Origin of the sequence: Streptomyces sp. NPDC005805 (genome assembly GCF_040630445.1) — a bacterium.
In the GTDB taxonomy this organism is placed as follows: Bacteria; Actinomycetota; Actinomycetes; order Streptomycetales; family Streptomycetaceae; genus Streptomyces.
The window spans coordinates 1-54,694 of record NZ_JBEXXN010000049.1 but is presented as its reverse complement, the minus strand read 5'-3'; the positions used below and the strand labels follow the sequence as shown (position 1 = coordinate 54,694).

General features: G+C 73.1%; 42 protein-coding genes, 1 tRNA gene, 8 pseudogenes and 1 riboswitch. Of the genes and pseudogenes, 20 read left to right on the top strand and 31 right to left on the bottom strand.

Features of this window, described 5'->3' with window-relative positions:
• Nucleotides 1-91: 91 nt before the first annotated feature.
• Both pntB and ABZ457_RS23550 read right to left on the bottom strand, forming a co-directional pair.
• Nucleotides 92-1,510, bottom strand: a complete 1,419-nt coding sequence (gene pntB, locus ABZ457_RS23555; protein WP_359160424.1) for a Re/Si-specific NAD(P)(+) transhydrogenase subunit beta — start codon at nt 1,508-1,510, stop codon at nt 92-94.
• 1 nt (nt 1,511) lies between these two features.
• Nucleotides 1,512-3,038: a Re/Si-specific NAD(P)(+) transhydrogenase subunit alpha gene (locus ABZ457_RS23550; protein WP_359160420.1), complete on the bottom strand. Its 1,527-nt coding sequence runs from the start codon at nt 3,036-3,038 to the stop codon at nt 1,512-1,514.
• Nucleotides 3,039-3,323: 285 nt separating this feature from the next.
• On the opposite strand from ABZ457_RS23550, the pseudogene ABZ457_RS23545 reads away from it, so the two are divergent.
• Nucleotides 3,324-6,000: pseudogene (locus ABZ457_RS23545) on the top strand (SpoIIE family protein phosphatase).
• Nucleotides 6,001-6,064: 64 nt separating this feature from the next.
• Here the strand turns inward: ABZ457_RS23545 and ABZ457_RS23540 are convergent.
• Nucleotides 6,065-6,138 (bottom strand) — tRNA-Pro (locus ABZ457_RS23540).
• 178 nt (nt 6,139-6,316) lie between these two features.
• On the opposite strand from ABZ457_RS23540, the pseudogene ABZ457_RS23535 reads away from it, so the two are divergent.
• Nucleotides 6,317-6,883, top strand: a pseudogene (locus ABZ457_RS23535) (transketolase); the annotation flags it as partial.
• Nucleotides 6,884-6,932: 49 nt separating this feature from the next.
• Here the strand turns inward: ABZ457_RS23535 and ABZ457_RS23530 are convergent.
• The 4 genes and pseudogenes from ABZ457_RS23530 to ABZ457_RS23515 form a co-directional block, all read right to left on the bottom strand.
• Nucleotides 6,933-7,121 (bottom strand): annotated as a pseudogene (locus tag ABZ457_RS23530) (hypothetical protein); the annotation flags it as partial.
• 130 nt (nt 7,122-7,251) lie between these two features.
• Nucleotides 7,252-7,392 (bottom strand): annotated as a pseudogene (locus ABZ457_RS23525) (zinc ribbon domain-containing protein); the annotation flags it as partial.
• Nucleotides 7,341-7,790 carry an agmatine deiminase family protein gene (locus ABZ457_RS23520; protein ID WP_359160436.1) on the bottom strand — a complete coding sequence of 150 codons (450 nt, stop codon included), beginning with the start codon at nt 7,788-7,790 and terminating at the stop codon, nt 7,341-7,343. The pseudogene ABZ457_RS23525 and the gene ABZ457_RS23520, both read right to left, overlap by 52 nt.
• 107 nt (nt 7,791-7,897) lie before the next feature.
• Nucleotides 7,898-8,071 (bottom strand): annotated as a pseudogene (locus ABZ457_RS23515) (agmatine deiminase family protein); the annotation flags it as partial.
• Between the two features lie 213 nt (nt 8,072-8,284).
• On the opposite strand from ABZ457_RS23515, the pseudogene ABZ457_RS23510 reads away from it, so the two are divergent.
• Nucleotides 8,285-8,497 (top strand): annotated as a pseudogene (locus tag ABZ457_RS23510) (agmatine deiminase family protein); the annotation flags it as partial.
• 22 nt (nt 8,498-8,519) lie between these two features.
• Here ABZ457_RS23510 and ABZ457_RS23505 read toward each other — a convergent pair.
• On the bottom strand, nt 8,520-9,317 hold the full coding sequence (locus tag ABZ457_RS23505; RefSeq protein ID WP_359160417.1) for a class I SAM-dependent methyltransferase: 798 nt from the start codon (nt 9,315-9,317) through the stop codon (nt 8,520-8,522).
• A gap of 195 nt (nt 9,318-9,512) precedes the next feature.
• On the opposite strand from ABZ457_RS23505, the gene ABZ457_RS23500 reads away from it, so the two are divergent.
• A complete protein-coding gene (locus ABZ457_RS23500) occupies nt 9,513-11,096 on the top strand; it encodes a hypothetical protein (RefSeq protein WP_359160414.1) in 1,584 nt (527 codons plus the stop codon).
• Here the strand turns inward: ABZ457_RS23500 and ABZ457_RS23495 are convergent.
• Nucleotides 11,020-11,484 (bottom strand): MarR family winged helix-turn-helix transcriptional regulator, encoded by a 465-nt coding sequence (locus tag ABZ457_RS23495; protein WP_359160411.1) that lies wholly within the window; start codon nt 11,482-11,484, stop codon nt 11,020-11,022. The two genes, ABZ457_RS23500 and ABZ457_RS23495, sit on opposite strands and share 77 nt — an antisense overlap.
• A gap of 182 nt (nt 11,485-11,666) precedes the next feature.
• On the opposite strand from ABZ457_RS23495, the pseudogene ABZ457_RS23490 reads away from it, so the two are divergent.
• Nucleotides 11,667-12,059: pseudogene (locus ABZ457_RS23490) on the top strand (isochorismatase family protein); the annotation flags it as partial.
• 137 nt (nt 12,060-12,196) lie between these two features.
• On the opposite strand, the gene ABZ457_RS23485 reads toward ABZ457_RS23490, so the two are convergent.
• Nucleotides 12,197-12,925: a flavodoxin family protein gene (locus tag ABZ457_RS23485; RefSeq protein ID WP_359160408.1), complete on the bottom strand. Its 729-nt coding sequence runs from the start codon at nt 12,923-12,925 to the stop codon at nt 12,197-12,199.
• 343 nt (nt 12,926-13,268) lie between these two features.
• Between ABZ457_RS23485 and ABZ457_RS23480 the strand changes: the two genes are divergently transcribed.
• Nucleotides 13,269-13,931, top strand: a complete 663-nt coding sequence (locus ABZ457_RS23480; RefSeq protein ID WP_359160405.1) for an NAD(P)H-binding protein — start codon at nt 13,269-13,271, stop codon at nt 13,929-13,931.
• Between the two features lie 28 nt (nt 13,932-13,959).
• On the opposite strand, the gene ABZ457_RS23475 is transcribed toward ABZ457_RS23480, so the two are convergent.
• Nucleotides 13,960-14,946 (bottom strand): pirin family protein, encoded by a 987-nt coding sequence (locus ABZ457_RS23475; RefSeq protein WP_359160402.1) that lies wholly within the window; start codon nt 14,944-14,946, stop codon nt 13,960-13,962.
• A 61-nt stretch (nt 14,947-15,007) separates the two neighbouring features.
• On the opposite strand from ABZ457_RS23475, the gene ABZ457_RS23470 reads away from it, so the two are divergent.
• On the top strand, nt 15,008-15,484 hold the full coding sequence (locus ABZ457_RS23470; protein ID WP_359160399.1) for a carboxymuconolactone decarboxylase family protein: 477 nt from the start codon (nt 15,008-15,010) through the stop codon (nt 15,482-15,484).
• Nucleotides 15,485-15,630: 146 nt separating this feature from the next.
• On the opposite strand, the gene ABZ457_RS23465 is transcribed toward ABZ457_RS23470, so the two are convergent.
• The gene (locus ABZ457_RS23465) at nt 15,631-15,936 is read right to left on the bottom strand and encodes a GNAT family N-acetyltransferase (RefSeq protein ID WP_359160433.1); all 306 of its coding nucleotides are present in this window, start codon (nt 15,934-15,936) and stop codon (nt 15,631-15,633) included.
• A 127-nt stretch (nt 15,937-16,063) separates the two neighbouring features.
• Nucleotides 16,064-16,372: a GNAT family N-acetyltransferase gene (locus ABZ457_RS23460; RefSeq protein WP_359160396.1), complete on the bottom strand. Its 309-nt coding sequence runs from the start codon at nt 16,370-16,372 to the stop codon at nt 16,064-16,066.
• A 231-nt stretch (nt 16,373-16,603) separates the two neighbouring features.
• On the opposite strand from ABZ457_RS23460, the gene ABZ457_RS23455 reads away from it, so the two are divergent.
• Both ABZ457_RS23455 and ABZ457_RS23450 read left to right on the top strand, forming a co-directional pair.
• The gene (locus tag ABZ457_RS23455; protein WP_359160393.1) at nt 16,604-20,359 is read left to right on the top strand and encodes a S8 family serine peptidase; all 3,756 of its coding nucleotides are present in this window, start codon (nt 16,604-16,606) and stop codon (nt 20,357-20,359) included.
• 124 nt (nt 20,360-20,483) lie between these two features.
• Nucleotides 20,484-21,482: a helix-turn-helix domain-containing protein gene (locus tag ABZ457_RS23450; RefSeq protein WP_359160390.1), complete on the top strand. Its 999-nt coding sequence runs from the start codon at nt 20,484-20,486 to the stop codon at nt 21,480-21,482.
• A 69-nt stretch (nt 21,483-21,551) separates the two neighbouring features.
• Here the strand turns inward: ABZ457_RS23450 and ABZ457_RS23445 are convergent, their stop codons facing one another.
• The 7 genes from ABZ457_RS23445 to ABZ457_RS23415 form a co-directional block, all read right to left on the bottom strand.
• On the bottom strand, nt 21,552-22,970 hold the full coding sequence (locus ABZ457_RS23445) for an amidase (RefSeq protein WP_359160387.1): 1,419 nt from the start codon (nt 22,968-22,970) through the stop codon (nt 21,552-21,554).
• A 40-nt stretch (nt 22,971-23,010) separates the two neighbouring features.
• The gene (locus tag ABZ457_RS23440; RefSeq protein ID WP_359160430.1) at nt 23,011-23,841 is read right to left on the bottom strand and encodes an ion transporter; all 831 of its coding nucleotides are present in this window, start codon (nt 23,839-23,841) and stop codon (nt 23,011-23,013) included.
• Between the two features lie 56 nt (nt 23,842-23,897).
• Complete coding sequence (locus ABZ457_RS23435) at nt 23,898-24,551, bottom strand: DUF6304 family protein (RefSeq protein ID WP_359160384.1); 654 nt, start codon at nt 24,549-24,551, stop codon at nt 23,898-23,900.
• Between the two features lie 122 nt (nt 24,552-24,673).
• Nucleotides 24,674-26,824 (bottom strand): hypothetical protein, encoded by a 2,151-nt coding sequence (locus ABZ457_RS23430; RefSeq protein ID WP_359160382.1) that lies wholly within the window; start codon nt 26,822-26,824, stop codon nt 24,674-24,676.
• Nucleotides 26,725-28,092 (bottom strand): BTAD domain-containing putative transcriptional regulator, encoded by a 1,368-nt coding sequence (locus ABZ457_RS23425; protein WP_359160379.1) that lies wholly within the window; start codon nt 28,090-28,092, stop codon nt 26,725-26,727. The genes ABZ457_RS23430 and ABZ457_RS23425 overlap by 100 nt, the downstream gene beginning before the upstream one ends.
• A gap of 112 nt (nt 28,093-28,204) precedes the next feature.
• Nucleotides 28,205-29,479: a ricin-type beta-trefoil lectin domain protein gene (locus ABZ457_RS23420; protein ID WP_359160376.1), complete on the bottom strand. Its 1,275-nt coding sequence runs from the start codon at nt 29,477-29,479 to the stop codon at nt 28,205-28,207.
• A gap of 58 nt (nt 29,480-29,537) precedes the next feature.
• Nucleotides 29,538-32,657, bottom strand: a complete 3,120-nt coding sequence (locus ABZ457_RS23415; protein WP_359160373.1) for a hypothetical protein — start codon at nt 32,655-32,657, stop codon at nt 29,538-29,540.
• Between the two features lie 5 nt (nt 32,658-32,662).
• On the opposite strand from ABZ457_RS23415, the gene ABZ457_RS23410 reads away from it, so the two are divergent.
• From ABZ457_RS23410 to ABZ457_RS23380, 7 genes and pseudogenes are all read left to right on the top strand, one after another.
• A complete protein-coding gene (locus tag ABZ457_RS23410; RefSeq protein WP_359160370.1) occupies nt 32,663-32,899 on the top strand; it encodes a hypothetical protein in 237 nt (78 codons plus the stop codon).
• A gap of 452 nt (nt 32,900-33,351) precedes the next feature.
• Nucleotides 33,352-34,026 (top strand): response regulator transcription factor, encoded by a 675-nt coding sequence (locus ABZ457_RS23405; protein ID WP_359160367.1) that lies wholly within the window; start codon nt 33,352-33,354, stop codon nt 34,024-34,026.
• A 174-nt stretch (nt 34,027-34,200) separates the two neighbouring features.
• The gene (locus ABZ457_RS23400) at nt 34,201-34,422 is read left to right on the top strand and encodes a hypothetical protein (RefSeq protein ID WP_359160427.1); all 222 of its coding nucleotides are present in this window, start codon (nt 34,201-34,203) and stop codon (nt 34,420-34,422) included.
• A 93-nt stretch (nt 34,423-34,515) separates the two neighbouring features.
• On the top strand, nt 34,516-35,361 hold the full coding sequence (locus tag ABZ457_RS23395) for a helix-turn-helix transcriptional regulator (RefSeq protein ID WP_359160364.1): 846 nt from the start codon (nt 34,516-34,518) through the stop codon (nt 35,359-35,361).
• A 48-nt stretch (nt 35,362-35,409) separates the two neighbouring features.
• Nucleotides 35,410-35,943, top strand: a complete 534-nt coding sequence (locus ABZ457_RS23390; RefSeq protein WP_359160358.1) for a hypothetical protein — start codon at nt 35,410-35,412, stop codon at nt 35,941-35,943.
• 174 nt (nt 35,944-36,117) lie between these two features.
• Nucleotides 36,118-36,818, top strand: a pseudogene (locus ABZ457_RS23385) (substrate-binding domain-containing protein); the annotation flags it as partial.
• Nucleotides 36,819-37,289: 471 nt separating this feature from the next.
• Nucleotides 37,290-38,486: an acyl-CoA dehydrogenase family protein gene (locus ABZ457_RS23380; RefSeq protein WP_359160355.1), complete on the top strand. Its 1,197-nt coding sequence runs from the start codon at nt 37,290-37,292 to the stop codon at nt 38,484-38,486.
• Nucleotides 38,487-38,572: 86 nt separating this feature from the next.
• On the opposite strand, the gene ABZ457_RS23375 is transcribed toward ABZ457_RS23380, so the two are convergent.
• The 5 genes from ABZ457_RS23375 to ABZ457_RS23355 are packed head-to-tail and all read right to left on the bottom strand — an operon-like array spanning nt 38,573 to nt 42,622.
• Nucleotides 38,573-39,136 (bottom strand): GAF domain-containing protein, encoded by a 564-nt coding sequence (locus ABZ457_RS23375; protein WP_359160352.1) that lies wholly within the window; start codon nt 39,134-39,136, stop codon nt 38,573-38,575.
• Nucleotides 39,133-39,789 (bottom strand): ATP/GTP-binding protein, encoded by a 657-nt coding sequence (locus ABZ457_RS23370; protein ID WP_359160349.1) that lies wholly within the window; start codon nt 39,787-39,789, stop codon nt 39,133-39,135. The genes ABZ457_RS23375 and ABZ457_RS23370 overlap by 4 nt, the downstream gene beginning before the upstream one ends.
• Nucleotides 39,767-40,138, bottom strand: coding sequence for a DUF742 domain-containing protein (locus tag ABZ457_RS23365; protein WP_026277740.1), 372 nt, complete (start codon nt 40,136-40,138; stop codon nt 39,767-39,769). The genes ABZ457_RS23370 and ABZ457_RS23365 overlap by 23 nt, the downstream gene beginning before the upstream one ends.
• Nucleotides 40,139-40,140: 2 nt before the next feature.
• Entirely contained in the window at nt 40,141-40,575 is a 435-nt protein-coding gene (locus ABZ457_RS23360) for a roadblock/LC7 domain-containing protein (RefSeq protein WP_359160346.1), read from the bottom strand.
• A gap of 7 nt (nt 40,576-40,582) precedes the next feature.
• Nucleotides 40,583-42,622, bottom strand: a complete 2,040-nt coding sequence (locus ABZ457_RS23355) for an ATP-binding protein (protein ID WP_359160343.1) — start codon at nt 42,620-42,622, stop codon at nt 40,583-40,585.
• A gap of 355 nt (nt 42,623-42,977) precedes the next feature.
• Between ABZ457_RS23355 and ABZ457_RS23350 the strand changes: the two genes are divergently transcribed.
• The gene (locus ABZ457_RS23350) at nt 42,978-43,838 is read left to right on the top strand and encodes an NPP1 family protein (protein WP_359160340.1); all 861 of its coding nucleotides are present in this window, start codon (nt 42,978-42,980) and stop codon (nt 43,836-43,838) included.
• Between the two features lie 224 nt (nt 43,839-44,062).
• Nucleotides 44,063-45,379 carry an ionic transporter y4hA gene (locus tag ABZ457_RS23345; RefSeq protein WP_359160337.1) on the top strand — a complete coding sequence of 439 codons (1,317 nt, stop codon included), beginning with the start codon at nt 44,063-44,065 and terminating at the stop codon, nt 45,377-45,379.
• Nucleotides 45,380-45,551: 172 nt separating this feature from the next.
• On the opposite strand, the gene ABZ457_RS23340 is transcribed toward ABZ457_RS23345, so the two are convergent.
• On the bottom strand, nt 45,552-46,754 hold the full coding sequence (locus tag ABZ457_RS23340; protein ID WP_359160334.1) for an MBL fold metallo-hydrolase: 1,203 nt from the start codon (nt 46,752-46,754) through the stop codon (nt 45,552-45,554).
• Between the two features lie 314 nt (nt 46,755-47,068).
• On the opposite strand from ABZ457_RS23340, the gene ABZ457_RS23335 reads away from it, so the two are divergent.
• Nucleotides 47,069-47,689 carry a TetR/AcrR family transcriptional regulator gene (locus ABZ457_RS23335; protein ID WP_359160331.1) on the top strand — a complete coding sequence of 207 codons (621 nt, stop codon included), beginning with the start codon at nt 47,069-47,071 and terminating at the stop codon, nt 47,687-47,689.
• 1,119 nt (nt 47,690-48,808) lie between these two features.
• On the opposite strand, the gene ABZ457_RS23330 is transcribed toward ABZ457_RS23335, so the two are convergent.
• A complete protein-coding gene (locus ABZ457_RS23330; RefSeq protein WP_359160328.1) occupies nt 48,809-49,606 on the bottom strand; it encodes an SGNH/GDSL hydrolase family protein in 798 nt (265 codons plus the stop codon).
• Between the two features lie 202 nt (nt 49,607-49,808).
• Nucleotides 49,809-50,774: a LysM peptidoglycan-binding domain-containing M23 family metallopeptidase gene (locus ABZ457_RS23325; RefSeq protein ID WP_359160324.1), complete on the bottom strand. Its 966-nt coding sequence runs from the start codon at nt 50,772-50,774 to the stop codon at nt 49,809-49,811.
• A gap of 4 nt (nt 50,775-50,778) precedes the next feature.
• Nucleotides 50,779-50,936: riboswitch (cyclic di-AMP (ydaO/yuaA leader) on the bottom strand.
• Between the two features lie 491 nt (nt 50,937-51,427).
• Here ABZ457_RS23325 and ABZ457_RS23320 point away from each other — a divergent pair.
• Nucleotides 51,428-52,252, top strand: coding sequence for a tyrosine-protein phosphatase (locus ABZ457_RS23320; protein WP_359160321.1), 825 nt, complete (start codon nt 51,428-51,430; stop codon nt 52,250-52,252).
• A gap of 25 nt (nt 52,253-52,277) precedes the next feature.
• Here the strand turns inward: ABZ457_RS23320 and ABZ457_RS23315 are convergent, their stop codons facing one another.
• From ABZ457_RS23315 to ABZ457_RS23305, 3 genes are all read right to left on the bottom strand, one after another.
• On the bottom strand, nt 52,278-52,439 hold the full coding sequence (locus ABZ457_RS23315; RefSeq protein ID WP_359160318.1) for a DUF6126 family protein: 162 nt from the start codon (nt 52,437-52,439) through the stop codon (nt 52,278-52,280).
• Nucleotides 52,440-52,446: 7 nt separating this feature from the next.
• The gene (locus ABZ457_RS23310) at nt 52,447-53,055 is read right to left on the bottom strand and encodes a helix-turn-helix domain-containing protein (protein ID WP_359160315.1); all 609 of its coding nucleotides are present in this window, start codon (nt 53,053-53,055) and stop codon (nt 52,447-52,449) included.
• 83 nt (nt 53,056-53,138) lie between these two features.
• The gene (locus ABZ457_RS23305) at nt 53,139-54,533 is read right to left on the bottom strand and encodes an aspartate aminotransferase family protein (protein ID WP_359160312.1); all 1,395 of its coding nucleotides are present in this window, start codon (nt 54,531-54,533) and stop codon (nt 53,139-53,141) included.
• Nucleotides 54,534-54,694 lie beyond the last annotated feature (161 nt).

Here is a 54,694-nt window from a genome sequence, read left to right as displayed (position 1 = left end):
TCGAGCCGCACGGCCCCATCGAGACCGAAGCAGCCCGACGCCTCACCGAAGACCTCAACCACGAGTGATCAACGGCTTACCCAACACTTTCTCAGAGCGCTCCGACGATGTCCTCGACCCGGGCCTTCGCGTCGCCGAAGAGCATCGAGGTGTTCTCCCGGAAGAAGAGCGGGTTCTGCACGCCCGCGTACCCGGAGGCCATCGAGCGCTTGAACACGATCACCTTGCCGGCCTCCCACACGGTGAGCACCGGCATGCCGGCGATCGGGCTGGCCGGGTCCTCGGCGCCGGCCGGGTTCACCGTGTCGTTGGCCCCGATGACGAGGACGACGTCGGTCTCGGCGAAGTCTCCGTTGACCTCGTCCATTTCGAGGACGAGGTCGTAGGGGACCTTGGCCTCGGCGAGGAGCACGTTCATGTGTCCGGGCAGGCGGCCGGCCACGGGGTGGATGCCGAACCGGACGTCGACACCCCGGGCACGCAGCTTCGAGGTCAGCTCGGCGACCGGGTACTGCGCCTGGGCGACGGCCATGCCGTATCCGGGGGTGATGACCACCGACCGTGCCGCGCCCAGCAGTTCGGCGGCGGACGCGGCCGTGATCTCCGTGTGCTCGCCGTACTCGGCTTCCGAGCCCGTGGGCGCCTCGATACCGAAGCCCCCGGCGATGACGGAGACGAAGGAGCGGTTCATCGCCTTGCACATGATGTAGCTCAGGTAGGCGCCCGAGGAGCCGACCAGAGCGCCGGTGACGATCAGCAGGTCGTTGCTGAGCAGGAAGCCCGAGGCGGCCGCGGCCCAGCCCGAGTAGCTGTTGAGCATGGAGACCACGACCGGCATGTCCCCGCCGCCGATCGAGGCCACCAGGTGCCAGCCCAGCGCGAGCGCCAGGACCGTCACGGTGATCATCAGCCCCGGGCCCGGGGTGATCACGAACCACACCGTCAGGGCGACGAAGAGGACCAGGGCGCCGAGGTTGAGGGCGTTCTTGCCCGGCAGCACCAGCGGCTTGGAGTCGATCTTCGCCGCCAGCTTCAGATAGGCCACGACCGAACCGGTGAAGGTCACTCCGCCGATGAACAGGCCGATGAACACCTCCGCGTGGTGGATGCCCAGGGTGCCGAGCGCGTCCAGGGCGGCGGCCTCCGGGCCGTCGGGATCGTGCTCGACGCCGAGGAATCCGTTCCAGCTCACCAGCACGGCCGCCAGGCCCACGAAGGAGTGCAGCAGGGCGATCAGCTCGGGCATGCCGGTCATCTCGACGCCGCGTGCCCGCTGGAGGCCGATGAGCGCGCCGGTCAGCATCGCGGCGGCCATCAGGCCGAGGGCGGCGCCGCCGATGTCGCCGTCCACCGCGAGGACGACCGAGGCGAGAAGGGCGACGCCCATGCCGAGCATGCCGAAGGCGTTGCCCAGCCGGGCCGATTCGTGCCGGGAGAGTCCTGCCAGCGCGAGGATGAACAGCAGCGCGGCGACAAGGTAGGCCGCCTGGGCGGCGATAGTCGTAGACATGTCAGCTCCGGTTGAACATGGCGAGCATGCGACGCGTCACCGCGAAGCCGCCGAAGACATTGATACTGGCCAGGAGGATCGCCACCGTCGACAGCGCCGTGACCGCGGCGCTGGTGTGCCCGGTCTGCAGGATCGCGCCGACGACGACGATCCCCGAGATGGCGTTCGTGACGGACATCAGGGGTGTGTGCAGGGCGTGGTGCACATGCCCGATGACGTAGTAGCCGATCACGATCGCGAGCACGAAGACCGTCACATGGGGCAGGATCGCCGCCGGCGCGAACGCGGCGATCAGGAAGAGCGCCAGGGCGCCGATCGCCACGCCGCCGAACTTCCGCCCGGGTGTCGTCTCCGGCTTCTCCGGCGCGGGCGGCACCGGCTTCGCCGCGGGCCCCGGGGCCGGCGCCGCCGACACCTCGACGGGCGGCGGCGGCCAGGCCGGCTCGCCCCGGCGCACGACGGTGACCGAGCGCTGCACCGGATCGTCCCAGTCGAGGACGAGGCTCCCGTCCTTCCCGGGTGTCATCAGCTTCAGCAGGTTCACCAGGTTGGTGCCGTACAGCTGCGACGCCTGCGCCGGGAGCCGGCCCGCGAGGTCGGTGTACCCGATGATCGTCACGCCGTTGCCGGTGCGGATCTTCTCGCCGCGTACGGTTCCCTCGACGTTGCCTCCGTTGGCGGCGGCCATGTCGACGATCACCGAACCCGGCTTCATGCTCGCCACCATCGCGGCGGTGATCAGCGTCGGCGCGGGGCGTCCGGGGATCAGCGCGGTGGTGATGACGATGTCGGCCTCGCGGCACTGGGCGGCGTAGAGCTCGGCCTCGCGCGCCCGGTAGTCGTCGCCCATCTCCTTCGCGTAGCCGGTCTTCGAGACCTCCGCCTCGGGGGACTCGATGGAGAGGTACTCGCCTCCCAGCGACCGGACCTGGTCGGCCACCTCGGGCCGGGGGTCGGTCGCCCGCACGACCGCCCCGAGCGAGCCCGCCGCGCCGATCGCCGCGAGACCCGCGACGCCGGCGCCCGCCACCAGCACCCTGGCCGGCGGCACCTTGCCCGCCGCGGTCACCTGGCCGGTGAAGAAGCGGCCGAATTCGTGCGCGGCCTCGATGACGGCCCGGTAGCCCGCGATGTTCGCCATCGAGGACAGCACGTCCATCGACTGGGCCCGGCTGATACGGGGTACGGCGTCGACCGACAGGGCCGTGAACGGCCGGCGGGTCAGATCGTCCACCATCGCCTGGTCGAAGACCGGTGCGAACAGGGCGATCACCGTCGCCTCCGGCCGGACCCGGTCCAGCTGCGACGGAGCGGGAGCGTTGACCCCGAGCACCACGTCCGCCGTCACGGCGTCACCCGTACTCGCTCCGGCGGCCTCGTACGCCTCGTCGGTGAATCCGGCCGCGACGCCCGCGCCGGGGTCGACGACCACCTCGTAGCCCAGTCCGCGGATCTGTTGGACGGTGGCCGGTGTGGCCGCGACGCGGCTCTCACCTGGCCGTTCTTCCTTGAGGACTCCGACAATCACGAGTGTTCTCCGTTCGCTGCGTCAACCGTCAACGTCGTGTTCCCGAGCCGGATCGGAAAGGGCGCCCGGTGATCCCGGGCGCGCCGATCAGCTTGGCGGGCCGGGCCACCGCCTGAACAGCTTCCGCAGGTGAGGTGTACGCAACATTTAGCCGGGGCCGGGAACGGGGAGGGGCGACTCGGCGCGGTGCCCGGGGCACACAGCGTGCACGCCCCCGGGCGGCACAGGCGAAGGTGCTACAACTGGGGAGATGAGCTCCTCCCGCCTCTCCCGCCCGGCCCACCGGTGCGGTCGAACCTAGGCAGACGCTTCACGAGCGTCGCCGGGCAGGTCTTCGTCCTTCAGGTGGCGATCGTGGTGCTGCTCGCCTCCGGAGCGCTGCTGGCCCTGGTGCTGCAGTCCCGGTACGACCTCGACCAGGAGGCGCGCAACCGGTCGGTCGCCGTGGCGGAGACCTTCGCGCACGCCCCGGGCCTGCAGGAGACGCTCAGGTCGCCGGACCCCTCCGCGGTCCTCCAGCCCCTCGCCGAGCGGACGCGCAGAGCAGCGGGGGTGGACTTCCTGGTGGTGATGGACACCAGCGGCATCCGCTACAGCCACCCCCAGCCGGACCGCATCGGCAAGCGGTTCGTCGGCACGATCGAGCCCTCGCTCGCCGGCCGTGTGCACACCGAGAGCGTGGACGGGCCGCTCGGCAAGGAGATCCAGGCGATCGTGCCGGTCACCTCACCGACGGGCGAGGTCGTCGGGCTCGTCTCCGCGGGTCTGACGGTGGAGAGCGTGACGGGCGTGGCCGACCGTCAGCTCCCGGTCATCCTCCTGGCGACCGGCACCGGTCTGGCCCTCGCCACCGTCGGCTCCGCGCTCATCAGCAGACGGCTGCGCCGCCAGACCCACGGGCTCGGCACGCAGGAGATGACCCGCATGTACGAGCACCACGACGCGGTCCTCCACGCCGTGCGGGAAGGGGTCCTGATCACCGACGACAGCGGGCGGCTGCTCCTGGCGAACGACGAGGCGAGCCGGCTGCTCGGCCTGCCGGGCGATGCCGAGGGCCGTCCCGTCGACCAGGTGGACATGGACCACCGCATGGCGGAACTGCTCCTCTCCGGCCGGGAGACGACCGACGAGGTGGTGGACGCCGGGGACCGGCTGCTCGTCGTGAACCAGCGGCCCACCCGGCCCCGGGGCCGCCCCCAGGGGGCCGCGGTCACCATCCGCGACTCCACCGAGATGCAACTCCTGAGCAGCCGGGCGGAGACGGCCCGCAGACGGCTCAGGCTGCTCTACGACGCCGGGGGCGAGATCGGCACCAGCCTGGACGTGGTGCGCACCGCGGAGGAACTGGCCGAGGTCGCCGTCCCCCGGTTCGCGGACTTCGTCACCGTCGACCTGGCCGACCCGGTGCTCTACGGGGAGGAGCCGGGGCCCGACGCCGACATGCGGCGCACGGCGGTGAGCGGCATCCGCCCGGACCATCCCCTGTATCCGCTGGGCACCCTGATCGACTTCCTGCCGTCCACTCCGCAGGCCCGCGGCTACGGCACGGGCACGGCCGAACTCGTACCGGATCTCGCCGAGGCGCCCGGCTGGCACGCCCAGGACCCGCCGCGCGCCTCGGCGATCGTCGGCTACGGCATCCACTCCCTCATCGCGGCTCCGCTGAAGGCCCGGGGGGTGGTCCTCGGGGTGGTGAACTTCTGGCGTTCGGAGAAGCCGGAACCTTTCGACGAGGACGACCTGTCCCTGGCCGAGGAACTCGTCGGACGCGCCGCGATCACCATGGACAACGCCCGCCGCTACACCCGTGAGCACCATCTCGCCGTCACCCTGCAGCGCAGCCTGCTGCCGCACGACCTGCCGGAGCAGAGCGCCGTGGACGTCGCGCACTTCTACCAGCCGGCCCAGTCCGGGGTGGGCGGGGACTGGTTCGACGTGATCCCGCTGCCGGGCAGCCGCGTGGGGCTGGTCGTCGGGGACGTCGTGGGACACGGTCTGCACGCCGCCGCCACGATGGGGCGGTTGCGCACGGCGGTGCACAACTTCTCCTCCCTGGACCTGCCGCCCGACGAACTCCTCGCCCGTCTCGACAACCTCGTCCAGCGCATGGACCAGGAGGGCAGCGCCCCCGGGCGGCGGTGTCATGGGCGCGACCTGCCTCTACGCCGTCTACGACCCGGTCTCCCAGCTCTGTGTCATGGCCCGGGCGGGGCACATGCCGCCGCTCGTCGTCGCGCCGGACGGCACCACCACGATCTGCGAGCTGCCGGCCGGTCCCCCGCTGGGACTGGGCGGCATGCCCTTCGAGACCACGGAGCTGCGTCTCGCGGAAGGCAGCCTGCTGGCCCTGTACACCGACGGGCTGGTCGAGGAGCGGAACCAGGACATCGGCGTCGGCCTGGAACGGCTGCGGACGGCGCTCGGCCATCCCGGCCGGGACCCGGAGGCGAGCTGCCGTGCCGTGCTCGACGCGCTGCTCCCCGGCCGGCCGGCCGACGACATCGCCCTGCTCGTCGCCCGTACCCGGGTCCTGGACCCCGACCGCGTCGTCCAGTGGGACGTGCCGTCCGACCCGAGCGAGGTGGGGGTCGTGCGCGGCCTCGCGGCGGAGCAGCTCACCCGCTGGGGCCTGGCGGAGCTCGTCTTCACCACGGAGCTGATCCTCAGCGAGCTGGTCACCAACGCGCTGCGGTACGGCACCGCGCCGGTGCGCGTCCGTCTGCTCCACGACCGCAAGCTGACCTGCGAGGTGTGGGACGCCAGCAGTACCGCCCCGCACCTGCGGTACGCAGCCTCCACGGACGAGGGCGGCCGCGGGCTGTTCCTGGTCGCACAGCTGAGCGAGCACTGGGGTACCCGGTACACCCCGGAGGGCAAGGTCATCTGGGCCGAGCAGTCGCTGTCCGCCGACGGCGCCGACCTGTCCTGGGACACGCTCCCGCCGCCGGGGCCCATCATCTGACGGACATGCGTGAGGGCCGGGTCGGATGATCTCCGACCCGGCCCTCAGCTGCGACTCTCACGAGTCGGGACGACAGGATTTGAACCTGCGACCCCTTGACCCCCAGTCAAGTGCGCTACCAAGCTGCGCCACGTCCCGGTGCCCGTGACCTGGGGTTTCCCCCGGCCGAACGCGCACGAGAACCATACCGCACTCGGGCCGGTGGTCACGAACCCGTTTCACCGGGGCGCGCGGCACTCGACCACACGGGCGAGCGCTTGACCTCAAGCTTGGTCGAGGTTGCCCGGTGGAGCCATGACCACGACAGAACTCACCCCCGGGCGATGTGGCCCTCCTCGACACCCTGGACGGCTGGACGGTCCATGTCCCCGGCCACCCCGACGAGGCGGAGGCCCTGCTGCGGGCGGCCGTGACGGGCGAGGACCGGGTGTACGTACGGCTGTCGATGCAGCCCAACGAGACCCCGCGGCCGGTCGACGGCACCCGCTTCCTGACCGTGCGCGACAGCGGGGGCGGGCCGGTCGTGGTGGCCGTCGGCCCGGTGCTGGACGACGTCCTCACGGCGACGGAGGGCCTGGACGCGACCGTCCTGTACGCGACGCCGTGCGCCCCCTCGACGCCGCCGGGCTCCGCGCGGCGGTCGGCGACCGGGCCGCGGCGGACGTCGTCCTCGTCGAGCCCTACCTCGCGGGCACCTCCACGGCCGCCGCGAACGACGCCCTGGCGGAGGTGGCGCACCGGGTGCTGGGGCTGGGCACGGCCCGCGCGGAGCTGCGCCGCTACGGCACGATCCCGGAGCACCTGGCTGCCCACGGCCTGGACCCGCGCGGCCTTGCGGGAGCGGATCACGGCGTTCGCGGGGCGCGGCGACGGGGGGCGATGAGGCTGGGACACCCGCCCGGCCCGGGCGGGTGTCCCAGCCGGACGAGCCGTCACGCGGGTGCGGCCCGCTCCTCGTCCGGCGTGCCGGACGAGTCCCCCGGTCGGGGCGCCGACACCGAGCCCGTCAGCCGGTACTGGCGCGCCTGCGCCCGGTACATCGTCGCGTACCGGCCGCCCCGCGCCATCAGCTCCTCGTGCGTGCCGGACTCCGCGAGGCGCCCCTTGTGCAGGACGTGACTCCTCCCCCGGATAATCCCGGGGGGCTTCTCCTGTCGGTGGCTGTGCCACGTCGGGAAGGACCAGCCCGGCCCTGAGCGCGACGTTCCAGGCGCCCACACGGTCGGCGTGGTCGATGTGCCGGCATGAGGTGCACTGGAACTTTTCGCCGTCGCGGTTCCCGCCGTCCACGTGCCCGCGTGCGGGGCAGGTGCGGGAGGTGTTGCGAGGGTCGACCGGGATCAATACACGAGCGGCGCTTTCAGCCTTCTGCGCGAGGATGCCCAGGAACACCCCCAACCCGCGTCAAGAATACTGCGGTTGAGCCCGGCCTTGGCGACCTTCTCCACCGCCCGGCGGTGCCTGGCGCTCCGCTCCCCGCAGCGGTCCGGCGCCTGAGCCGGCGAAGGGAGCCCGTGCGCCGGGGCGGACACTCCGGCCACGGCCTCAGGGCGGTCGATGTTCAGCTGTTCGATCGCGCGGTCCGGGTAGAGGCGGGCCAGTGTCGTCTTCACCGCCGCGTCCGCCCGCTGGTCGCCGAAGTGGGCGCAGACGACCGCGCCGTTGCAGAGGTAGTAGTTGGCGTAGGAGGCGAGGAAGTCGGGGTCGCCGGAACGGATCCGGTCGTAGTCGGGGCCCTGGAGGCGCATGGTGTCCATCGGGATGCCGGTGGCGGAGGTCGAGGCGGACAGGATGCTGTACTGCCGCCGCGCGTCGCGGGCGTAGGCGTCGTCGTCGGACGCGAGGGGATCTGCACCAGGGCCTCACCGGGGGCGAGAAAGCGGGACGTGGCGTCGACGTGGTTGTCGGTGATGTCCTGGCCGCGGACGCCGTCGAACCAGATGACCTTGGTGGCGCCGTACGCCGCCAGCATGGCCGACTCCACCTGGCGCTCGGTCATTCCGGGGTTGCGGTTGCGGTTCACCAGACTGCTGCGGGTGGCCATGAGGGTCCCGGCGCCGTCCTGTTCGATGGCGCCGCCCTCGCCGACGAGACCGGCGAAGGTGAAAGCCGTACGCGTCCTCGTCGCGGAGGCGATTCACCGGCTCCCGGATACACCCTGTTCTCAGGACAACGCGCGAACCCGCCCCGGTGACGGGCCCCGATGCGAACCCCGCCTCGCACGATGCCCCCGCCCCGGATCCCGGGCCGCGCAAGCTTACGATCGGAGACCCCGTTGTCCCGGTTCCTCTCCACCTACGCGAACTTCTCCATCGGCAACGACGCGGTGTACATGCCCCGCTTCGGCGACCGGAAGGCCGACGACCGGGCTCGGGGGATCCTGCACGAGCACCTCCCCAAGCGGGACATCGTCCCGGTGGAGATCGACACCGTCGCCACCGGAGGCGGCGGCATCCACTGCGCCACCCACGACCAGCCGGGCGAGCCGGTCGACTGAGCGCCGTCTCGCACCGCGTGGGTCACACCGCGTGGGTCACACGGAGTTTCGACTGGCCGTGCGGCAGCCGCTCCCAGTCGTCCATGAAACGGGCGGTCAGGCCGTGCCGCGCGGCCAGCCGGACGAGGGTGTCCGTGCGGTAGTAGAAGTCCTCGCCGAGGACCTGGTGCTCGCCCGCCTCCGTGCGGTCGTAGGTGAAGTCGAAGAAGCCGCCGGGCGCGAGGATCCGGCCGACGTGGGCGAGGCACTCGTCGATGACCTCCAGCGGCGAGTGCGAGAAGACGCTGTGCGCGTGGACGACCGTGAACGCGGCGTCGGGGAGGAAGTCCAGCGTCAGGTCGTCGACCGGCGTCAGGTAGGGCAGCTTCTCCTGGAGGCCGTACCGGACAAGGGTCCTCTTGGCCTCGATGAGGATGTCCGGCGAGATGTCGATCCCGTGGTAGTGCCCCGGCTCCAGATGGTCGATGAACCGCCAGCCCGCGCGCAGGTTGCCGCAGCCGATGTCCAGCAGCCGGTCGTGCGGCTGGAGCCCGTGCTCGCGCAGGTAGTCGAACTGCATCTGCCCGATGGCGAGCCAGCGTTCGCGCGACGGGCCGCCGCCGACCGCCGCCTCCGGGCTCCGCGCGGTGTCGGACGCCATCACGGCCCGGTAGTACGCGATGTGGCCGCCGCCCCGGTGCCGCAGCCGCAGCCACGCGTCCCGGCCCGCGCGGCGCAGATGGGGCACCACACGGCGGGGATGCCGCAGGGCGTACCGCACCTTGTGGCCGAGCCGTGAGCGGTTCACCGACAGTCGACGCGATGCGGGTGCTTGCTGCATGACGGCCTCCGTAGCCATCGGTGGGCTGCCCCCTTCCGGATGCTAGCCAGGTCGGACGGCGCCCGCAGGGGGCTCACCCGTTCGGCCCCGCCCGGATCCGCCCGGGCTCGGTCCCAGACGCCCGTTCTCGTTCGGAACCGCCCGGAACGCGTGTTGCGCCGGGTGGGACCGCCGCCCACCTGCAGGCTGGCCGCCATGCGGGACAGAGGCGTGATCCACGAGGTTCGACCCGGTACGCACGGCACGACGGGCGGGGCGGGCCGCGCCCCCTCCGCCGGGGCCGCCCCGGGGAATCCGCTGCCGCTGCTCGCGGCCGTCTCCGCCGCCTTCACGCTCGTCCATCTCACGCTGATCGCTCCGGGGCTCGGCTGGGACGAGACGGTGTACGTCAGCCAGGTGAGCCCCCAGGCACCGGCGGCCTACTTCAGCGCGCCGCGCGCCCGGGGCATCACCTGGCTCGTCGCTCCGCTCACGGCCGTGACCACCTCGGTCACGGCGCTGCGCCTCTGTCTGGCCGTGCTCGCGGGCTGCGGACTGTTCCTCGCGCTGTGGGCGTGGCGCCGGCTGCTGCCCGCGCCCGTTCTCGCTGTCGCGGGCGGGCTGTTCGCCGGTCTGTGGATCACCATGTTCTACGCCTCGCAGGCGATGCCCAACCTGTGGGTCGCCTACGGCGCGCTGGCCGCCGTCGGCTGCTTCCTCCGGGTCGTGCGGGACCCGGGAGACCGGTGGGCGGCCGCCGGTCTGGCCGCCGGAGTGGCGTTCGCCGCGCTGATGCGGCCGACGGACGCGGTGTGGCTCGCCCTGCCGCTCGCAGCCGCAGCGCTGGTGCCCCGGATCCGGCGGCGGGGGCTGCCACTGGCCGCGCTCGGCGCGGGCCTGGCGGCCGGGTGCGCCCCATGGGCCGTCGAGGCGTACCTCTCGTACGGCGGTCTCGCCGCCCGGCTGGACCGCGCCAGTGAGATCCAGGGCCGGCTGGGCTGGTACTTCGCCGTCGACGACCATGTCCGCGCCCTCGGCGGGCGGACGCTGTGCCGCCCCTGCGATGTGCCCTGGCGGTATCCGGCGGCCGCGCTGTGGTTCTTCGCGCTGCCCCTGCTCGTGGCGGCGGGTGTGCGGGCCGCTGCCCGCGACGGCGGCCGCCGCCGCACGGCGCTGGTGCTCGCGACGGTGGTGGGCGCGGCACTGGCGGCGCCCTACCTGTTCACCGTCGGCTACGCGGCGCCGCGTTTCCTGCTGCCCGCGTACGCGCTCCTCGCCCTGCCCGTCGCGTACGGCCTGGTCCGGGCGTGCCGGCCCCGGCCGCGCGGGCGGCGGCTGGTGGTCGGGCTCGTCGCCGTGGCCCTGATCGCGCACCTGGCGATCCAGTACCGGCTGGCCGACAGCACCGCCGACCGGGTACGCCGAGAAGCGGCCGACCTCGGGCGGGTCGCGGCCGAACTGCGCGCCCTGGGGCTCCGCCCGCCGTGCGTGGTCAGCGGTACGGAGTCGATCCGCGTCGCCTTCCGCACCGGCTGCGCCTCCCGCCAGCCCGCCGGCCCCAACCGGAGCATCACCCCGGACGAACTCGTCGAGACCGCGCTCCGCCGGCCGGTCGCGATCCTGGTGCCGGACGGCGTCCCGCCCCCGTCGTACGCCCGCGACTGGCCGGCCCACCCGCTGCCGGACCTGGGGCGGTGGACGGGGCTGCGCGCGTATGTCTCCGTCAGTCGGGCTGCTTCTCCAGATGCGCGAGGACGCGGTTCGAGATCAGGGCGATCGCGGCGAGTTCGTCCTTGGTGAGGGCGTCGACGAACAGCCGGCGAACATGCTCGACATGCAGGGGCGCGGCCTCTTCGATCGCCGTGCAGCCGGCCGGGGTGGCGACGATGAACGCTCCGCGCCCGTCGTCGGGACACTCTTCCTTCTCCACCAGTCCGCGCTTCGCCATCCGCCCGACCTGGTGGGACATGCGGCTCTTCTCCCACTCCACCAGCTTGGTCAGGTCCATGAAGCGCATCCGTCCGCCGGCTTCGGTGAGCTTGGCCAGGACGATGTAGTCCGACGCGGACATCCGCGAGTCGCTCTGCATCTTCCGGGAGAGACGCCCGATCAGCTGCTCCTGCATGCGGATGAAACCGCTCCAGGCGGCCTGCTGCTCCGGGGTCAGCCAGCGAGGTGATGCGTTCATGGACAGAGCGTAGCGAGATCGCCGACGGCTCCTCCAGCCAGCCCGAACCAGGGCTAGTTGACCCTTCAACGACTGACCCTCTCATGATGATGACGCGTCAACCAAATAGTCGGAGGCCGCCGGCCGGTCGACCCGCCGACGCGGACTTCCAGGAGGGGAAACTCGTGAGCACCGAGAACAAGGAGCAGAAGCCGATCAACAGGACCCTGATCAACACCTGGCAGGACGAGCGGGTGGTCGATGCCGTCAAGGCGACCGGCCGCAGGAAGCTGATCATCGCCGGCCTCTGGACGGAGATCTGCGTGGCGATGCCGGCGATACAGGCGGCGGGCGAGGGCTTCGAGGTCTTCGCCGTCACCGACGCCTCGGGCGGAGTCTCGAAGGAGGCGCACGAGATGGCGGTGTTGCGCATGGTCCGGGCGGGCGTGGTCCCGATCACATGGATGGCCGTGCTCGGCGAGTGGCAGCGCCACCGGGCCCGCGAGAAGACCGTACAGAGCGCCGCCGAGATCCAGCTGGAGCACGGCGGTGCCAGTGGTGTGGCCTTCGCCTGGGAGTTGCAGCTCCTGGCCACGCCCGCCGACGGCGCGGTCCGAGCTCGCCGCCCCGGCGCCGGCAGGCGGCATCCGGTCCGGGTCGGCGCGCTCCGGGGCGGCGCCGGGGCGGACCGCGGCGCGCCCACATCGGTCCCGGGCCCCGGGGACGTGACGGGTCAGCGGTAATCGGGATTGGCGTAGTCGGGGCGGCAGCCGGCGTCCCAGGCCGAGCGCTGGTTGCCGTAGGTCGGGAACCCGCCGGCACCGCGGATCATCGACGCGAGGTGGAGCAGGTTGTACGTCATGAAGGAGATGTTGCGGTTGGTGAAGTCGTTCTCGGGGCCGCCGGAGCCCTCGTCCAGGTAGGAGGGACCCGGGCCGACCTCGCCGAGCCAGCCCGCGTCGGCCTGGGGCGGGATGGTGTAGCCGATGTGCTGGAGGCTGTAGAGGATGCTCATCGCGCAGTGCTTGAGGCCGTCCTCGTTGCCCGTGACGAGGCAGCCGCCGACGCGTCCGTAGTAGGCGTACTGGCCCTGCTCGTTGAGCACGCCGGAGTAGCCGTAGAGCCGTTCGATCACCCGGCGGGTCACCGAGCTGTTGTCACCGAGCCAGATCGGTGCGCCGATGACCAGGATGTCGGCGGCGAGGACACGGCGGAGCAGTGCGGGCCACTCGTCGGTGCCCCATCCGTGCTCGGTCATGTCCGGCCGGACGCCGGTGGCGATGTCGTGGTCGACGGCGCGGATCTGGTCCACGCTCACGCCGTGCGCCTCCATGACGGCCACGCTGCGGTCGATCACGCCCTGGGTGTGGCTGCGGTCGGGCGACCGCTTGAGGGTGCAGTTGATGTACACCGCGCTCAGCCCGGTGAAGTCGGGCTTCTCGCCCGCGGGCGCGTTCGTCATGGTGATCCTTCCGGCTGTTCCTTCGTCCTGTCGGCCCGGCGGGTCGGGGCTCCTGGATTCGAGCTCCCACTCGACGACGGCGGCCTTCGCACAAGGAAAAATAGGCTCCCCGGAAGCCGATTCGGGTGGCGACACCACTGCCGTGACGGCAAACGGCGCCGGGGCCCGTCCGACCGTGGTGGTTGATGCATCATCTACACTTCATGACACTTGACACGTCAACCACACAATCGCCCGTGCGAGGGTGGTGGTCCCGAGGCCGGCCCGATCGGGCCGGCCGGCATCAAGCGGTCGCGCGGACCTCGGAGCCGGCGACCCCTTATCGAGTGGCGGAGCATCTGCGGTGGACATTTTCATCATGGGCATCACCGGTGGCGTCGGCGGTCTGCTCGCGCGGAAACTGCGCTCGCGAGGAGACGCAGTCCGCGGGCTCGTCCGCCGGGACGACCAGCGGGCCGAGCTCGCGACGCAGGGCATCGACACACGAGTCGGCGATCTCTCCTCCATGACCGTGGAGGAACTGGCCGCGGCGTTCACGGGCGCCGACACGATCGTCTTCAGTGCCGGATCGAACGGCGGTAGCAAGGAGGTCACCAAGGCCATCGACGGCTCCGGGGTCACGAAGGCGATCGCGGCGGCCGGCCTGGCCGGCGTCGAACGCTTCGCCCTGGTCTCGGTCCTCCCGGAATCATGGCGGGAACGCGACCTCGGCGAGGAGGTCGAGTACTACTTCGCCGTGAAGAAGGACGCGGACATCGCACTCAGCCGCAGTGAGCTCGACTGGCTGATCCTCCGACCCTCCCTGCTGACCGACGGCCCGGGAGTCGGCACCGTGTCCCTGGGGCCCGCGGAGTTCCACGGACAGATCACCCGCGACGACGTGGCCGGCACCCTCGCCGCACTGCTCCACGAGCCCGGCATCGGTCGGCAGATTCTCGAACTCAACACGGGTTCGACCCCGATCGACGAGGCGGTTCGGGCGAATATCCGCCGGACGCGGACGTGAAAGGATCTCCCAGGAGGGGTCCGGCGAATCAGGAGCGGGGCGGGTTTCGGCGGGGCGAGAGCGTCGCGTTGGGCAGTTCCGGGGCGGGCAGCCGCTTTCCGGCGTAGCCCTCCACCTCACCGAAGCGGTCGGACGCCGACGCCCAGTCCTCGCGGGCCCGCACGATGTCGTCGTGGCTGCGGCCGATGAAGTTCCACCACATGACGGTCTCCTCCTCGAACGGCGGTCCGCCCAGAAGAACGACGCGGGCCCCGGTCGGGGCGGTGTTGCGGAGGGTCAGCGAGCCGATGCCCGGACGCAGGTACCCGAGCTCGGCCGGGCTCAGTACGGTCCCGTTGAGTTCGACGTCCCCCTTGTCCACCAGGAGCCCGTGCTCGAACCCCGCGTCGACGGGCAGGGTGAGTGAGGAGCCGGCCGCGAGAGTCAGCTCCGCGCCGAGCAGCGGCGTGAAGGTGCGCACCGGCGAGACGGCGTTCAGCAGGGAACCGAGGAAGACCTTGATCTCGGCGCCGTCCTTCCGGATCGGCGGCGGTACGTACCGCTGGAAGTCCCTGGCCGCCTCCCGGTGCGCGTCCGGCAGCGCCACCCACAACTGCACGCCGTGCAGGACGGTCGTGCGCGCGGTGGACACCTCGGAGTGGCTGATCCCCCGGCCCCCCGTCATCAGGTTGAGCTCGCCGGGGTGCACGAGGGCATGGCTGCCGAGACTGTCCCGGTGCTCCACCTCCCCGCTGAACAGCCAGGTGACCGTCTGCAGTCCGGTGTGGGGGTGCGGTGGGAGGTCCATGCCCCCGCGCAGTGCGACGTCGTCGGGTCCGTAGTGGTCCACGAAGCACCAGGCGCCCACGAAACTCCGGGCCCGCTGGGGAAGGGTGCGGCGCACCCGCATGGCCCGGGGACCGCCGAGCGGAACCTCACGCGGCGTCAGGATCTCGACCTGGTGGAGGGCGGGGTCGGCCGCCTCCGGCCCGTTGGCGCAGCGCGTGGTGACGGGATCGGGCTCGACGTTGCTCATGCTTGTCTCTCCGGATCTATGGTTTATCGTTCAACAACATTCTCGCCCCAAGGAGCGCACAGTGACCATCACCTCGACATCGAGCCGCGACCGGAACGTGTTCATCGACAAGTTCGACCCCGACGTGTTCCGTGCTCTGGCACGGACCGCCCAGGCCGCCGGTGCGGCGGCGGCTCGCGCCGGCCTGCCGGTGACCCTGGTGGAGCTGGTCAACCTCCGCGTCTCCCAGATCAACGGGTGCGCCTACTGCCTGCGCGCCCATACGCGGGCGGCACTCGCGGCCGGGGAGACGGCCGGGCGCCTCGGGCTGCTGGCGGCCTGGAGGGAGACGGACGTCTTCACCGCCGCGGAGCGCACGGCGCTGGCCCTGGCGGAGGCGGCGACGAACCTGGACGGATCCGCGCGGGGCGCCGCGGCCGCCGCCGCGCGCACCGAGCTGACCGACGACCAGATCTCGGCCGTGCTCTGGGTCGCGATCACCATCAACGCCTTCAACCGCGTGTCGATCATGAGCGGGCATCCGGTCAAGGAGGTCTGACCCCACCGCGGCCCCGGCACCCTCGGCCGTTCCGCGGTGCCGGAGTGCGGGGGTGCGGGGGTGCGGGACGCGCACGCCGAGGTCATGGACCTCGCCGAAGAGCGCGAGCGCCAACTCCGTTGGTTCCCACGGGTCCTGACGCGGCCTCAGAGCCCGAACCGGGCCCTCTGCTCCTGCGGCACCAGGTCGGTGTACTCCGCGTGCCGGCCGAGCCAGCCGCGGATGAAGGGACAGAAGGGAAGCACCTTCAGCCCCTTCTCCCTGGCCTCGTCGAGGACCGCGCGGGCGAGCACACCGCCGAGGCCCCGCCCCCCGAACCGCGGGTCGATCTCCGTGTGGAGGAAGGCGATCTCGTCCCGGAACCGGTGGTACTCGACGAATCCGGCGCGCTCGTCGCCGTCGAAGATCTCGAACCGCGATTCGCCCGGGTTGTCCACCACGCGAGATTCCATCATTCCTCCTCGGAAGGGCTGCCGCGCCGCCGCTCCTCCTACGGGGAGGTGACGTCCGGGGGCAATCCAATCAACGACTTAGTTGACTAGTCAACATACATGCCCGGCGCTCGCGCGGGCGGCCCCCTCAGTCACTGACCTTGCTGCGCGCCTGGTACAGCAGGTCCCGGTACTCGGGATGCCGGTCGATCCAGCCCGCGAAGAAGGGGCAGGTGGCCAGCACCCGCAGCTTCGCCTCCCGCGACTCGTCGAGAGCGGTGCGGGCCAGCGCCGACCCGACTCCCCTGCCCTCGTGGGCCGGATCGACCTCGGTGTGCACGAACGCGATGAGCTCCGCCGTGCGGATGTACTGCGCGAAGCCCGCCGGCTCGGCCCCTCCGTCGACGCGGGCCTCGTAGCGCTTCGCCTCGGGTGCGTCGTTCACTTCGACCGCCATGTGTCCTCCTCGTGGACCTGTCCGGGGCCGGCCTGGCGGACATCCGCCGGCCGGGATCTCACCCTAGCCATGCAAGGTTGACGCATCAACCTTATGATGCATGCGCCTCACCCTGTCGTGCTTGCGACATGTCCCACCTGCGTCACGGGATTCGCATGACACTCACCCGGCCGTCGGCACATTCTGACCCCCGCATGCCACGACTTCGATGCCCAGAAAGGCAACGCACCGATGAGACGTTTTCGCCTGTTGGCGGCCGTATCGGCGGGACTCGCGCTGGCCGCCGGCGCCGTGTCGCCCCTGCCCGCGGCCGCGAGCCCGCCCGGTGGGAGTGTCACCGCGAGCCCGCCGGCAGACGGCCCGGCGACGGTCCGGCTGATCACCGGTGACCGGGTGACGCTCGTCCCGGGCCCGGACGGCCGCCAGGTGGCGTCCGTCACTCCGGGTCCCGGCAGGGAGGGGGTGCTCTTCCGGACACTGGAAGAGGACGGCCGTGTGACGGTCCTGCCGTCCGACGCCGACCCGCTGGTGGCAACCGGGCGCCTGGACCGCGGCCTCTTCGACGTCACCTCGCTCCTCGCGCAGCGGTACGACACCGCGCACACGGACGCCCTGCCGCTGATCGTCGAGGAGCCCGACGGGGTGGTGGCCTCCTCCCTCGGCGAACTGACGGGTCTGGCACAGGACTCGTCCGTGCGCAGGCTCGACAGCATCGACGCACGCGCCCTGCGCATCGGCAACGCCGACCTGGGACGGTTCTGGAAGGCGTTGCTCCCCTCCGGCGGGGAACGCACGAAGGCCGCCGGCACGCCGCGCGTGTGGCTGGACGGCCGGGTGAGCGCCTCCCTCGACCGCAGCACGGCCCACATCGGCAGCCCGGAGGTGTGGTCGTCCGGCTACCGCGGTGACGGGGTCAAGGTCGCCGTCCTGGACACCGGCGCCGACGAGAGCCACCCCGATCTGGCCGGCCGGGTCACGGCTGCCAGGGACTTCTCCGGCAGTGGTACCGGTACCGGCGACCTGTTCGGGCACGGCACGCATGTGGCGGCCATCGTCGGGGGCAGCGGCAGCGGCTCCGGCGGCTCCCGCCAGGGCGTGGCGCCCGGCGCGCGGCTGCTGGTCGGCAAGGTGCTCGGCGACGACGGCTTCGGGAGCCAGTCGCAGGTCATCGCGGGCATGGAATGGGCGGTGGAGCAGGGGGCGGATGTCGTCAACATGAGCCTCGGCTCCTCGGCGGCCACCGACGGCACCGACCCGATGAGCACGGCCCTGAACGACCTCAGCCGGCACAGCGGCGCCCTGTTCGTCGTGGCCGCCGGCAACTCGGGCGACCAGGGCCCCCGGACCATCGGCTCCCCCGGCGCGGCGGACGCCGCGCTGACGGTCGGCGCGGTGGACCGGGACGACTCGCTCGCCCCCTTCTCCAGCCGCGGCCCGCGCCTGGGCGACGAAGCCGTCAAGCCGGACGTGACGGCCCCCGGTGTGGGCATCGTGGCCGCCCGCGCGGCCGGCACCTCCATGGGTTCCCCGGTGGACGAGCGGCACGTCGCCGCCTCCGGCACCTCCATGGCGGCTCCCCATGCGGCGGGGGCGGCCGCGCTGCTGGCCCAGCGGCATCCCCACTGGACCGGTGCCCAGTTGAAGGACGCTCTGATCAGCACCGCGGTGACCGTGGCCGGCCAGAAGGCGACGGAGCAGGGAGGCGGACGGATCGACGCGCGCGCCGCCGTACTCGGTGCCGTGAGCGCCACCGGGACCCTGACCCTGGGCCCGTACACGTCGGAGGCGACCGAGCCCGACGTGGCCCGGCTGCGGTACACCAACTCCTCCGACAAGGAGGTCGCGCTGAGTCTGGATGTCGAACTGGCCACGGAAGGCGGCCGGAAGCCCGCCGACGGATCGGCGCGCCTCGGCGCGACCGGTGTGCGGGTGCCGGCGCGGTCCTCCGTCGAGGTCCCGTTGACCGTCGACCCCGCCCGCGCGGGGCAGGGCAGGTTCTACGGATACGTCACCGCCACCTCCGCCGGCGGTGCGGTGCTCGCCCACACCACGGTGAGCCTCGTCGTCCACGGGCCGACGCACCGGATCACCGTGCGGAGCATCGACAAGGACGGCAGGCAGGTCAACGACCTGCCCACCCTCTGGGGCGCGGACGGCTTCGTCGGCTACACCGACCCCGCCGCGGCCGTCGCCGAGGTCGAGGAGGGCGTGTACCAGATCAGCACCAGCCGGCTGGACTCCTCGGGCGACGGCCAGGAACTGCGCCACGTGGTGCTCCCGGAAGTGCGCGTCACCAGGGACATGACCGTCACGCTGGACGCCCGTACCGCAGTGCCGGTGGAGATCCGCACGCCCCGGCCGGCGGAGCAGCGCGGGATTCTGAGCTACCAGACCCACCGGGAGATCGGGGGCCGCGGTCTGACGCAGGGCACCATGTTCTTCGACAGCGCCAAGCGGCTGTACATCAGTCCGACCGCCCGTGTCACCGAGGGCACCTTCGAATTCGCCTCCCGCTGGCAGCTCGTCGCCCCGCTGCTGGAGGCGAAGGTGAAGGGGACGCGGGCCGGACTGGGCGCCTTCTACATGCCGATGTCGCCGCTGCTTCCCGCCTCCGGCGCGACCCTGTCCGCGGTCGACGCGGGTGAGGTGGAGGACGCCGTCCTCACCAGGGCCCGCGGCAGGCTCGCGGTGGTCAACAATCCCTCGGGTGCCGACGAGAAGGCCCTTGTCGAGCGTGCCGCCGGGGCCGGGGTCCGAGCGGTGCTGATCATCAACTACGACGACAACGGCTGGACCCGCTGGCAGCCGATGGGCGAGCGCTGGGCCCTGCCCACGGTACGGATCGGCAGGTCGGAGGGGATGGCACTGCTGACCCGTATCGCCCGCGGCTCGACCTCGGTGGGATTCTCCGGCACCGCGAACAGCCCCTACCTCTACGACGTGATGCAGGTGGCCCAGCAGCAGGTGCCGCGGCGGGTGGTGCACACGGTGTCCGCGTCGAACAGCGCGGTCGTCCCCACCACCTATGCCGACAACGGTGTCAGCGGCTGGGCGAGCGAGCAGCGCTTCGGCTGGCGGCCCTACCAGAGGACGGCCTGGAACCAGTACACCCGGTTCACCCCCCTGGGAGTCACCCGCACCGAGTACGTGAGCGCCAACGGCACCGCGTGGCAGCACCGGGTGCACCACACGACGACCCTCTCCCTGGACGAGCCCCTCGTCGTCGGAATGCGCGACCACCCGCGCACCCACCGGGCCGGTCCGCAGCCGCGGGAGACCTGGCAGGGCGCGGTCGTGCGGCCCTCCATTCCCGTGGGCACCTCCACTCCGACCGTGCGGGAGGGCGACCTGATGCGCCTGAGAATCCCGGAGTTCACGGACTCGCATGCCGGGCACTGGTCGCGCGGCGAAGCCCAGGGAGGTTCCGGTGCCTCCGGTGACGTTCCCGAGGGGGACGTCACCCGCGCGGTCCTGTACCGCGACGGTGAGAGGGTCGACGGGGTGACCACTGCCTGGCAGGACGTGAGCGTTCCGTCCGGACCCGCCCGCTACCGGCTCGATCTGTCGACGTCGCGCGGCTCGAAGGACTGGAAGGCCGGGGTGTCGACCCATACGTCCTGGTCGTTCCGCTCCGGCCGGAGCGAGCGCAGCGCACCGCTGCCACTGCTTCAACTCGACTACGGCGTACCGGTCGACGCGCGGAACGTGGTGGACGGCGGACGGTCGCATCGCATCGCTGTGACGGTCCGCGCGCAGGAGGGCCTGGCCGCCCCGCGTGGCGTGAGTCTCCGTGTCGAGGCGTCCTACGACGACGGACGGACCTGGACCACCGCGCGCACAACGGCCGACGGCCGCAACGCCTTCCGGGCCTCCCTCACGGCACCGACGCGTCGCGAAGCGTGGGTCACCCTCCGCGTCACGGCGAGCGACGGCGCCGGCAACAGCGTGCGGCAGACGGTGCAACGCGCCTACGCCGTACACCGGTAGCCCAGCGTCGGACACCCCCTCAGGGGGGTGTCCGACCTCGCCGAAGACCCCCGCACCGCCCTGCCGAGCGGTGCAGTACGGTACTCACCGATGCGACCCCGGGTCGGCAGGGAGGACGTTCGCCATGCTGGAGATCGCCGGGCTGTCCCCCGACGAGGAGGCCGTCTACGGGCTCCTCGTGGCATCCGGCCGGGCGGGCGCCGGCGACCTGGCGGAGCGCGCGGGCCTGACGGTGTCCCGGGCGGTGGACGTCCTCCGGGCGCTCACGGTGAAGGGACTCGCCAGCCCGACCGACGGCACACCGCACCTCTACCAGGCGGCCCCACCGGACGCGGCTCTGCTGCCGCAGCTCAAGCGCAGTGCCGACGCCCTCGACATCGCCCGGCGCGAGGCGGCGCGGCTCATGGACTCCTACCGGGAGACGATGCGCCGGCACGACGCGGGCCAGCTGCTGGAGGTCATCACCGGCGCCGAGGCGCTGCGCCAGTGCCTGCGCCGGCTTCAGAAGAGCGCGCAGGACGAGATGCTGTGGTTCTGCAAGGCGCAGTACGTGGCCATGCCCTCGGGCAGCAACGCGGACGAGTTCGACGCGCTGGCGCGCGGGGTCCGCTACCGGGTGCTGTACGAGAAGGCGTTCTTCGACGACGAGGGCGCGGTGGACAACGTGGTGGCGGGCGTCCGCGCCGGTGAGGTCGCCCGGGCCGTGCCGTTCCTGCCGCTGCGCCTGGCGATAGCGGATCGCGCCGTGGCCGTGTTCCCCCTCGTCACCGGCGGACCGCACGGCAGCCCCGGGGAACCCACGACGGCCCTGGTCAGGGACAGCAACCTCCTCGCGGCCCTGACCGCGCTCTTCGAGCGCTACTGGGAGGACGCGGTCCCCCTCGACATCGACGACACGGGCGGACCGCCGGACGACGGGCCCCCCGCGCCCGGCGCGCTGGCCCCCACCGACCGCCGCCTGCTGTCCCTGCTGGTGGCGGGGGTCAGTGACAAGACGATCGCCTCCCAGATGCGGCTGAGCCGTCGCACCGTCCAGCGCCGGATCCAGAGCATGATGGAACGCGCCGAGGCCGCGACCCGTATGCAGCTCGCCTGGCACGCGGCGCGGCACGGGTGGCTGTGAACAGCACCGCCCGCCTCTTCGGTGACGCCCGTCCCCGCGCCGCCGGAGCGCACCCGGCCCCCGTTCGCCTCACAGGTCCTGGATCCGCCGGAACGGTCGGTCGGCCTCCAGCTCGAACGCCGCCTCCAGCAGCATCCGTTCACCGCCGGGCCGGCCGGACAGCATGACCCCGACGGGCAGCCCGCCCTCGGCGGTCACGCCGGCCGCGGGGAAGGAGATCGACGGTGTGCCGACGACGTTGTTGACGGGCGTGAACGCCACATAGGCGAGAATCCGCTCGATCAGCGTCGGGTAGGGCACGGTCGGGTTGAGATGGCCGAGCGGCGGGGTGGTGTGCGCGAGGACGGGCGAGAGGATCGCGTCCAGCCCGCGGAACGCCGCCGCGTACGGCTCCCGGGTGCGCTTGAGCCGCCGCACCACCCCGGGAGTGCCCCGCCAGTGCTCCAGGTACGTCTCCCGCAGCCCCCGGCTGAGGGGGTCCATCCGGTGCCGGTCGAAGCCGGCTCCGAGGGTCCGGCCGGTGGCGCCGATCAGGAAGGACAGCAGCCCCCAGTAGCTGAGGAAGTCGTCCGTGAAGCGGGGGTCGACCGCCAGTTCCACGGGCTCGACCGTGTGGCCGAGCCGTTCCAGCGCCTCCGCCGTCTCCGTGACGGCCGCGCGGGTGGCCGCGTCGGTGGGGACACCGCTCGGCGAGTCGGGCAGGAAGCCGATGCGCAGCCGTCGCTTCGCCGGGCCCTCGACGAGGCCGACCGGCGGCAGCTTCGGATTGCGCCAGTGCGTCTCTGCGGCGGCGAGGAACACGGCGGTGTCCCGTACCGACCGGCTGACGATGCCGTCGGTGACCAGGTCGATGGGGAGCCGGCGGCTCTGCGCGTTCGGCAGGACGCGTCCGCGGGTCGGCTTGAGGCCGACGAGCCCGCAGCAGGCGGCGGGGATGCGGATCGAGCCGCCGCCGTCGTTGGCGTGGGCGATCGGCACGGCGCCGGCGGCGACGAGTGCCGCGCTGCCGCCGGAGGAACCGCCCGCGGAGCGGCCGGTGTTCCACGGGTTGCGGACGGGCTCGGCGCCCTCGTACTCGGTCGTCGGACTGAACCCGAACTCGGGCAGCCGGGTCTTGCCGAGCACGGAGACACCGGTGCTCACCAGCTGCCGCGCGAACGGCGCGTGGCGTCGCGCGGTCCGGGGAGTGAACGCCTCGCTGCCGTGCCCGGTGGGAAGGCCCAGGTAGTCGGTGTTGTCCTTGACGAACGTCGGCACCCCGGCGAACGGGCCGTCCGCGCCGGGGACGGGCGCCGGCGCCCCGGCATGGACCTGGACGGCGTTGAGCCGCCCCTCCACGTCCCTGACGCGCGCCACCGCGTCCCGGGCGGCCTCCTGGGCACCGACCTCGCCGCGCCGGATCGCCTCGGCGAGGCCGACGGCGTCGTGTTCTCCGAGGGCGTCGTCCCGGAAGACGTGCACCGTGGTCTCTTCCTCGAAAGCCGTCACCGCTGACTCCACCCCTGAACGCGTCTGTGGTCGGGCGCCATCATTCCCTACCAGCAAGTAACACGCGAGGGTCCGGCGCGGCTGCCGGCGCGCCCGGGCCGGTGGAGGCGGCTGCGGGCAGGGCGGCTTCCAGGGCGTCGAGGGCCTGGCGCGCGGCGGCGATACGGGTCCGGAGCTCGTCCTCGTCCTCGTCCTCGTCCGGGTCGCGCGGGGGCGCTCCCGTCTGCCGGTCCAGTTCGCGCGCCTCCTCCATCGAGCTGATGACGACGCCGACGAGGACGTTGACGAGGACGAAGGAGGCGATCAGGACGTAGGAGGCGTAGTAGAGGACGCTCCAGGGGGAGATCTCCAGGCCGCCGCGCACCACCTCACCGAGGCCGTCGAGGGTCATGAGGAGGAAGAGGGTGAGCAGGGCGCGGCCGATCGAGCCGTACTGGTCGGGGTCCTCCTCGCCGAAGGCGACCCAGCCGACCATGCCGTAGACGTAGAGGAGCAGCCCGCCCATCAGCAGGAAGCCGGCCGTGCCGGGGAGGCTGCGGCCCACCGCGACCATCAGGAGGCGCAGTTGGGGCAGGAAGCGGGCGGTGCGCAGGACGCGGGCGAGGCGCAGCAGGCGCAGGACGGTGGTGTTCTGCTGGACCGCCGGCAGGAACGCGCAGGCGACGACGGCCAGGTCGAACAGGTTCCACGGGTCGCGCAGGAAGGCGCGCGGGTCGTCCGCGTGGGCGCAGAGCCGCAGCAGGATCTCGGCGGTGAACGCGGCCAGGCAGAGGTGTTCGGCGAGGTGGATCCACTGTGCCCAGGTGCGGACGAGACCGGGGTAGGTCTCCAGACCGAGCAGCGCGGCGTTGGCCAGAATGACCCCGATCATGGTGAGGGCGAACCAGCGGGCCTCGGTCACGGTGCGCGCCCGCCGGGCGAGGGCGTTCACCGTGTGTAGTCCGCGCAGGAGTACGTCTCCTGGACGTCTCCCGCCCGGTCGTTCCAGAGCGCGAAGAGGCCGTCCTTCCACTCGATGGCCGCGAACTCCTCCTTCCTGCTGCGGAAACAGCCGAGTGATCCCATGAACCCGTATCCGCCCGGGTGGTAGTCGGAGAAGGCACAGCTCGCGCAGGTCTCGATGTGCACTCCGTCGGGGGCGTCGCGCTGCAATGCGGGCAGTGCCTGCTCCATGTCGGATTGATGACCCGAGGCGGCGAGGACGTCGTCGCCGCGGCGGAGGGTCAGCGAGACGCCGTGGACGAGTGCCGGGGGTCCGGGGCGGGAGCGGCTGGGGACGCTCACCTCCAGTGTCAGGGGCAGTTGTTCGGTTCCCGACGCGAGACGGACCCGGACCGGGAGGGACCAGGTCATCGTGAACCCGCACAGGTCGCCGTTGTCCAGCTCGGGCGGCTGGGGGGTGCGTCCGGGGTCCGTCGTCGGTTCGAGGCCGTCGGGGCTGTATCCCTCGAAGCGGTTTCCCCCGAATTCGAGCACGAGAGAACTTCCGTGGTTCGTCAGAACACCGTCGGCCGACCCCCATCGGTCATGGATGGAGACATGCGTGATCAGCGGGGGGTCGTACCCCGGGTCTTCGGGCATGAATCCACTATCCCAAGGCCCGGTCACCGGAACGCCCCGCTACGGCGCCGGTCCAAGGGGGCGCCAAGTGGGCGCCAAGAGGCCCCGGTTCGGCCGGGACCGGAGGGCCGGCGCCGGTTCGGTCAGGGCCCGGCGGTGAGGGCCTCGGCGGAGGCGCGGGCCGCGGCGGCGAGGTGGTGGGCGTCCCAGAGCAGGGCGACGTGTTCCGCCTTGGCGAAGGCGGCGGCCGCGGCGGGCCGGTCGCCGAGCAGGGCGTGCAGTTCGCCGAGGGCCTGGGCGAAGGGGCGGGTGCAGAAGGCCGTGGTCGCGGCGGAGCCGAGCTGGTCCTGAACGGCTTCGAGCAGGGGGACCAGCCGCACGGCGGCGTCCGTGTCGCCGAAGACGCAGGCCAGACGGGCGCGGGCGCCGAGCCGGACGCCGTAGAAGTGGTCCTGCGGAGGATCTCGGTGGAAGCGGACGGCGCGGGCCTCGTCGGTCTTGCCCTGGAGGGCCAGCACCAGCGCGAGGGCTTCGCCGCCGTGGGCTCCCCAGGTCTCGTAGACACGGCGGGTGTGGGGCTCGATCTCGTCCACGCGGCCCTGGTTGAGGCGGATGGTGATGAGGCCGCGGGTGTAGATGTCGGCCCCGTGCCAGGGGTTGTGGCCGCTGAGGCGTTCCCGGACACGGAGGTAGGTCGCCTCCGCCTCGTCGAACGCGCCGTGCGCGTGGGCGAGCATCGCGAGGGTGGCCAGGCTCGCGGCCTCGGCGCCCGCGATATGGAAGCGGCGGGCGATGTCCAGTCCCCGTTCCGCGTGCCGGCGGACGGCGTCGGTGTCGTTGCGGATCGCCGCGGTCATCGAGTCGACATGCTCGCAGACCCATTGGTAGGCGGGCAGTTCATGGGTGCGGAGCAGTTCGCGCAGTTCGCCGACCACGACCGAGCAGCGGGCGGCCTGGTGCTCGTGCGGCAGCAGTTTGGTCATGGTGGTGAACGCCGCGGCGAGCAGCGCCGGATCGTTGGTCTCCCGGGCGACGGCGAGCTGCTGCTCGGCGGCCTCCAGGACGCGTCCGGAGCCGGAGCCGGCCAGTTCCTCGACGAGGCGCTGGAGCAGGCGCGCGGTGATCGTCGGTGGCAGCGTCTCCTTCGCGAGAAGCCGTTCCAGGGTGTCGACGACGTGGTCGTCCACCGTCCAGTGCCGCCGGGTCAGCCAGGGGGTGGGCTCGGTCCAGGAGGCGAAGGCGGCGGCCACCAGGTCGTTGCGGTCCGCGCAGCGCGCCTCCTGCACCGCGCGCTCCCCCGTGTCCTGGGCGGCGGAGACGGCGCCCGGCCGGACCTGGGCGCGGGTCAGGCGCCCGTAGAGGTCGACGAGCCGCTCGGCGCGCGGCTCGGGGGCGCTGGGGATGCGTTCGGCGGCGGTGATCGCCTGGGAGAGGAGGTCGACGGCCACGTCGTGGGCGTAGCGGCGCTCGGCGCGTTCGGCCGCGCGGACGGCGTACGTCACGGCCGCGGCGGCCTTGTCCACGTCGCCGGACCGGGCGAAGTGCAGGGCGAGCGCGTCGAGGTCGCCCGGGCGCAGGCGCTCCAGGGAGTCGGCGAGCCGGCTGTGCAGGGCGCCCCGGCGCAGGCCGGTGAGGTCGCCGTAGGCCACGTCGCGCATGAGGACGTGGGCGAACCGCACCCGGCCGGGCACCGGTTCGGTGAGGAGTCCGGCCCGGACGCACTGTTCCAGGGCGTCGATCACCTGGTCGGCGGGGAGGTCGCAGGCGTCGGTGAGCACGTCGACGTCCGCGTCCCGGCCGCAGACGGCGGCCAGGGCCAGGACCGCCCGCTCGGTCCGCGACCGTCCGGCGAGCCGCAGCCGCAGGACGTCCCGGATGGCCTCGGGCACTTCGGTGACCGCCGTCAGACTGCCCTCGGCGGCCAGCAGACGGGCGCTCTCGGTGACGAAGAAGGGGTTGCCGCCGGTGCGCGCGGTCAGGGCGGTGACCGTCTCCGGCGCGACGGGCCGGCCGCAGACGGCCCGCACCAGGTCGGCCACGTCGGCGGCGGGCAGGCCGCGCAGGGTGATCCGGTGGGCGGCCAGGCGGGCGAGTTCGGCACGCAGCGGGCCGAGGCGTTCACCCGCCTCGTCGGGGCGGAAGGCGGTGACCACGAGCACGGGCGCACGCAGGGCGGCGGCGGAGTTGAGGAGCATCAGCGTCTCGGCGTCCGCCCGGTGCAGATCGTCCATGAAGAGGGCGATCGGCGCCTCGGTGGCCGCTGCGGCCAGCCATGCCCTGAGCGCCGTGTGCACCTTGAAGCGGCCCGCGGCGGAGTCCGCGGTGGGGGGGGCTCGCCGTGGTCGCCGGGGTGCAGCAGCGGGGCCAGCGGGCCGACGGCGGCGGGCGGCGCGAGCCGGGCGAGTTCGCCCAGCGCCTCCACCCAGGCCCAGGCCGCGGGGGCGCCCTCGTGCTCGGGGCAGCGTCCGGTGACGACCGTCCAGCCGTCGGCGCGCAGGGCGTGCCCGAAGTGGTCGAGGAGTGTCGACTTCCCGGAGCCGGCCTCACCGGCCACCATCACGACGGCGCCGCGCCGGGCGGCGCCCTGGGCGGCCTCCCTCAGCAGGCGCAGCTCCGCCGTACGCCCGTACAGGGTCTCGTCGCCCGCGGGCCGGGACGGGGTCGGGCGCGGGCGGGCGGGGGTGCGGGGAGGCCGGGGAACGTCCGGGACGTCCCGGGAGGGTGTCGCGGGCGCCGGGGCGTCCGGGGGTCCTCCATGGAGCGCGACGGCCGGCCCGGGTCCGCCCCGGGGCAGGGCGAGGGCCTGTCGGAGGGCCTCCCGTTCGCCGCGCAGGATGGACTGCTCCAGCTCCACCAGGGGCAGGCCCGGGGCGAGCCCGACGGACTTGACCAGGACCGCCCGGGCGCGGCGCACGGCCGCCAGGGCCTCGGACTGGCGGCCGCCCGCCCACAGCGCGAGGGCCAGCAGTCGCCACGCCTCCTCCCGCAACGGCGCCTCGCGCACCAGCAGTTCGGCGCTGGGGACGACCTCCATCGCCCGGCCCGACTCCAGCCCCGCCCGGAGCAGGAGTTCACGGGCCATCAGCCGCAACTCGTCGAGGCGGGCCGCCTCGTCGGCGGCCCAGTCGTGGTCGGGCCACTCCGAGTAGGCCGGGCCGTGCCACCACTCCAGGGCCTCGGTGAGGAGCCGCCAGGCGTCCTCGGGCGCGGCGCCCGGCGCCCGGCGGACGGCCGTCTCGAATCGCCAGGCGTCCACGGAGTCCCCCGGCAGCCGCAGCAGATATCCGGGCGGGGCGCTCAGGATCAGCTGCGACGGCGAACGCGGCGGCCGTCCCGGTTCGAGGACGCGGCGGAGCTTGGACACCAGCGGGTGCAGCGAGGCCATGTGCCGGTCGCGGTCGCCGTCACGCCAGAGCCGGTCCGTGATGCGCTCGGCCGGGACGACGCTGCCCCGGGCGACGACGAGCATGGCGAGCACCGCGCGTTGCTGGGGACCCCCCAGCGCCACCCGGTTCCCTTGCGAATGAGCCTCGAACGGACCGAGGACGTGCAGGCGCAGCATGGCAGAGCAATCTACCGAACTGGCGTGCGTGCGGGGCACCACACGGGGTTCACATCGGGCTGACGGACCTCAGCACGCTCTCCGCCCCCCTTGCCTCACTCAGCTGTCTCACTCAGCGCAGCCGCCATTTCTGGTTGCCGGTGCCCGCGCACTGCCACTGCTGGAGCGGTGTCCCGCCGGCCACGACGTTGTCCTTGATGTCGACGCACTTGTACGACCAAAGGCTCACCAGGTCAAAGGCGCCGTTGAGGTCGAACCGCTGGGCGTTGCCGCCGTTGCAGACGGCGACCTGGAGTGCGGCGCCGTCGGCGAAGGAGGCGTCGGCGACGTCCATGCACAGGCCCAGGGAGCGGACACTGCCGTCCGAACGGAAGTCCCACTTCTGCCACTTCGCTCCCGTGCAGGGGGCGAGGCGCAGGGGCGAGCCGTCCTTGGCCCGGTGGGCGGCGATCTCGATGCACAGGGCGGCGGCGTTGCTGCGGATCATCCGGCCGGGGGCGGGGACGGCGGGTTCGGCGGTGGTCGGTTTCGCCTTGACCGGCTTGTCGCCGGACGTGCCGGTGGCCGGTGCGCCGCCGCCCGCGGTGCCGTTGGTGTCCGCGGCGTGCGGCGGGGCGGCCGTGCCGGGCTTGCCTCCGCCCTCGGCCGGGGCCGGTCCGCCGGAGCCGGCCGAGGGGCCGGGGGCGGAGCCGTCGGCGGCCGGGAGCATCTCCGTACCGGCCGTTCCCTCGCCGTCCTCGCCGTCCTGGTCGCCCTTGCCGTCCCGGTCGTTCCCGGTGTCCTCGGCGGCCTTTCCGGTGCTGCCACCGCCCGTGGGGCCCTCGGTGGCGGGGTCGACGGGTACGGCGACCGCGTCGGCCGAGGTTCCGGCACGGGCCGGGGGCGTGGACCCTTCGTCACCGTCCGAACCGACCGCGAAGGGCACCACGGCCAGTACGCAGACCAGCGCGACGGACCCGGCGACCAACGGGATCGGGACACGTGTGCCGGGCCCCGCGCTCTCGTCCCGCGTGGGGGCGGAGGACAGGGCGGTGCCGGGGCCGGCCGCGCCGTCGGGGGTCGCGGAGCCGCGCTCGGACGGGCGCAGGAGGACGAGCCGGGCCGGCAGGACACGGCGGCGCCGCACGGGCCGGGGGTCGTCGGGGCCGGGCGCTGCTGCGGGCGCCGGGACGGGGGCGGCGGGCGCGGGCTCGGCATCGTCGCCCGCCCAGGGCAGGGGCTGTGCCCAGACGGCGTCGTCGGACTCGTCGGACCGGGGCTCGGGAGGCTCCTGGGGCTCGTGGGACCGGGACTCGTCGGTCTCGTCGGACCGGGGCTCGGAAGGCTCCTGGGGCTCGTGGGATCGGGGCTCGTGGGGCTCTTCGGGCCGGGGGGACGTGGCTGGCATGGACGACTCTCCGTGCTTCTCCGGGGCCGACGCGCGCGGTGCCGGCCGATGAGGTGGTTCAGGTGGTCACGCCGATGACGACGGCACGCGGCCACTCGTCCCGCCGTGCGGGCAACTGGTGCCGGGGCAGGCCGCGTTCGGCGAGGTCGGGCGGGAAGTTCCGGCCACCGCTCGCGGTCGTGACGGTGAGGTCCCCGGCCGAGAGCCGGGTGGCCCGCGGCCGGTGGGCCTGGAGCGGGGCGAGGGCCTCGTCCAGTGCCGCGCGGAACGCGAGGGCGGTGTTGCGGGCCCGGTCGGTACCGGTCCGTTCGGCCTGGAGGGGCATCCGGGCCGTCCCGTAGCCGGTGACGGTCACCGTGGGCAGCGGCAGGCCGTTGCGCTGGTTCCACAGCATGTTGCGGGCCACGGACCGGGCCAGCTGGTCCAGTTTGAAGCGCTCGTCGGCGAGGAACGTGTGCCGGCCCCGGGCGAAGGAGATCCTCGTGAAGGGCTCCGGCGTGCGTCCGCCGGAGACGACCGCGGTGAAGGGCCTCTGCATCACGGCGGCGTCCCGGCCCGGTACGGGTTCGGCGATCGAGCCGTGCAGACTCCTGCCCTCGCCGTAGAGCTGGAAGTACCACAGGTCGTGGTGGCGCGGCAGCGTGCCCCGGGCCGCGGCGGCGACGGAGGTCTCGTCCGTACCGGAGGTCCGCCCGGCGGCCGTGTTGGCCCGGGCCGCCTCCACCGCCGCCCGCCGCTCCTCCCCCACGCGGTTGCGGTTCTCCAGGGTGACGTGGGCGCTGCCGTCCTCGCTGGTGAGGACCGTGGTGGCGAAGTGGTAGCCGTAGGGGCGGACCGGCGGCCGGCCACCCGGCGCCGGGGCCCCGGGACCGGGCTCGGACCCGAACTCGGGCCCGGGATCAGGCCCGGGATCAGGCCCGGGATCAGGCCCGGGATCGGGCTCGCGCAGCGTGAGCACTCCGTCGGCGTCGATCCGTCCGATCGACTGGACGAGGTAGGCCTCTCCGACGCCGGCGACCGCGCCGGCGTTGACACCCATGAGACCGGCGATCACGTCCGCGGCCGGGTCCGAGGCCGCCTCTTCGTAGGCCCCGCCGACGTCCAGGGCCACGGCCGTGTCGCGCTCCGCGCGTCGCAGATCGAGCAGGGCCCGGCGGACCTCCGTCGCCGGGCGCGGGAGTTGCCCGTCGGCGTGGCGGCCGGTCAGTTCCGTGAGGGTGTGGGCCAGTTCATGGACGTTGCCCAGGGTCAGCGAGGTGAGCTTGGCGGTCCTGATGCCCAGCACCCCTCCTTCGCCGTCGCGGAGGACCAGCCGGTTGGGGGCTCCGCCGATCAGGCGGTTGGCGAAGGCGTCGCACTCGGAGGGCATGGGGTCGTCCAGGAATTCCGGCGTGACGCGGTTCAGCCGGGGTGAACGGCCCGGTTCCAGCTGGACCGTGACCCGGTGGTCGAGCCGGAGCCGGAGCTTGCTGTCGATCTCCGTCAGGATGCTGTTGGCCCGGTCCACGGACCGTTGCGTGGCGTACACCTCGCGTGCCCCCGGACCGGCGTGGTTGACGGCGAGGGTCAGGTCGCCCGAAGCCAGCAGCGGCGGCAGGGTGTCGGTGTGCTCGGGCCGGTGGGGCAGGGCGGGCGCGGCCGGGTCCGCCGACGGGTCCGGTACGGCGACCTCGATGGGTCCGTATCGGTGGAAGGGCACGAGGTCCGGGCCCCTGGTCCGTATCCGGTAGTCCGTGACGGTCCGGAGCGGGGCGGGGCTGGTCTCCCACCGGTCGTCGGCATCCGCGGGAGGCAGCGCGTCCGGTTCCGGGTCGGCGGGTGGACCGGTGGGACCGGTGTCGCCGGCCTCGGGGGAGGCGGCGCTGCCCCGGCCGGGGTCGAGGCGGTCGCCGACCGCGTGGCGCACGGGTTCGGAAGGCTCGGCGGGCTCGGGCGGAAGGGGGTGGTCGCGCAGGACGAGGTGGGCGTCGGCCAGGGACTCGACGGCGGTCAGGTAGTCGCGCGGCAGGGTTCCGGGCTCCGGGAGCCGGGCCGTGGCCATGACGCCGTCGTCCTGGACCGCGCCCTGGGCACGGGAGCGCCGGAACAGCGTGCCGGGGTCGCGGTACTCGTCGGGCAGGCCGAGGTAGTGCAGCAGTTCGTGCAGCAGCACCCCGTCGTCGTGCCGCAGGTCGAGTGCGCGCTGCCGGGCGCGGGGCGGCGGACCGTCGGGGGTGTCGGTCAGGCTGATGTGCTCACCGTGCCGGGGCGCGTCCACCAGGCGTACGCCGACATGGATCTGGTCGCCGGACGCGGGCAGCGCGTAGCCGGTGTTGAGGTGGGTGTCGAGGATCGTCTGGAGGCGCCGCTGGAACAGGGCCGTCTGTTCGGGCGCCAGGGATCCCGCCCGCCGGACGGGCAGGTTGAGCGTGAAGTCCCGTACCCAGGCGCCGTTGTCGGCCTGGACACGGCGCGCCGTGTAGCGGATCAGCGTCCGGGCGCCCGCGAGGGTGCCGGAACGACGGCTCGGGGCGGCCGGGTCGCGGGCCGGATCGAAGCGTTCCACGGCCATGCGCGCGACGGGGGCGCCGGCCCGGCGGTGCACCCAGTCGGCGCGGGTGACGGGACGGGCGACCCGGTCGGCCGGTCGTCGCGGGTCCGCACCGGGGGCGGCTTCCTCAGCGGGCGGGGTGAGCGGGGCGGGCGAGGTGCCGTCGCCCGGAGCCGGCTCGTCCGGGTGGCCGGGCTCGGCGGCCGTGGCATCCGGGCCGAGGGGCTCGGTGGCCATCCAGTGGTCGGCGCCGTCCATGCGCACCAGGACCACGGGGGCACCGCCGTCGTCACCGAGGTTCATCGGCTGGACGCCGGTGCCCAGCAGGAGGGTCACCGGGAAGCCGTACACCCGGGCGGCCAGGGGGAGCGCCAGGTCGTTGGCCGCGTTGTCGTACTCCCCCGAGACGGCGAGTCGCAGGGCGAGTCCGCGCCGGTCGGCGTCGTCGAGCGGGAACAGGGCGAGATGGTGGAGCTGCTCTGCCAGATGGGACTCCAGGAGCGCGGCACGGACGGCCGGGGCGAGGTGAGCGGACGCCTCCCCCAGCTCCTCGTCGAGCCGGGCGCGGGCCCGGTCCTCGGCGACGCCCGCCTCGGCCTGCGGGCCGAGTGCCGCCCAGTCCGTCCTCGCCGAGCAGCAGCAATCCACGTGCCGTGACGGCCATATCGGTCACCCGGCCCGCGCCGGCGGGCAGCGGCCTGGTGTCCACGGTGGCGTCCAGCGGCACGGGCCGCTCGGTGATGCCGGGCGCCCCGGACACGCCCTGGACCTCGTCGAGGGCCGCGTCGACGCAGTCCTCGCACATCGGGCGCGCCCCCGTACCGCTCGCGCCGCCCGCCTCCTTGCAGAGCGCGCAGACGTACTCGTTGCGCAGACCGTCGCCGGTGTAGTGGACGAAGTACTCGGAGTCGGTGGCGCCGCGCAGGTGTTCACACAGGGGCGGGCCGTAGGGGGGTGCGTCGTGGCCACAGACAAGGGTCATGCGGGAAACTCCTCAACCGGGGTGTGGGGTGGGCCGCGTCGCGTCGTGGGCGGCACCTGCGACCATCGAACACCGCGGTCGGACGGGGGTTCGCCGAGGGCCGCGCGAACGTCCCGATCGGACAGGACTTCACGCCCCGGCGGGCAGTTCCGCGCGCCGGGCCCCGTGGGGTGGCGACCCCACGCCCCACGCCCCACGCCCCACGCCCCACGCCCCACGGCACCGCGAAGGCGTCCAAACGGGGGCCAAGTCGCCGCCAAGAGCCTCCTGTCACGATGCCACGCGAGCCTTCTCCGCATCCGCATCCGCATCCGCATCCGACGAAGAGATGTCGAGCCGACCAGATCCATGAACCCGACGATGTCCCCTCCCCACGGCAGACGTGCCGCACGCCCGTCGTCCCCGGGCACGATCCCGGTCGCCGTGATCGCCGACCAGGCGCTCACCGGCGAGGGCACGCTCGCCCGCCTGCGGGACTTTCCGGACCTCCGCGTCCTGTCACCGGCGCAGCGGCCGAAGGCCGATGTCCTGCTCGTCCTCGCGGACGAGTTCCGCGAGTCGACGATGCGGCTCCTGGAGTCGCTGACCGCGAACTGCCGCAACCCGGGAGTGGCGATCGTCCTCGTCTCGGACCATGTGCCCGAGCACTACGTCCTGCGGGCCGTCCAGGCCGGTCTGCGCAGCGTGATCCCGCGGTCGGCGGCCGGATTCGACGTGGTGGTGGACACCATCCGGAACGTGGTGAACGGGGCCGCCTGCATGCCGCCGGACTTCCAGGGCTGGCTCGTCGACAAGGTCCGCTCCCTCCAGGGGGACGTCCTCGCGCCGATCGGCATGACCCTGTCCGGGCTGAGCCCCCGCGAGATCGAGGTGCTGCGGCTGCTGTCCGAGGGCCTCGACACCACCGAGATCGCCGGCCGCCTCAACTACTCGGAGCGCACCATCAAGCACGTGATCAGCGGCGTCACCAGCCGCTTCGGCCTGCGCAACCGCACCCAGGCGGTCGCGTTCGCGCTGCGCCAGGGCGTGTTGTAAGGGAGACCGGAACTCACGTGATCGACATCACGTCACCGCAAAAAGCCGCACACTTCAGCGCCGGGAAAGTCTTCGTCGTCAACATTCCGCACACCAGTAGCGATGGCTCTGCGCGACGGATCACGCTCAAAGGGTCAACAGTCGCCGCCCACTGGAGGACCAGCGACGCTTCACCTGCTGTGCAAGGACCCCGAGAGCCCGAACAACGGCTCGCCGACCCTGTACTACGACGACGTGTCGGACAGCTATCTGCTCCAGTCGTGGAAGGTGGCCGATCCCACCCGTCTGGCGTCGATCGCCGTCCCCGACCACGAGACCGTCGTGGAGTTCCCCAAGCGGCTTCTGCGGCTGTTTCCGCGCGGGGAAGCAGAGCCGCACACCCACGCAACACCATGAACTGACATACCGTCACAAATACGGTTTTGAAGAGACCTTGGTGCGGGTGGGTCTGTTCTCCGCGTCACCGTGGCGGGCGGCACACTGGTCGGCATGCCTACCTCCTCCAGCATCGCGGAAGCGCGCCGTGCCCTCGGGCAGCGCTTGCGCAAAGTGCGTGAAGACCACGGACTGACTGCGACAGAGCTGGCCCGCCGGTGCACCTGGGACCGGGCCAAGATCAGCCGCATCGAGAACGGTCACGCGCCGGCCTCCCCGGAGATCATCCGGACGTGGACGCGGGAGTGCGGGGCGCCGGAGGAGGCGGACGACCTCATCGAGGCCGCCCGCAACATCGAGTCGATGTACACCGAGTGGCGGTTAATGGAAGGACGCGGTCTGCGTCCGGCACAGGACAGTGTCCGGCCGCTGTGGGCCCGGACCACGGACTTCAGGTCCTACTCCCAGAACCTGATCCCCGGACCGCTCCAGACCGAGGAGTACACCCGAACCGTCCTGCGCGGCATCCGGGACCGGCGCGGCCTCACCGATGACGTCGAGGTCGCGGTGGCCTCCCGCATGGAGCGGCAGGACTTCCTCAACGACCGTTCCAAGGGCTTCGAGTTCGTCCTGGAGGAGACCCTTCTCTACCGCCAGGTCGGCCCGGCCTGCGTGATGACCGAGCAGCTCGGACATCTGCTCCAGGCGGCGGTGCGGCAGAACGTGCTCGTCGGCATCATCCCCCGCCGGGCGGAACGCAGCCTGATGCCGCCCGTGGAGGACTTCTGGATCTTCGACAAGCGGCAGGTCAACGTCGAGCTCGTCTCCGCGTACCTGACGGTGAAGCAGAACCACGAAGTCACGCTCTACCTGGACGATTTCGACCGACTGAAGGACCTGGCCGTGCACGGCGGCCCCGTGTTCAAGATCATCGCCGACGCTCTCCACTCCTACGCGTGAGCCGGTCGCCTGCCCGTGCCAGGCGACCGGCCGAGCAGGAGCAGCTGCGTGAGCAAGCGTCAGCGCCGTCCGGCCTTACCCGAAGCCGGGCGCGACACCTTCTACACCCAGCCCCGGCGGCGCACGGCGAACGTCGCGGCGGTGACCGTCGCCGGGCTCGCCGCCATCGTCCTTGTCACGACGGGGTCGATCACCACTCCGCGTGACGAGGCCACCGACCAGGAAGACGTCACGGCGCGCTGGTACCGCGCCTTCCTCCGCGACCTCCCCGGGCACCGGCCCACCGGCGAACGCGTCATCACCTCCGGCAAGTCGGACCCGGGACTCCCCGTCGTCGTCCGGCTCCCCGCGACCCCCGACGGGCAGGCACGGCGCGTCGTCTACCGCTGCCACGCGACCAGCGCCACGGTCACCGCCACCGCCACCGCCCACACCGAGGCAGGCACCCGGCACCGCTTCCCGGCCGCCCCCTGCGGCCCGACGATCGCGTCCGTGTCCGTCGAGCCCTACCAGTCGGTCACACTCAGCAGCGACGACGACAACGCGGTACTCCTGTGGGCGGTCGTGACGACGCGCCGGTAGCGCGGCAAGCACCCGTCTGTCCCACCCGCCCCGGTTCCACGGCCCACCGCGCCTGCTCCGGGGCCAGGGCCGATCACGCCTGAGTTCATCCACCGAGGAGGTGTCCGCCGCAGGCCCGGCGGTCCTGGTCAAGCGCCCGTCACGAGCCGGAAGCGCAGGCACACCAGCGGCGTCGTGTCCGCGCTGCGCGCCCAGCGCGCCAAGGCCGTCCTGCTGATCGGCTCCGGCTTCCAGGACCGCGCCTGGGAGCGGGACCTGACCGCCGAACTCGACCCCGATGTCCGGGCCGGGGGCCGGGTCGCGGTGCTGAGCCGGCACCGGAGCCTGCGGGCCGACACCGTGCTCCCGGAGAACCGGGGCGGGGCCGCCGCGCCGGCCCGGGCCCTGCTGGAGCTGGGGCACCGGGAGTTCGCCGTGCTCAGCGGGCCGCCCGAACTCACCACCGTCTCCGACCGGTTGGCCGGATTCCGCGGGGAACTGGCATGCGCCGGAGTGCGCCCGGCGCCCGAGCGGATCGTGCACGGCGCGTTCACCCGGGACGGCGGCTACGCGGCGGCCCGGGCCCTGCTCGCCCGCGGGGAGCGCCCGACCTGTGTGTTCGCGGTCACGGATGTGATGGCGGTGGGGGCGCTGGCGGCCTTCCGGGAGGCGGGGGTGCGGGTGCCGCGGGACGTGTCCCTGGCGGGGTTCGACGACATCCCGCTCGTCCGGGAGCTGTCGCCGCCGCTGACGACGGTGGCGCTGCCGCTCGCGGAGCTGGGGCGGCAGGTCCTGGCGCTCGCCCTCCGGGAGCCGCGCGGGGCCCGCTCCCGGGTGGTGCGGGTGGCGGGCGAGGGGTGCTGCGCGCGAGCACGGGGGCGCCACCGGGGCGGTAGGACCGGGGCGCTTGGGCGGGCGGCGCGGGGCGCGTGCACAGGGCTCGCGCGCCCCGCGCCACCCCCGTACGCCGGTGCGCGCCGCCATCCCGGCCCGCGACCGGCGTTTTTCGGTCGCTTCCTGCGCAGTATCGATCCTTCAGCAGGCCACTGGAGACACTTCCATGCCCTTTCGTGACGTCCCCGACGACGGTCGCACGCCGTTCCGGGGAACGCAGTGCCGTTGGCATGTGGCTACGACACCTCCGGTGGGAAGGGTTCCGGCGGGGTTCGGGGGGTCGCCTACCACGCGGTCCATGGACTCAATCAAACGTCAATACTTCACGTTTCAGCCAATGTTGGCTGTGACCTTGTCCCGCTGCGCGAGGCTCAACAGGCTGAAGTGTCGGCCTGTTCGGGACGGGGCCACTGCCGATGCACCACCTGCTCGCACAAGTGCGCGAACAGGCGTTTCGCGGAGGGGAGCTCGCGATGGACGGTTACTTCACCGGCCGGCCGCACCACCGGCTGCGCGCCCGGGTAAGGGAGTTCGCCGAGAGGGAGGTCCGGCCGCGGATTCCGGCCATGGAGGCCGCCCGGGCCGTCGACCACGACCTCTCGGCGCTGATCGCCCGGCAGGGCTGGCTCGGGGCGACCATCGGCGAGGACTACGGCGGAATGGGCCTCGGGCACCTCGCGAAGACCCTTGTCATCGAGGAGCTGTCCCGGGTCAGCGGGGCGATGGGAGCCATGGTCCAGGCGTCCCAGCTCGGTGTCGCCAAGATTGTCCATTTCGGTAGCGACGAGCAGAAGAAGACCTGGCTCCCGGCGATAGCCGCCGGCGACTGCCTCCCGACCATCGCCGTCACCGAACCCGAGTCCGGCGGCCATGTCCTCGGCATGAGCGCCCGCGCGGTCCGGGACGGGGACGACTATGTCCTCCATGGCCGGAAAGTGTTCGTCGGCAACAGCCATGTCGGCGATCTGCACGGCGTCGTGGTCCGCACCGGCCCGGGTTCGCGCGGGCTGACGGCCTTCCTGGTGGAGTCCGACCGGCCGGGCTTCCGCGTCGGCGAGCAGAAGCCGACCATGGGGCTGCACGGCTTCAGCTTCGGCGAGCTGATCTTCGACAACTGCCGGGTCCCGGCGTCGAGCCGGCTCGGGGACGAGGGCGACGGGCTGGCCGTGGCCTACTCGTCCAGCGTGCTCTACGGGCGGGCCAACCTCACCGCGGTGTCCCTCGGCATCCACCAGGCGATCCTGGAGGAGACCACCCGCTTCTGCGAGGAGCGCCACCGCTATGGGAAACCGCTGCACGAACTGCCCTCGGTGAAGCTGAAGCTCGGCACCATGCAGTCGCGGCTGATGACCTCCCGGCTCGCCGCGTACCACGCCGTGCACCTGCTGGACCAGGGTCTGCCGTGCGACGCGGAGCTGATGAACGCCAAGCTGGTGAACGTGGAGTCGGCGATCGACTCGGCCCGCAACGCCATGGAGATCCACGCGGCGGCCGGCCTCTTCACGGACCGGCCCATCGAGCGCTATATGCGGGACGCGCTGCACATGTTCGCCCCGGCCGGCACCTCGGACATCCAGTTACTGCGGCTCGCGGAGGTCGCGCTGGGCACGGCGAAGGGCCAGTGGTCGGAGCGCCTCTCGGACGAGGTGCGCCTGGCCCCGGCCGGGTGAGGCGGGCCCCCGGCCGATGACGGGAGCGGCGCCCCGGGGCGGGGCCGGTGTGCCACCCGTGCGCGCCGCCCGCCCCGCTCCCCCCTTCAGAACCGGGTGTCCTCCCGGTGGTGGATCTGCTCGATCAGCTCCGCCGCGAGGGACTTGATGGTCTCCAGCCCGGCCCTCCCCCAAGGCCGCGGCTCCGTGTCCACCACGCAGATGGTGCCCAGCGCGATCCCGGTGCGGTCGATCAGCGGTGCGCCGAGATAGGAGCGGATGCCGATCTCGTCGACGACCGGATTGCCCGCGAAACGCGGGTAGTCGCAGACGTCCTCCAGCACCAGCGCTTTGCGCCGGACCACCACATGCGGGCAGTAGCCGTGGTCGCGGGCCATGAAGCGGCTCACCCCGCCGGCCGCCGCGCCCGCGTCGGTGCCGCTGTGCGTGCCGCCCGGGGTGTGCAGTCCCGCGAAGAACTGCCGGTTCTCGTCGATGAAGTTGACCATGGAGTAGGGGGCGCCGGTCACCTCGGCGAGCCGGTGCGCGAACTCGTCGAACGCGGGGTCCGGCCGGTCCCCGAAACCCAACTGCCGCAGCCGCTCGACCCGGGCGGGCGCCTCGCGGTCGACCGGGGTGAGCAGCAGGTGGCCGGTGGGGTCGTAGGTCATGTCGGTGCTCCATAGCTCGGTGCCGGGCCCGGCACGACGGGGGAGGTGGTGGACAGCAGGTGCTGGACGAGGGTGACCAGGGTGCCGATGCCGGAGCTGGCGATCCGCGCGTCGCAGAGCACCACCGGCACCTCCGGTTTGAGGTCGATCGCCGCGCGGACCTCCTCGGGGTCGTAGCGGAAGGCCCCGTCGAACTCGTTGACGGCGACGACGAATCCGATGCCGCGCCGCTCGAAGAAGTCCACCGCGGAGAAGGACTCCTCCAGGCGGCGGGTGTCCGCGAGGACGACCGCGCCGAGGGCGCCCTCGGAGAGTTCGTCCCACATGAACCAGAAGCGCTCCTGGCCCGGGGTGCCGAAGAGGTAGAGGACATGGCGGGCGTCGAGGGTGATCCGCCCGAAGTCCATGGCGACCGTGGTGGTGGTCTTGGACTCGATGCCGTCCAGATGGTCGGTGCCCACGCTGACCTGGGTGAGCAGTTCCTCGGTGCTGAGCGGGTCGATCTCGCTCACGGCGCCGACGAAGGTCGTCTTGCCGACGCCGAAGCCGCCGGCGACCAGGATCTTGAGCGCGGTCGGGAAGAGGTCGCCGGTCCCGGTGGCGGACCCGTGGGCGGTCCCGGTGCCGGTCTCAGAGCCGTCGTCGTAGGCCATCGAGCACCGCCTCCAGCAGTGAACGGTCCGTGTGGGTGTCATGGGTGCGCGGGGCGCGCGCGGTGACCGCGCCGCAGTCCACGAGGTCGGACACGAGCACCTTGGTCACCACTGCGGGCAGCCGCAGATGCGCGGAGATCTCGGCGACCGAGGTGGGTCCGTGGCACAGGCCCAGCGCGAGGGAGTGCTCGGGCCCGAGGTGCGCCTGGGGCGTGTTCCCGGTCGCCATCACCAGGGACAGCAGGTCGAGTGCCGCCGTCGGACGCGTCCGGCCGCCGCTCACCGTGTACGGCCTGATGAGCCGTCCGGCCGCGTCGTCGAGCAACGGCCCGTCCTTGGGCGAGGGCACGGTCACTGCCCCGCTGCGCTCGACGCCCCGGCGGCCGTTCTCGCGGGTGTGGTCAGGTAGGGGCGGACGCTCTTGACGAGCATGGCCATCTCGTAGCCGAGGACGGCGGCGTCGGCCTCCCGGCCGGCCAGCACGGCGAGACAGGTCCCGGAGCCGGCGGTGGAGACGAACAGCAGGGTGGAGTCCAGCTCCACGACCACCTGCCGCACCTCGCCGCCGTCCCCGAACCGCGCGCCGGCGCTGCGGCCGAGCGAGTAGAGGCCGGAGGCGAGAGCGGCCATGTGGTCGGCGCTGTCGTTGTCCAGACCGTGCACCGACTTCACGAGCCCGTCGGAGGAGAGCAGTACCGCATTGCGGGTGTACGGCACCCGCTGGACCAGACCGCTGAGCAGCCAGTCGAGGTCCGACACATGACCGGTCGGCACGTCGCTCGCCATGGTGCATCTACTCCTTGATGGTGGTGTCGTGACGGGGGTCGGGCTGTGCGTGCGCGGGCGTGGTCTCGTGCGCGGGCACGGATGTGATCTCGTGTGCGGGCGTGATCTGGTGTGCCGACTCGGCGAGTCCGATGCCCCGCTGGAAGGCGGCCATCAGGCCCGGGTCGTGCAGCGTCTGCTCCTCGTCCCGGCGCGGGGCGGGGGCGTCGCGGAGCTGGGGGACGAGGTGCTCCTGGCTGCGGCGCCTGGGCAGTCGGGGCCGGTCCATGGTGCCGTGCACGGGGCCGGCGGCGGTCGGGGGCGGCAGGTGCGGGGGCTCCTGCGCGGCGACCCCCGGGGTGCTGTGGCCCGGGCGGGCGGAGGCGGGGTTGGGGCGGTCGGTGTGCTCGCCGCGTACGGGCAGGGGGTCGAGACCGGCCTGCGCCCGGACGGGTTCGCGCTGGGCGGGCAGGGGCTGGGCGGCGGGGCCGGGGTCCCGGTGGGGTTCCGGCACGGGGTGGCCGCCGGCGGGGCCGCCGCTGTGCGGGGGTTCGGCGTACCGGGGTTCGGTGGGGCGGGGTTCGGCGTGACGGGCTTCCGTGTGCGGGGGCGCGTCGGCCCGGTGCGCCGTGTGCGGGTGCTCGGTGTGCACGGGCTCGGCGGGCCGGGCGGCCGGGGGCTCGGGGCGCAGTTCCGGCAGGGGCTGGGCCTGAGCCGCGGGCGCGGTGTGCGAGGGCGGCAGCGGGGGCGGTGCCGTGGCGGCGACCCGGGGGGCACCGGCCCCGGCCCGTTCCGCCGCGCCCTGGTTCGTGCCCTCCTGGGCGGGGGCGCCGGGGGCGGCGCCGAGCAGGCCCTGCGGCAGGACCAGGACGGCCTGGATACCGCCGTAGATGTTGGACTGGAGCCGGACCGCGATGCCGTGCCGGCGGGCCAGCGCGGAGACCACGAAGAGGCCGATCCGCCCGTCCTGGAGGAGATGGGCGACGTTGACCTGGTCGGGGTCGGTGAGCAGGGCGTTCATCTTCTCCTGCTCGGCGACCGGCATACCGAGGCCCCGGTCCTCCACCTCGACCGCGAGGCCCGCCGTGACGTGCTGGGCGCGCAGCAGGACCTGGGTGTGGGGCGCGGAGAACAGGGTGGCGTTCTCGACGAGTTCGGCGAGCAGGTGGATGACGTCGGCGACGGCGTGGCCGCGCAGGGTGCCGTCGATCGGCGGGACCAGCTTGACCCGGGGGTACTGCTCGACCTCGGCGATGGCGGAGCGCAGCACCTCGGTCATGGTGACCGGGTTGGACCACTGGCGGCGGGAGATCGCGCCGCCGAGGACGGCGAGGTTCTCGGCGTGGCGGCGGATGCGCGTGGCGAGGTGGTCGACGTGGAAGAGGCCCTTGAGCAGCTCGGGGTCCTCGACCTCGTTCTCCAGCTCGTCCAGGAGCTGGATCTCCCGGTGGACGAGGGACTGGAGCCTGCGGGCGAGGTTGACGAAGACCTCGACCTTCTGTTCGTTGCCGACGCTGCTGGAGAGCCGGGACGCCTGCACGACGGCCGCCACGGCGGCCTCGTGGGAGCGGCTCAGCTCCTGGGTCAGGAGGTCGAACTCGTCGCCGCCGCGCGGGGCCTCGGCGGGTCGGCGCCGGGGCGGCGGGCCCTCACCGCGCCGCAGGCCCTCCACCACGGTGCGCAGTTCGGCCTGGCCGCGGGCGGTGCTGCGGCGCAGCGCGTTGGTGCGGGCGTGGACGGAGCGTGCGAGCCGTTCGGCGCCCAGGAAGGCCGCGGCGAGGGCGGCGGCGGCGAGGGCCGCGGTGGCCAGGAGCACCGCCCACAGCCCGAAGGTGGGTTCGGGGGCGGCGGCCCGCAGCAGGTAGATCACGGCGGCCAGCCCGGCGAGGACCGCGGCGACGGCGGGGAGGACGGCGGTGCGCAGGAGCTGGGGGCGTATCCGCGACTCCGGTGGCGCCGCGGCGGGCTGGGACCGTCCCGGGGAGGCGAGGGAACGGGTGCCGGGACGGCCGTGCCGCCCGCCCTCCCGGCGGTCGGACCGCGCGGCTGGTGCGCGTAGTTGAGACATCAGCGTCCTTGGTACGTGGGGTCCGAGGGATCGGCGTACTTCTGGGAGACCTTCTGGGGGACGGTGCACGCGGGTGGACCGAGGGCACGCGGAAGTGAGCCCACCGTTGATCACCGGCAACACACGGTAGTCGCCGAAAGGTCTTCTGCGAGAGGCAGTTGGAAAAGTTCCCCACGGAGCGTCCCGCTCTGGTATGAGGACTCGCACGGGAGTCCTGATCCCCCAGCCGGGTCCCACCTCCCGTGCACCGAACCGCTCACGCCCGTGCCACCCCCTGTGGCACGGGCGGCCCCCACACGCTCGCCCCCGTCCGGCGTCCGACGCCGTGCGCCGGGGCCCGAGAAGAGAGCGACCCATGCGCATACCCCCCTCCACCGCACCGGCCGACGGCCCGTCCCCCACCGCCCCGAGCGCCCCTCCGGCGCGCCGCCGCCTCCCCGGGACCTCCCGCATCGCACTGCGCGCCGGCGCGGCGCTCGGGGCGGCGGCCCTGGCCGTCCTGCTCCCCGCCGCGCCCGCGTACGCCGACCCGCCGCGCAACCTGCCCCAGAACGCGGGCGGTTACGAACAGACCTTCTCCCCCGCGTACGACTACGACGGTGACGGCTGCTACGCCACCCCCGCCATCGGCCCGGACGGCACCCTCGCCCCCGGCCTCAGGACGACCGGTGCGATCAACGGCAACTGCCGTGACCGGTCCGACCTGGACAACACGCAGACCTATGCCCGCTCGGCCTGCAACAACGGCTGGTGCGCGGTGGTGTACGCGAGCTACTTCGAGAAGGACCAGGCCGTCCACGGCAGCGGGCTCGGCGGGCACCGCCACGACTGGGAGCACGTCGTGGTCTGGATCGACCAGGCGGCCAACCGCGCGGAGTTCGTCTCGACGACCCAGCACAGCACGGTGCGGACCTACCCCCGCGCACAGGTCCGCTTCGACGGCCCGCACCCCAAGGTCGTCTACCACAAGGACGGTCCGGGCACGCACTTCTTCCGCCTCGCGAACGGAGGCGACGAGCCCCCCGAGAACCACTACGGCGACTGGCGGTACCCGCCCCTGGTCGACTGGAACGGCTGGCCGGACACGGCCCTGCGCGACCGCCTGATGTCGGCGGACTTCGGCGCCGCCACCATCAAGATCACCGACCGCGACGACCGGTTCCGCCGCCTCCTCGCCGACTCCCGCCCCTCGATCCCCTTCGACCCCTGGTCCTGACCCGCCGCTCCGCCCGGCCCCGGTCCCGTTCGCTTACGCGCCGGGTCCGGGCGGGGCCACGGGTGCCGACCGCCCCCTGCCCAGCGCCGTCGCGAGGGTCACCCCGGGCCGGGCGTGGTCGCGGGTCCGGGCCGGCGGAGCGGCCGGGAGCCGGCGGCAGGCGCGGGCGCGGTGCCGGGACCCCTGTCGTCGGTGCGGCGGTGGGCTCTGGCACCCTGATCACCATGAGCACGGACACCAGCACCTCGACGCTGAGACAGTGGACCACCTGGGTACCGGTGGTGGCACTGGTCGCCCTGGCCTTCGGTTGGGGGCGCGATCTGCCCGCGCTCGGCGTGACCGCCGTGGCGCTCTGCCTGTTCGGCGCCGTGCTGGCGGCCGTCCACCACGCGGAGGTGGTCGCCCACCGGGTGGGCGAGCCACTCGGTTCGCTGGTGCTCGCGGTCGCGGTGACGATCATCGAGGTCGGACTGATCGTCATGCTGATGTCCGGCGGCGGCGACAAGGCGTCGACCTACGCGCGGGACACCGTCTTCGCCGCGGTCATGATCACCTGCAACGGCATCGTCGGCATCTGCCTGCTCGTCGGCGCAGTCCGCAACCGCACCGTGGTCTTCAACGCGGAGGGGTCGGGCGGCGCGCTGGCGACGGTCATCACCCTCGCCTCGATGACGCTGGTCCTGCCGACCTTCACCACGGGCGCGGAGGACCGCGAGTTCACCACCGGCCAGCTGGCCTTCGCCGCGGTGGCGTCCCTGGGGCTGTATCTGCTGTTCGTGACCGTCCAGACCGTGCGGCACCGCGACTACTTCCTGCCGGTCTCCCGCGAGGACGAGCCCCCGGTGCCCACCCCCGCGGACCCGTCCCTCGCCATGGGAGCCTCCTCCGAGGACGCCTCCGGGGGTGATTCCGGGGACGCCTCCGGCACCGGCGAGGCCGCGCGCCAGGCGGAAGCCACGGGTGCCGTCAGCCTGCGGAAGAAGCCGTGCCGGATCGCCTCGCCCGACGGCTCCGAGGTCGAGGCCGATCCCGACTCCGACGTGGCGGTGGACGAGAACGGCGAGGAGCACGCCCCGCGCCCCTCCAGCCGCGCGGCCGGCATCAGCCTGCTGCTGCTGGTCGTCTCGCTGATCGCCGTGGTCGGCAACGCCAAGGTCATCTCGCCGACCATCGAGCAGGGCGTGGAGAGCGCCGGGCTGCCCTACACCGTCGTCGGTGTGGTCATCGCCCTGATGGTCCTCCTCCCGGAGACCCTCTCGGCGGTCCGCTCGGCACGCCGGGACCGGATGCAGACCAGTCTGAACCTGGCCTACGGCTCGGCGATCGCGAGCATCGGCCTCACCGTCCCGACGATCGCCCTCGCCTCGGTCTGGCTCTCGGGCAACCTGGAACTGGGCCTCACCCCGATCCACCTGGTGCTCCTCGCCCTCACCGCCGTCGTCAGCGCCCTGACCGTCGTCCCGGGCCGCGCCACCCTCCTCCAGGGCGGCGTCCACCTCGCGCTCTTCTCCGCGTTCCTCTTCCTGTCGGTCAGCCCCTGACCGGGAGACGGCCCGCCCAACGGGTGAGCCGCTTGCCCGAGCGGGCACTCACCGATCCCGCTCTACCGGCGCTGGGCCGAGCCCGGCGACGAGAAGCGTTCCGAACGGGCCGGGCCCGGGGCACGAGTGCCCCGGGCCCGGCCCGCACTGCTTGTCGGTCGGCTCGCGCGCGTCAGCGGTCGCCCGCGAGGTTGAGGTCCTGCCTGGCGGCCTCGGTGGGGGTCTCGACCGGCCGGACCCGGCGCCACGGGGTGGGGATCGGGCCCGAGAGGGCGCGCCACCAGGGGTCGGTGGGGAGGGTGCCGCCCGGTTCGAAGGGCTGGCCCGGGTGGGGGAAGGCCGCCTGCTGGCCCGCGTCGGACGCCGCGTCCCTTGTCCACTCGCCCGGCTCCGCCCACGGGTGGGGGGCGAGGTTGAAGGTGCCCCAGTGGATCGGGAGGAGCACCCCGGCGGGGGCGCCGCCCTGGAGGTCGAGGTGGGCCCGGAGGCCCTCGGCGGGGGTCATGTGGATGTCGGGCCAGTACTCGGAGTAGGCGCCGATCTGGATCATGGTGGCGTCGAAGGGGCCGTGCTCGGCGCCGATGTCCCGGAAGCCGGGGAAGTAGCCGGTGTCACCGCTGTGGTAGATCCGGTGGTCCGGGCCCTCGACGGTCCAGGACGCCCAGAGTGTGTGCTGCTGGTTCCGCAGGCCGCGCCCGCAGAAGTGGCGGGCCGGGGTCGCCGTCAGCTTCAGCCCGGCCACCTCGGTCGACTCGTTCCAGTCGAGCTCGCGAAGGCGGGAGGGGGCGACGCCCCAGCGTTCCAGGTGGGCGCCGACGCCCAGGGGGACGGCGAAGACGGTGTCCGTGCCGGCGAGGGCCTTGATGGTGGGGAGGTCGAGGTGGTCGTAGTGGTCGTGGGAGATCACGACGACGTCCGCGGTGCCGAGGGCGGCGAGCGGGGCGGGCACGGGGTGCAGGCGGCGCGGGCCGACGAAGTCGAACGGAGAGCACCGCTCTCCCCAGACGGGGTCGAAGAGGACCCGGCCGCCGTCGATCTCGGCGAGGACGCTGGAGTGGCCCATCCAGGTCAGGCGCAGCCCCGTGGCCGGCGGCCGGGAGAGGTCGGCGACCGTCGTCGGGTGGACGGGCACCGGGCCGTCCGGGGTGCGGCGGGCGCGCGCCTCCTTCTCGAAGTAGATCTTCGCGAACTCCGTCATCGAGGCGCCGGAGGGCCTGGTCCGCGCGCCGACCGGGTTCTGGAAGGTGCCGTCGGCGAAGTTCGGCGAACGGAGGATGCGCTCCCGGCGCTCACCCGCCGGGTCGGCGCCGAAGGCCGCGGTCCGCAGCGAACGCAGCCGGGTACGCAGCGAGGGGGGAGAGCCAGCGCCGGTCACGGCACCTCCTGGAGATCGGTCGACACATCCATGGTCCGAGGGTATGCCGCGGTCCGCCGGTGCGGCAGCGGGCGCGGACAGCCCACGACGGTGCAACGCGCACCCGTCCGCCGGTGTTCCACGGTTCACGGGAACGTGGCGTTCCGCCACCGCGGGAGGCCCTGCCGGGGCCCCGTCCGCCCGGCCGCGCGGCGCCGTCCGGCGGCCGGGCGGCTCCCCTGTCGGGAGTGCTCCGGGGGAGTTTCCCGGCGCCCCGGAATTTCCCGCTCCGAGGTCTGGACCGGGGCCAAGATCGGCTGTGTAGGGTGACCGCCGTGGGGAGAGTCCGACTGAGCGTCCCTGAGCGGCGCGAGGAGCTGCTGAACGCCGCCGTCGAGCAGATCGAGCAGCGCGGCGCCTCCGCCGTGCGGATCGCCGACGTGGCCGCCGCGCTCGGGGTGAGCAGCGCGCTCGTCCTCTACCACTTCTCGTCGAAGGAGCAGCTGGTCGCGGCCGCGTTCACACACGCGGCGGACGCCGATCTGGCGCATCTGCGCCGGATCCTCGGCCGGCGCACCTCCGCGCTGCGGCGGCTGCGCACGGCGGTGCGCTGGTACGCGCCCACCGGCCAGGCCAAGGGCTGGCGGCTGTGGATCGAGGCGTGGTCGGTCTCGCTGCGCGATCCGGCGCTGCGGGATCTGTCGCGGGGGCTCGACCAGCAGTGGAAGTCGGCGCTGACCGAGGTGATCGCGGAGGGCGCGGCGGCCGGCGAGTTCCGCTGCGACGACCCGGCGGCGGCCGCGTGGCGCCTGACGGCCTTCCTGGACGGGCTCGCCGTCCAGATGACCTCCTACGCGGGCACGCTCTCCCGCGCCGCGATGCTCCAGTGGACGGACGACGCGCTGGCCCGTGAGCTGGGCCTCGACCGCGAGGCCCTCACGGCGACGGCCCGCTGACCCGGTCCGGGCCGGGGCCCGGGCAGGCGGGGGCGGGCAGCGCCACCGGGCGCACCGCACCCGGTCGGGCCCGGCGGGCGCCGCGGGCTCGCCCCGCGCCTTGCCGCCGAGCGGGCCGACCCGGGCTCCCCGCAGGGGTCACGCCCCCTGGGCCCGGTCCGGGGCAGCGGGAGCCACCCGCCACCGAACGGGTCGCACCGCACCCGGTCGGTCCGGGCCGGGGCCGGGCAGGGGGTAGCGGCCCCGGAGCGGGCCGCGCCACGGCCCCGAACCAGGCCGGGTCGGTAGGCAGAGCGGCCAGCCCGCAGGGGGCATGGCCCCTGTTCCCCCGGGGCCGGGCAGCGGGAGCCACCCGCCACCGAACGGGGCGCACCGCACCCGTTCAGTCCGGGCCGGCCGGGGCCGGGCAGGGGGTAGCGGCCCCGGAGCAGGCCGCGCCACGGCCCCGAACCGGGCCGGGTCGGTAGGCAGAGCGGCCAGCCCGCAGGGGGCATGGCCCCTGTTCCCCCGGCTTGGCAGGCAGGAGCCGGTTGATCACCGGAATGGGTCGCATCGCTCCCGTCCAGGGCCGGGACCGGTAGGGGGCGAGCAGGCCCCCGGACCGGTCGGCGTCGCCGAGTGGACCGACCTGGGCTCCCCCAGGAGCCATGGCCCTGTGATCCCCGGAGCCGGCAGGCGGGAGTCGCCGCCGAGCGGGCGTGCGGACCCGGGCTCCGGCAGGCCGCCCTGGCCGTCGTGGGCCCCAGGCTGGGCGGACGCCACCGACGAGCCGGGGCCGGGCCGCACCGCCGAGCGCGCGGCCCCGGGCCTCGCGGGCCGGGCGGACACCACCACCGCGCCGCAGCGGCGAGCCGGCCCGGACCACGCCCGGCCCGCGCCCCCGCGAGCGCGCCGCTTCCCGTAAGCGCCGCACGCCCCGCGGGGCCGAGCCGGGCGGGGCAGGCAGGGCGGAGGCGGGCGCACCCCGCGCCCGACCCCACCCGGCGCACCCCGGAAACCAGGCCCGCACCACGCCCGACGCCCCCACCGCGAGCGCGGCTGGGCCGGCAGGGGCGTGACCGTCCAGGCCAGTCGGCCCTGGCCCGGCGCGACCGCGAGCGCACGCCCCCACCGGCCCCCTCAGAGCGGCATGAGGTCCGGCCGCTTCGCCTCCACGTGGTCGCCGGAGCTCTCGCCGCGCAGGCGGCGGCCGATCCACGGCACCAGGTAGTCGCGCGCCCAGTGGATGTCGTCCCGGCGCACCTCCAGCGGCCCGCGCGGCGGCTGCGGCGGCCAGGGCTGGTCGGGGTCCGCGTCGCCGGGGACGTCGATGCCGAGGACCTGGGCGGCGCGCAGGGCGACCCGGGTGTGGCCCTCGGGCGACAGGTGGAGCCGGTCCAGGTCCCACGCGCGCCGGTCCTGGACGGACTTGAGGGACCACAGGTCGAGCACCGGGCAGTCGTAGCGGTCCGCGATGGCCCGCACATGCGCCGTGTACGTGGCGATCTTGCCGCGCAGATGGCGCAGGACCGGCACGTCACGGGTGTCGAAGCCGGTGGTCACCATGACCGTGCCGACGGAGGAGGTCAGGTCGGCCACTGCGCGTTCGAAGCGCTCGGCCACGTCGTCCGGGTCGCTGCCCGGCCGGATGATGTCGTTGCCGCCGGCGCAGAAGGAGACCAGGTCCGGGGCGAGTTCCTTGGCCCGGGGCACCTGGTCCGCCACGATCTGGTCGAGCAGCTTGCCGCGCACGGCGAGGTTGGCGTAGCGGAAGGTGTGCTCCGGGGTGAGGTCGTCGAGGATGACCGCGAACCGGTCCGCCCAGCCGACGAAGGTCCCGTCGGGTCCGGGGTCGCCCACGCCCTCGGTGAAGCTGTCACCGATCGCTGCGTACGACCCGAATGCGCCACTGGTCTCTGTTCTCGAATCGTCTGCCACGGGAGCACATCCTTCCTGCCCGGATGTGACCTACGCGACCGTAAGGAGGGGTTGACGGGAGGTGATCTTTACCACCGGTCAAGTTTCCGCCAAGCCGGAATACGCGGAATCCCCCGCTCCGCCGCCGGACGGAACGGGGGACCACCACCGGGGCCGGAGTGCGCGGTCGACACCGCGCCGGGCCGGGAGGAGGGGTACCGCGTCAGAGGTTGACGCCGTTCTGGCGCAGGTACGCCAGCGGGTCGATGTCCGAGCCGTAGGACGGCCCGGTGCGGATCTCGAAGTGCAGGTGCGGGCCGGTGGAGTTGCCCGTGGAGCCGGAGAGGCCGATCTGCTGTCCGCCGGAGACCGACTGGCCGCCGGAGACGGAGAGCGAGGACAGGTGGGCGTACTGCGAGTAGGTGCCGTCCGCGTGGCGGATGACGACCTCGTTGCCGTAACTGCCGCTCCAGCCCGCCGACTCGACGGTGCCGGAGGCGACCGCCTTCACGGTGCTACCGGAGGCCGCGGCGAAGTCCACACCGGTGTGGTAGCCGCTGGACCACATGCCGCCGCTCTGGCGGTACGGGGTGGTGATCGAGGCGTCGACGGGCGCGCTGAAGCCGGACGCGGAGGTCTTGGCGGGGGCCGAGGACTTGGCGGGGGCCTCGGCCGGCTTCTCTGCCGGGGCGGCCGGGGCCTTCTCCTGCCGGGAGTCGTCGCGGGAGGCGCGCGGCTTGGACTCGGTCCGCACCTCGGGGTCGTTCTTCAGCTTCGACTTGCCGCCGATGGTGAGTTCGAGGCCCGGGTGGATCAGGGACGGGTCGGCGCCGATGGCGCGCCGGTTGTCGTCGAAGAGCTCCTGCCAGCCGCCGCGGACGTCGTGCTCGTCGGCGATCTTGGACAGGTAGTCGCCCGCGACCACGGTGTAGGTCTTCGGGGCCTTCTTGGCGGCGGCCTTCGCGGCAGCGGCGGCCTTCGCCGGCGCGGCCTGCTGCGCGGCGGCGGGTGCCTGCGCCGCGACGGCGGACTTGCCGGGCGCGGCCGCGGGGGCGGCGGCGGTCGCCGCTCCGGCGCTCGCGGCGCCGAACAGCGGAAGCGCGATGGCGGCGCCACCCGTGCCGGCGACGACGAAGCCGCGGCTCACGGGATTGGACTTGGGACGGCGGTGCTTACCCTTTCCGGGCATGACGCATTCCTCTCCGGCGCCTGCGAGGTGAGCTGTCGGGTTCGGGCTGGAGATGCCCGTTCGCACTGGTCGCGCGAATTCACCCCAAGCCGTCCGAATTGCTCCGGAATCGGCGTACTACCTGGGTCCCCCGCTCCTGCCACGCGGTGGTGGGTGCGAACTCCGGTCGGCGGCAGGATTAGGCGGTCCGTCCGGATTGAGCGTGACCGTAGGCGAGCCACCCCGGGGGAACAAGCCATGAATTCCCGGACGCAATCACCACACCCGCACCGGAGCCGGGCGGCCATCACCCTCCGTGGGCGACGGGCCGTCAACTCCCTTGTCCGGCACGGAATTGACCCGGCGGAAGCCAGTACACACCGTCACCAATATGATCCTGCTCACCAGCCGTTTCCCATTTACGGCGCTTACGGGGCACCCTCCAATCAATCTCCTAATTCGGACACAAGGCGCGAATGCAATTCCACTACCGCACTTGCCGCTCAAGATCGACCGGCTCGTCCGGCTTCGTCCCTCGCACCGGCCGTCCCGCCGCCCCCGCCCCGCCGCGTATGAAGGGCGTGTGAACCGGTGTCGTATCGTCGGGAGCGCGCCTCCGCCGGCGACCGCGCCGGTGGAGGGGACGGGCACCGCCGCCATTGATTGGAGTCCATGTGACGCAGCAGTTGCCGCAGGCACCCTCGGCCGGGCAGGACCCCGAGCCCGCACTCGCCGGAGTCCGCAACTTCCGCGACGTGGGCGGGCTGCCGACCACCGACGGCGGTCGGGTGCGGCACGGCAGGCTGTACCGCAGCGGCCACCTCGCCCACGCCACCGCGAGCGACGCCGCGTTCCTCTCCTCCCTCGGGCTGCACACGGTCTTCGACTTCCGCAACGCGGCCGACCAGCGCCTGGAGGGCCCCGACGTCGAGCTGCCGGGCGTGCGCAACCTCAACCTGCCGCTGAGCGACCCGGCCGACGGCGCGGAGTTCTGGCGGATGGTCCGCGACGGCAATCTGGACCAGCTCAAGTCGATCCTGGACGGCGGCAAGGGCGCGGACCGGATGATCGCCGCCTACCGCGCGATCATCACCCAGCGGACCGCCGAGCACAGCCGTGTCCTGCACGCCCTCGCCGAGGACAGCGTCCCCGCCCTGATGCACTGCGCCGCGGGCAAGGACCGGGCCGGTCTCTCGGTGGCCGTCACCCTGCTCGCGGTGGGCGTGGAGCGGGACGCGATCGAGGCGGACTACCTCAAGTCGAACGACCCGCACCGCCGCTACAAGGTCACCCGCGGCTCCGACTCCCCGGACGCGATGTCCGCCGAGGTCATGGAGCTGCTGAGTCCGCTCTTCGACGCCCGGCCGGCCTATCTCGCCGCGGCCTTCGAGACGATCGAGGAGACCTGGGGCGGGACCGAGCAGTACCTCTCCGAGGGGCTCGGCCTCTCCCCCGCCACCCGGGAGACGCTGCGCGCCCGGCTGGTCGAGAACGCCTGAGGCCGCCCGGCCCGCCCCGGCCGGGTCACTGGTTCTGCGCGCCCACCAGGAAGAGCAGGTAGAGGAAGGCGGCCACGATGTGGCCCGCGATCAGATAGGCGAAGAGCCGGATGACGAGTCCGCGCGGGAACCGGTCCTCGCGCCGACCGCCGGCGGCTCCGCGCTTGTCCAAGGGGTCGTGCGACATTCCCTGATCACCTGGCTTCCGGTCGGACGTGGGGACGGGGGTGCGGGTCGGGGCTCTGCAGCAGGGTGTGCACGAACAGCAGCTCCGCGCCCTCGGGCGTGGCGGCGGCGATCCGGTGCGGGGTGAGCGAGTCGAAGTGGGCGCTGTCGCCCGGGGCCAGCTCGTACACGGTGTCGCCGAGGCCCAGGCGCAGCCGGCCGGTCAGCACGTACAGCCACTCCTCCCCCGGGTGCACACGCACCAGGTCGCCCTGGGCGCCGTGGGGGACGACGACCCGCAGGGCCTGCATGGCGCGGCCGGGGGCGCCGGCCGGATGGTAGGTCCAGCCGTCGGCCCGTACGGGTTCGCGCTCACCGCCCCGGACGACCGGCTCGCGTTCGGCCGGCTGCTCGCCGAGGACCTCCCCGACCGTCGTACCGTAGATGCGCGCGAGGGCGAGGAGCACGGGCAGCGAGGGCTGCCGGTTCCCGGTCTCCAGCCGGGACAGATGGGCGGGTGAGAGCCCGGCGCGGTGGGCGGCGGCCTCCAGGGTCAGGCCCCGGCGGCGGCGCAGGTCCCGCAGGCGCGGGGGGACACCGGCGAGACCGTCACCGTCCGGTGCGGCGGGAGTGTTCATGCCTCTATTGGGCCAGCACGATTGCCTCTGAGGCAAATGACTTGCCTCAGAGGCAAAAGCCCGGGGCACCCGCCGCGCACCGGTCAGCGGTTGGCGACCGCCTGCCGGACCAGGGTCCGGCCGAAGTCCCACATCAGCCCGCCCCCGCCGTGCGCGTCGTCCATCACCTCGGTGAACGCGTCGACGAAGCGGTCCACCTCGCGCTCGCCGATGATCAGCGGCGGGATCAGCTTGATGACCTCCAGGTGGTCCCCGGAGACCTGGGTGAGGATGCGGTGCCGCTGGAGCAGCGGATGGACGACCATCTGCGCGAAGAGCCCCTTGCGCGCGGCCTGGAGCATCGTCCAGCGGCTGCGCAGCCGCAGGGACTCGGGCCGGCCGAACTCGATGCCGATCATCAGCCCCCGGCCGCGGACCTCGTGCAGCAGCTCGTAGCGGGGCACCAGCGCGGCGAGCCGGGAGCGCAGCAGCTCCCCGGTGATCCGGGCGTTGGCGACGATCTGCTCGTCCTCCAGCACGCTCAGCACGGCGAGCCCGGCGGCCATGGCCTGCGCGTTGGAGCCGAAGCTCGCGGAGTGGACCAGGACCCGGTCCATGGAGGAGTAGACCTTCTTGAAGATCCAGTCCTTGCCGAGTGTCGCGCCGACCGGCACATAGCCGCCGGAGAGCGCCTTGGCGACGCAGACCAGGTCGGGTTCGACCCCGGCCTCGTACTGGAAGGCGTAGAAGTCGCCGGTGCGCCCGAGGCCGGTCTGCACCTCGTCGGCGACCAGCAGGGCCCCGTGGCGGTGCAGCAGGTCCTGCGCGGCCCGCAGGAAGCCCGGTGGGGCGGGGTTGACGCCCTTGCCCTGGATGGGCTCGACGACCAGGCCGGCGACGTCCCCGCGCGCGAGTTCCCGCTCCAGCGCGTCCAGATCGCCCAGCTCGATCGCGGTGTCCGGCAGCAGGGGCGCGAAGCCGTCGCGGAAGCCCCGCTCCCCGTTGACCGAGAGGGACCCGGCGGTGAGGCCGTGGAAGGCGTGCGCGCAGTAGAGGACCCTGGGGCGGCCGGTGGCGTAGCGGGCGAACTTCAGCGCCGTCTCGACGGCCTCGGTGCCGCTGTTGCCGAAGAAGACCCGGTCCAGGTGCGGGGTGTGGGCGAGCAGCTTCTCGGCGAGGAGGCCGGGCAGGGGCTGGCAGTCGAAGCGGGTGAGGTCGGCGAGCTGGGCGTCCAGGACGTCGTGGAGGGCCTTGCGGACGACGGGGTGGTGCCGGCCGAGGCCCATCACGCCGAAGCCGGCCAGCATGTCGAGGTAGTCGTCGCCCTCGTCGTCCCAGAAGTAGGCGCCCTCGGCCCGCTGGTAGACCTTGTCGAAGCCGATGGTGCGCAGCATGCGGGGCAGTTGGTGGTTGAGGTGCCGGCTGTGCAGCTCGTAGCGTTCGCCGCCGCGCCGGGCCAGCAGCTCCGCCAGGTCGAAGCCCCGGGGTGCCTCGGTCATCGCTCAGCTCTCCTCACAGCTCTCCGCACCTCCCTGCAGGGGACGCGGGACGGGGGCGGGCGGGGTGGACGGCGGCGAGGACCCGGCGGACATCGGTGGGCCCCTCGCCCGTGAACTCCTCCAGGACGCACCACACCTCGCCCCGCTCCGGCAGCACCAGC

Excerpts from the sequence above, each read along its gene's own strand:
- ABZ457_RS23425 (WP_359160379.1), bottom strand. The coding sequence starts at position 28,092 with ATGCTGCGCCTGCACGTCCTCGGTCCGTTCGAGGCTCATTCGCAAGGG.
- ABZ457_RS23380 (WP_359160355.1), top strand. The coding sequence starts at position 37,290 with ATGGACGGTTACTTCACCGGCCGGCCGCACCACCGGCTGCGCGCCCGG.
- ABZ457_RS23450 (WP_359160390.1), top strand. The coding sequence starts at position 20,484 with ATGCTGGAGATCGCCGGGCTGTCCCCCGACGAGGAGGCCGTCTACGGG.
- ABZ457_RS23495 (WP_359160411.1), bottom strand. The coding sequence starts at position 11,484 with ATGAACGCATCACCTCGCTGGCTGACCCCGGAGCAGCAGGCCGCCTGG.
- ABZ457_RS23395 (WP_359160364.1), top strand. The coding sequence starts at position 34,516 with ATGCCTACCTCCTCCAGCATCGCGGAAGCGCGCCGTGCCCTCGGGCAG.
- ABZ457_RS23355 (WP_359160343.1), bottom strand. The coding sequence starts at position 42,622 with ATGTCTCAACTACGCGCACCAGCCGCGCGGTCCGACCGCCGGGAGGGC.
- ABZ457_RS23485 (WP_359160408.1), bottom strand. The coding sequence starts at position 12,925 with ATGACGAACGCGCCCGCGGGCGAGAAGCCCGACTTCACCGGGCTGAGC.
- ABZ457_RS23305 (WP_359160312.1), bottom strand. The coding sequence starts at position 54,533 with ATGACCGAGGCACCCCGGGGCTTCGACCTGGCGGAGCTGCTGGCCCGG.
- ABZ457_RS23405 (WP_359160367.1), top strand. The coding sequence starts at position 33,352 with ATGTCCCCTCCCCACGGCAGACGTGCCGCACGCCCGTCGTCCCCGGGC.
- ABZ457_RS23375 (WP_359160352.1), bottom strand. The coding sequence starts at position 39,136 with ATGACCTACGACCCCACCGGCCACCTGCTGCTCACCCCGGTCGACCGC.
- ABZ457_RS23455 (WP_359160393.1), top strand. The coding sequence starts at position 16,604 with ATGAGACGTTTTCGCCTGTTGGCGGCCGTATCGGCGGGACTCGCGCTG.
- ABZ457_RS23310 (WP_359160315.1), bottom strand. The coding sequence starts at position 53,055 with ATGAACACTCCCGCCGCACCGGACGGTGACGGTCTCGCCGGTGTCCCC.
- ABZ457_RS23325 (WP_359160324.1), bottom strand. The coding sequence starts at position 50,774 with ATGCCCGGAAAGGGTAAGCACCGCCGTCCCAAGTCCAATCCCGTGAGC.
- ABZ457_RS23500 (WP_359160414.1), top strand. The coding sequence starts at position 9,513 with ATGCGGGACAGAGGCGTGATCCACGAGGTTCGACCCGGTACGCACGGC.
- ABZ457_RS23505 (WP_359160417.1), bottom strand. The coding sequence starts at position 9,317 with ATGCAGCAAGCACCCGCATCGCGTCGACTGTCGGTGAACCGCTCACGG.
- ABZ457_RS23350 (WP_359160340.1), top strand. The coding sequence starts at position 42,978 with ATGCGCATACCCCCCTCCACCGCACCGGCCGACGGCCCGTCCCCCACC.
- ABZ457_RS23420 (WP_359160376.1), bottom strand. The coding sequence starts at position 29,479 with ATGCCAGCCACGTCCCCCCGGCCCGAAGAGCCCCACGAGCCCCGATCC.
- pntB (WP_359160424.1), bottom strand. The coding sequence starts at position 1,510 with ATGTCTACGACTATCGCCGCCCAGGCGGCCTACCTTGTCGCCGCGCTG.
- ABZ457_RS23440 (WP_359160430.1), bottom strand. The coding sequence starts at position 23,841 with ATGATCGGGGTCATTCTGGCCAACGCCGCGCTGCTCGGTCTGGAGACC.
- ABZ457_RS23370 (WP_359160349.1), bottom strand. The coding sequence starts at position 39,789 with ATGGCCTACGACGACGGCTCTGAGACCGGCACCGGGACCGCCCACGGG.
- ABZ457_RS23345 (WP_359160337.1), top strand. The coding sequence starts at position 44,063 with ATGAGCACGGACACCAGCACCTCGACGCTGAGACAGTGGACCACCTGG.
- ABZ457_RS23475 (WP_359160402.1), bottom strand. The coding sequence starts at position 14,946 with ATGAGCAACGTCGAGCCCGATCCCGTCACCACGCGCTGCGCCAACGGG.
- ABZ457_RS23360 (WP_359160346.1), bottom strand. The coding sequence starts at position 40,575 with ATGGCGAGCGACGTGCCGACCGGTCATGTGTCGGACCTCGACTGGCTG.
- ABZ457_RS23460 (WP_359160396.1), bottom strand. The coding sequence starts at position 16,372 with ATGGCGGTCGAAGTGAACGACGCACCCGAGGCGAAGCGCTACGAGGCC.
- ABZ457_RS23465 (WP_359160433.1), bottom strand. The coding sequence starts at position 15,936 with ATGGAATCTCGCGTGGTGGACAACCCGGGCGAATCGCGGTTCGAGATC.
- ABZ457_RS23315 (WP_359160318.1), bottom strand. The coding sequence starts at position 52,439 with ATGTCGCACGACCCCTTGGACAAGCGCGGAGCCGCCGGCGGTCGGCGC.
- ABZ457_RS23435 (WP_359160384.1), bottom strand. The coding sequence starts at position 24,551 with ATGCCCGAAGACCCGGGGTACGACCCCCCGCTGATCACGCATGTCTCC.